The organism is Oerskovia turbata (assembly GCF_000718325.1).
GTDB lineage: Bacteria > Actinomycetota > Actinomycetes > Actinomycetales > Cellulomonadaceae > Oerskovia > Oerskovia turbata.
The window spans coordinates 56,286-112,627 of record NZ_JOFV01000003.1; the positions used below are offsets into that span (position 1 = coordinate 56,286).

Consider the following 56,342-nt stretch of genomic DNA (forward strand, 5'->3'; position numbering starts at 1 on the left):
TGACGGTCAGGTGGGCGAGCGGGAACGTGGCGTGGGGCCCGTCGAACGTGGTCATGGGAGCACCGTAGACAATCACGGCGCCCCGGGCGAGGAAGCCCCGCTCCCCAGGCGGAACCCGCAGGACGTGGGCATACTGCGAGGCAGACGAACGTACAGCACGATCCTGCTCGCCCCAGGAGGTCGCATGTCGCAGTCCACCGTCCCCGGCCCGGGCACCGCCGCCCGCGCCGCGGGCGCCGCACGCCCTGAGTCCCCCGGAGGCGGTGGTGAGGACGCGCTGCTCCGGCTCGGCAAGCACCTGCGCCGCGGAGAGGTCTCGCCCGACCTGCGGCAGCTGTTCCTCCAGGGCGGCCGCGAGGGCGACGTCTTCTACCGGGACCGGTGGTCGCACGACAAGGTCGTGCGCTCGACGCACGGCGTGAACTGCACCGGGTCGTGCTCGTGGAAGGTGTATGTCAAGGACGGCATCATCACGTGGGAGACGCAGCAGACGGACTACCCGTCGGTCGGCCCGGACTCGCCCGAGTACGAGCCGCGCGGTTGTCCGCGCGGCGCGGCGTTCAGCTGGTACACGTACTCCCCGACGCGGGTCCGCTACCCGTACGTGCGGGGGGTGCTGCTGCGCGCGTTCCGGGAGGCCAAGGCCCGCACGGGTGACCCGGTGCTCGCGTGGGCCGAGGTCACGGGCGATCCGGAGACGGCGCGCGCGTACAAGCAGGCACGCGGCAAGGGTGGCCTGGTCCGGGCGTCGTGGGACGAGGCCGCGGAGATCGTCGCGGCGGCCCACGTCCACACGATCAAGACCTACGGCCCGGACCGCATCGCGGGCTTCTCGCCCATCCCGGCGATGTCGATGGTCTCGCACGGCGTGGGGGCCCGGTTCGTCTCGATGCTGGGCGGCGCGATGCTGTCGTTCTACGACTGGTACGCGGACCTCCCGGTCGCGTCCCCGCAGGTGTTCGGCGACCAGACCGACGTGCCCGAGTCGGCCGACTGGTGGAACTCCTCGTACTGCATCATGTGGGGCTCGAACATCCCGGTGACCCGCACCCCGGACGCGCACTTCATGGCCGAGGCGCGCTATCGCGGCCAGAAGGTGATCGTGGTCTCGCCCGACTACGCCGACAACACGAAGTTCGCGGACGAGTGGCTCGCGGTGCATCCCGGCACGGACGGTGCGCTGGCCCTCGCGATGGGGCACGTGATCCTGCGAGAGTTTCACGTGGAACGTCGCACCGCGCCGTTCGTGGACTACCTGAGGAGGTACACGGACTCGCCGTTCCTCGTGACGCTCACGCCGAGCCCGGCGTCGTCGGGGCCCGACGGCGCCGCTCGCCCCGCGGGGGACGTCACCTACGTCCCGGGCAAGTTCCTCACCGCGGCCGACCTCGCGGACGACGTCCTGCCGGGCGCCGCGAGCGCCGCGAACGCGGCCTTCAAGCCCGTCCTGCTCGACGCCGACGGCTCGCCCGTGATCCCGAACGGCACGCTGGGCCACCGGTTCGGCGAGGCCGACGAGGGGAAGTGGAACCTCGACCTGGAGGGCGTCGAACCGCTGCTGTCGGTCGCGGACGGCCGCACGACCGGGCACGATCCGCTGACGGGGGCGGCGCCGTCGGGCCATGACGACACCACGACCGCGCGCGTGGACCTGCCGCGCTTCGACCTCTCGCCCGACCCCGACCAGGGCGACGAGCGCATGCACACGGGGGGCGCGGGCTCGGTCACGCGCGGCGTGCCGGTGCGGCGCGTGGGCGGGCACCTGGTGACCACGGTGTTCGACCTGCTGCTGGCCCGGTACGGCGTGAACCGTGAGGACCTGGACCTGCCCGGCGAGTGGCCCACGGGCTACGACGACGCGGACTCCCCCGGCACCCCCGCGTGGCAGGAGCAGTTCACGGGGGTCCCCGCGGCGGCGGCAGCACGGATCGGGCGCGAGTTCGCGGACAACGCCGAGAAGTCCGGTGGGCGCTCGATGATCATCATGGGCGCCGGCGCCAACCACTGGTTCCACGCCGACACGATCTACCGCGCCATGCTCGCGCTGACGACCATGACGGGCTGCCAGGGCGTCAACGGCGGCGGGTGGGCGCACTACGTCGGGCAGGAGAAGTGCCGGCCCGTCACGGGATGGGCCCAGTACGCGGGCGGCCTGGACTGGTCGCGGCCCCCGCGCCAGATGATCGGCACGGCGTTCTGGTACGTCGCGACCGACCAGTGGCGCTACGACGGGCTGCCCGCGGACGCGCTCGCGACCCCCCTGGGCTCGGGCATGTTCGCGGGCCGGACCACGGCCGACTGCCTGGTCGAGTCCGCGCAGCGCGGCTGGATGCCCAGCTACCCGACGTTCGACCGCAACCCGCTCGACCTCGTGGACCAGGCCGAGGCGGCCGGGGCCGAGCCCGCGGACTACGTGGTCTCCGAGCTGCGCAGCGGCGCGCTCAGGTTCGCGGTCGAGGCGCCCGACGCCCCCGAGAACTTCCCGCGCTGCGTCACGGTGTGGCGGGCCAACATCCTGGGGTCCTCGGGCAAGGGCAACGAGTACTTCCTCAAGCACCTGCTCGGGACCGACTCCGCGGTGCTCGCGGACGAGTCGGCGCCGGGGCGGCGACCGCAGTCGATCGAGTGGGCCGAGGAGGGCGCGCGCGGCAAGCTCGACCTGCTCACGACGCTCGACTTCCGCATGACGAGCACCACGCTGTTCTCGGACGTCGTGCTGCCCGCGGCCACCTGGTACGAGAAGCACGACCTGTCCACCACGGACATGCACCCGTTCGTGCACTCGTTCAACCCCGCGATCAGCCCGCCGTGGCAGACCCGCACGGACTTCGACATCTTCCACACGATCGCGAAGAAGATCAGCGAGTACTCGGTCGAGCACCTGGGCGTGCGCCAGGACCTCGTGGCCGCTCCCCTGCTGCACGACACCCCGGACGCCATGTCGGTACCGCACGGCACCATCGTCGACTCGGGCGCGGGGTCGGCGTCCCGTCCTCTGATCCCGGGCGTGACCATGCCCAAGCTCGTCGTGGTCGAGCGCGACTACCCGGCGTTCGCCGACCGCATGGCCTCGCTCGGCCCGCTCACCGAGAAGCTCGGCATGGTCACCAAGGGCGTGCAGTTCTCGCCCGGTGAGGAGGTGCGGTCCCTGGGGCAGCGGAACGGCCTCGTGCAGTCGGGTCCCGCGGCGGGCCGCCCGCGGCTCGACAAGGACACGCACGCGTGCGAGATGATCCTGGCGCTGTCCGGCACGACGAACGGCCGGCTCGCGGTCCAGGGTTTCGAGCACGTCGAGAAGCGCACGGGCGTCGAGCTCGCGGACCTCGCGCGCGACGAGCAGGGCAAGCGGGTCACGTTCCCGGACGTCCAGTCCCGCCCGACGACGGTCATCACCTCTCCCGAGTGGTCCGGCTCGGAGCACGGGGGCCGCCGGTACACCGCGTTCGCGATCAACGTCGAGCGGCTCAAGCCGTGGCACACCCTCACGGGACGCCAGCACTTCTTCCTCGACCACGACTGGATGACCGAGCTCGGCGAGCAGCTGCCGATCTTCCGGCCGCCGCTCGACATGCACCGGCTCTTCCCCGACTCCCCCGCGCTCGGCGACCGCTCCCCGAGCGGCTACCCCGGCTCGCAGGGCCAGGCCGAGGTCGCCGTGCGGTACCTGACGCCGCACTCGAAGTGGTCCATCCACTCCGAGTACCAGGACAACCTGTTCATGCTCTCGCTGTCGCGCGGCGGGCCGAACATCTGGATGTCCCCGCGCGACGCCGACAAGATCGGGGTCCGCGACAACGAGTGGATCGAGGCCTACAACCGCAACGGCGTGGTCGTGGCCCGGGCCGTCGTCTCGCACCGCATGCCCGAGGGCACGGTCTACATGCACCACGCGACCGACCGCACGATCGACGTCCCGATCGCCGAGACCTCGGGGCTGCGCGGCGGCATCCACAACTCGTTGACGCGGGTGCTGCTCAAACCGAGCCACCTCGTCGGGGGCTATGCGCAGCTGGCCTTCGCGTTCAACTACCTCGGTCCCACGGGCAACCAGCGCGACGAGGTCACGACGATCCGCCGCCGCTCGCAGGAGGTGACGTACTGATGCGTGTCATGGCTCAGATGTCGATGGTCATGAACCTCGACAAGTGCATCGGGTGCCACACGTGCTCGGTCACGTGCAAGCAGGCGTGGACGAACCGTACGGGCGTCGAGTACGTGTGGTTCAACAACGTCGAGACGCGGCCCGGGCTGGGCTACCCCCGGACCTACCAGGACCAGTCGACGTGGCAGGGCGGCTGGGTCCGCACCAAGCGGGGCAAGCTCAAGCTCCGCGCGGGCGGGCGGGCCAAGAAGCTCGCGACGATCTTCTCCAACCCCAAGCTGCCGTCGATCCACGAGTACTACGAGCCGTGGACGTACGAGTACGACATGCTGCTCTCCTCGCCGCAGGGCCAGCACACCCCGGTCGCCAAGCCCAAGTCCCTGCTCACGGGCGAGGACATGAAGATCGAGTGGTCGGCCAACTGGGACGACGACCTGGGCGGGTCCAAGGAGACCATGCAGGACGACCCGATCCTGGCGCACATGAGCGAGCACGTCGCCTCGGAGTTCGAGCAGACCTTCATGTTCTACCTGCCGAGGATCTGCGAGCACTGCCTCAACCCGGCGTGCGTCGCGTCGTGCCCGTCGGGGGCCATGTACAAGCGCGCCGAGGACGGGATCGTCCTGGTCGACCAGGACCAGTGCCGCGGGTGGCGCATGTGCGTCACGGGCTGCCCGTACAAGAAGGTCTACTTCAACCACAAGACCGGCAAGGCCGAGAAGTGCACCCTGTGCTACCCGCGGCTCGAGGTCGGGCTGCCCACGGTCTGTTCGGAGACGTGCGTGGGGCGCCTGCGCTACCTGGGCCTGGTCCTGTACGACGCCGACCGCGTGACCGAGGCCGCGGCGGTCGAGGACGAGCACGAGCTGTTGGAGTCCCAGCGCTCGGTGTTCCTCGACCCGCACGACCCCGCGGTGATCGCCGCGGCCCGGGCCGAGGGCATCCCCGAGGACTGGATCCAGGCCGCGCAGGCCTCGCCCATCTGGGCCCTCATCCAGAAGTACCGCGTGGCCCTGCCGCTGCACCCCGAGTACCGGACCATGCCGATGGTCTGGTACATCCCGCCGCTGTCCCCCGTGGTCGACGTGGTGGGCTCGTCGGGCAACGACGGCGAGGACCCGCGCACCCTGTTCGCGGCGATCTCCAAGCTCCGCATCCCGCTCGAGTACCTCGCGGGCCTGTTCACCGCGGGCGACACGGTCCCGGTCGAGCGCACGCTGCGCCGACTGGCCGCGATGCGCTCGTACATGCGCGACATCAACCTGGGCGAGGAGCCGAACGAAGCCATCGCCCGCGCGGTCGGCATGACGGGCACCGAGATCGAGGAGATGTACCGCCTGCTCGCGATCGCCAAGTACGAGGACCGCTACGTCATCCCGACCGCCCACCAGGAGATCGCACGCGAGCTCGAGGAGATCAGCTGCTCGCTCGACTTCGACGGCGGCCCCGGCATGGGCGGCATGGGCGGCGCGGGCCCGTTCGGGTCGTCGAGCGGGACTCCCACCCCCGTCGCGGTCGAGAACTTCCACGTGCTCCAGGCCCGCCAGACGGCCGACTCCCCCAACGGGCCCTCGACGTCCGGGCGCGTCAACCTCCTCAACTGGGACGGCAACGGCCGGCCCGCGGGCCTGTTCCCGCCGGGCACTCCCGACGGCCCCGAGGGTCCGGGCCCGGACACGTCCGACGACGACAACCCGGCGGTGCGCTGATGGGATTGTTCGGCACGTCCTCGGCGACGACCTTCCTGCCCCGTCCGACGGCGCGCACGCCCCTCCTGGAGCCCCTCGCCCCCGTCCGGGCCACGCCCGCGCAGCGGCGCACCACCCACATGGCCGCCTCGCTCCTGCTCGACTACCCCGACGCCAGGACGATCGCCGCCGCGCGCGAGGTGCGCGACGTCGTCGGGCAGCTTCCCGGTGCCGTGCAGGCGCGGCTCGGCACGTTCCTCGACGACCTGGAGACCGGCGAGCCCGCCGCGCTCGAGGCGCGCTACGTCGCGACGTTCGACCTCAAGCGCAAGTGCTCGATGTACCTGTCGTACTACGCGGCCGGGGACACGCGGAAGCGCGGCATGGCGCTCGTCCGGTTCGTGCAGGCGTACCGGGCCGCCGGGTGGGAGGTCGACGGCGAGGAGCTGCCCGACTACCTGCCCATGGCCCTCGAGTTCTCCGCCCGGGCGACCGCGCGCGACGAGGAGCGCATCGCCGCGGGACTGCTCGGCTCGCACCGCCAGGGCATCGAGGTGCTGCGCTCCGCGCTCGCCGCGATGTCCAGCCCGTACGCGCTCGTGGTCGAGGCCGTGTGCCTGACCCTGCCCCCGCTCGACGCCGAGACCGAGCGCCGGTACCTCGAGCTCGTGACGTCGGGCCCGCCGACCGAGATGGTCGGGCTGTCGGCCATGGGGCCGCTCGAACCGTTCGCCCCCGCAGGGGCGCCGCCCGAGGAGGTACGACGATGACCGGAGCGAGCACGGGAGACATCCTGCTGTGGGTCGTCTTCCCCTACGTGACGTTCGCGGTGTTCGTCGTCGGGTCCGTGTGGCGGTACCGCTACGACAAGTTCGGGTGGACCACGCGGTCGAGCGAGCTCTACGAGAAGAAGCTCCTGCGGCTCGGTTCGCCGCTGTTCCACTTCGGGTTGCTGTTCGTGATCCTCGGGCACGTCCTGGGGCTCGTGATCCCCGAGTCGTGGACCGAGGCCGTGGGGATCGACGAGACCGCGTACCACTTCGTGGCCACCTACATGGGTTCGCTCGCGGCCCTCGCGCTCGTCGCCGGGCTGCTCATCCTCGTCTACCGGCGGCGGACCACCGGGCCGGTGTTCCTCGCGACCACGCGCATGGACAAGGTCATGTACGTGTTCCTCGCCGCGTCGATCCTGCTCGGCGCGTGGGCGACCGTCCAGACCCAGCTCCTCGCCGAGAACCACGGGTACAACTACCGCGAGACCATCTCCCCCTGGTTCAGGTCCCTCTGGTACTTCCAGCCGCAGCCAGAGCTCATGGCAGGCGTGCCCGCCGCGTTCCAGCTCCACATCGTCGCCGCGAACCTGCTGTTCGTCCTGTGGCCCTTCACGCGGCTCGTGCACGCGTTCTCGGCGCCCGTGCCGTACATGTTCCGGCCCTACATCGTGTACCGCTCGCGCGACGCGTCCGTGGCGTCCCGTGAGCCGCGGCCCGGGTGGGACCCCTCGGAGCGGCCGGGGACGAAGCGGTAGGTCTCCGACGCCCTCAGGCCGGCCGTCTGCGCGGCTTGAGCCGCACGTCGGGCAGCACCGGTGCGGGCAGCGGGCCGCCGTCGTACCCGAGGACCTCACCGAACCGGCGGCCCGACGCCCCCGGGGCGTAGCGCGTGCCGCCGTCCCCGGGCACGAGGACCGGCGCCGCGGCCGCCTCGTCGTCCCGGGCAGCCGCGCTGACCTTGACCTGCGCCATCCAGTCCGCCCGAGCCGCGGCGACGTCGTCGTGCGAGCGGCCCACGAAGTTCCACCACATGACGATCTCCTCGGCGAAGGGCTCGCCGCCGATCAGCACGGCCCGCACGGGCCTGTCGCCCGCGGAGACGGTCAGCGTCGAGGGCCCCGGCTCGACGTAGCCGAGGGACGCGACCGGCACGGGCACGCCCTCGAACGACGCGTCGCCCGCGTCGACGAGCAGCGCGTGCTCGAACCCCGGGTCCACCGCGAGCTCGACCGACGCGCCCGCGGGCAGGTCGATCTGCGCCCCGACGAGGGGCGTGAAGACGGTCGCGGCCGACCGCAGCTCGGCGCCGCCCACATTCAGCGAACCCACGAGCACCTGGACGCGCTCACCTGCCAGCCCGCTCCACGCGGGCAGGTTCCCGTGGTGCTCGAAGAAGGGCTCGTCACCGAGCCGGTCCGCCGGCAGCGCGACCCAGAGCTGCACGCCGTGCAGCAGGGGCGGCCGCGCGCCCGCGGGCGACTCCTCCGAGTGCGAGATGCCGCGCCCGGCCGTCATGAGGTTGAGCTCGCCCGGCCGCACGGTCTGCAGCGACCCGACCGAGTCGCGGTGCAGGATCTCGCCCTCGAACAGCCAGCTCACGGTCTGGAGCCCCGTGTGGGGGTGCGGCGGGACCTGCATGCCGTCGGAGGCCCGGACGTCGTCGGGCCCGTAGTGGTCCAGGAAGCACCATGCGCCCACGAGCGAGCGGACGCGCTGCGGCAGGGTGCGGCGCACGTCCATGGCGCGGGTCCCGCCGAGCGGGACCTGGCGGTGGTCGAGGATCTCGACGGGCGTGCGGCCCGCGGGCGCTCCGTCCACAGGGCTGCCCGACGGCGCCGCGTGGCTCCCTGCGGCGCACACCTCTTCACGGGGCCGTGTCTCGAGGTTGCTCATGGGGCGAGCCTAGGCTCGCCCGCCGTCGGAGGCTCGCCACGGGACGGGCAGGAGACGGAACGAGGCTCCCGGCGGGGGCCGGGAGCCTCGCTGATGACCGTGTGCCCTGGAACGGCCGGGCCTTGACGGTCCGGCCGGGCTCCGCGTCGACGTCGCGGCTCGACGCCCTCCCCACGACGAGCGGGTGCTCGTCCTGTTCTCCTGGAAGGCGCCTCTCACGATCGGCCTTCCGGTTCCGGTCGGGACCTGCGTCGTCACCCGCAGCCCGGGGTGTTGGGACCCGCGGGACGTCTCACCGTTCTCCGGTCAGCCTGGGGCTCTCGGGGGATGTGGTTCCAGCGTCCTTGCCGGTCCGTCCTCCCGTGCGGGAGAGCGTCGTTGGGGGCTGCTGCCGTACCCGTCGAAGCCGATAGTGACGTTTCTAGTCCTGCTCGGGCCACCCGTGCAAGAGGTCGACGGACCCTTTTTCGTCGGGCCCGTTCACCACAGGTTCGTCCACAACGTGATCCCCGTTCTCCCGTGTCTACCCACAGGCTTGTGCACAGAATCTGTGGATAACTCTGGGGGCTGTTCACACCCAGAACCTCGCGGTGCTCTCCGCCGCGATGCGTTCCTCGACCTCCGCGGCCGACACCTCGAAACCGCCGTCGTCGACCAGGACGCCCTGGACCCTGCCCTGCAGCACCGCGGCGAGCCGGGCGAGCGAAGCCCGCATACGGGCCCGTGCGATCAGGTGCAGCCCCGACGGCTCCTCGACGTCCAGCTCGTAGGCGTCCGTCGGGAGCCACGAGAGCCGGTACGCGAACGGGCCGTACTCACGCCAGTCCAGCGCAGCCAACGACGCCGGCACCCTGTCGACCTTCTGCACCACGACCTGCACCACGCCGTCGTACGGCGTCTCACCGACCAGTGCGAAGTCGACCAGCCGGTCCGCCCGCTCCTCGACCCCGGACACGTACGCGCCCGGGACGAACGTCCGCAGCACCCCCAGGGCCGACTCGGGCGTCAGCGCGTGCGCGCTGAACACCGTCAGGTCGACGCCCCGCGCCGGGTCGGGCGTCAGCACCTGCGTGCCGTCGACCGCGACGCTGCCCCCGACCTTGCGCGCCGCCGCCACGGCCCACCGGACGACGCGCAGCTCCAGCTCCTCGGGGAGACCCGCGGCGAAGACCCGCCCGAGCCCGTCACGGTCCTCGACGTCGAGGGGAGCCCTTCCTCGTGAGGAGTGCGTGACCCGGACCGCCCACCCCTCGGCGGCCGCGAACGCCAGGCCCAGCGTCTGCGTCCCGGGCGACAGCACCACGAACGGCCCGACGACCTCGACCCCCTCGGTGAGGCGGAGCACCCCGGGGCGACGCACGTCGTCGGGCACCACGCCGCGGAAGCGCGCGCCCGCCATGGGGCGCTCCGCCGGACCGCTCGTCGGCTCGCTGACCCAGCCCGCCTCCGGGAACCAGGCCCGCGCGAGCGCCTCGATCCCCGGGCGCGCGATGCCGCGCGAACGCGGCAGCGCGAGCAGGTGGTCACTGCGGTACAGGTCGGGGACCCACCCCGTCGGAGGAAGCGTCATGACGTGACGCTAGACGCGCCGAGGACCGTCCAGAATGCCGGGAGGTTACGGGCGTGGGTCGGGTGCGGACCTCAGGCGCTCTGGCAGGCCCGTGTCAGGAGGTGGGAGAGCCGACGTCGTGCAGGTGGTGGACGACGTCGTGCAGGAAGTACCGGCCCAGCGTGCGCACCGTGAAGACCGAGCCGTTCGACCGGCGGCCGGGCCGCTCCCAGTCGTCGGGCCCGACGGCGTCGAACCGCGCCGCGACCCGGTCACCCGCGATCGCGACCTCCCGGGCGAGGAGCTGCGGGTCCTGGTGCTCGTAGTCGCCCGCGAGCGCCGCCGCGTCCTGGTCCCAGTTCGCGAACAGCGGGTCGTCGCCCTCGACCATCGACGCGAGACGCACGTCGAAGACGGCGAACACGTCGCGCACGTGCGCCGCGTACTCGAGCGGGGACCACGTGTGCTCGTCGGGACGCACCGCGACGTCGGGGCGAGACAGCACGTCCTGCCAGCGCGGGATCGTCGCACGGACCGCGGGCCCCACCTGGTCCGGGTCGATCGTGCCCGACTCGAACCCGCACTCGGGGCACGGGCGGTCCAGGACCCAGGTCCAGTCCTTGGTGTCAGGGGTGATGCCGGAGGGCCCGGCCTGGCCGGGCTGCTGTGGCGTCGTCATGTCGGGATGCTAGGTCCCCGTCGCGCGGCGCGGAAACCCCGGTCCAGCCTGTGGGCCTCACTCCTGCGGGGCGGGCGGCGGGATCTCGTCGAGCAGGAGGACGTCGAGCGGCTCGAGCATCCACTCCTCGAACGGCACGCTCCGGAACAGGTCGAACAGGGCGTCCTCGCCCGCGGTGAAGGCTTCCGACGACTCCCAGGTCGTCGTGAGGACCAGGCGCTCGTCGTCGCCCTCCGACCACACCGCCGACTGCACGAGCCCCGCGACCGACCGGGTGATCAGGGCGGCCTGCTGGAGGTAGGCGAGCGTCACGCCACGGAACTCGGGGCGCGGACGGTGCACGACGACCTGCGTGAACATCGGTCCTCCCCGGTCTCGGCTCTCAACGCTACGAGCCGCTGACGACCCCTGGGAAGAGTACGACAGGGTGATGTCCTGGGCGTCATGCCGCCCGGGTCCCGTCGCCCATCTCGTCGAGGGACCGCCCCTTGGTCTCGGGGAGGAACCGCAGCACGAAGAACACCCCGAACGCGGAGATCGCGGCGAACGTCCCGTACGTCGCCGGCAACCCCCACGCCTCGCTGACCACGGGGAACGACCTCGTCACGGCGTAGTTCACGAACCACTGCACGGCTGTGGCGACCGCGAGCGCCGTCGACCGGATCGCGGGCGGGAACATCTCCCCGAGCAGCACCCAGCCGAGCGGGCCCCACGTGAGCCCGAACGAGACGACCATGAGGTTGACGGCGACGAGGGCCGTCATGGCCCACGCGACGGGGAAGACCAGCTCGCCCGAGGCCGACGTCGTCGCCTGCCCGAACGCGAACGCCGTCACCGCGAGCGCGAGCGCCATGCCGACGGACCCGGCCGCGAGCACGGGGCGCCGCCCGAACCTGTCCGCGAGGCCGATCGCCACGACCGTGACCGCGATGTTGACCCCTGCGGTCACGAGCGACATCGTCAGGGCCTCGGACTCGGTGAAGCCGACCGACTCCCACAACGACGTCGAGTAGACGAACACGGCGTTGATGCCGCTGAGCTGGACGAGGGCCGCGACACCCAGCCCGATCCACACGATGGGCCGCAGCCCCAGGGCAGGGCCGCGCAGGTCCCGGAGCGAGGTCGTGGCGTGCGCGCCGATCGACATGCGGATCCGGTCGACCTCCTCGTCCACCTCGTCGTCGGCGAGACCCGTGAACCCTTGCAGGACGCGCCGGGCCTCGACCTCACGTCCCCGGCCCACGAGGTAGCGGGGCGACTCGGGCAGTCGCAGGGCCGCGAGCCCGTAGAGCGCCGCGGGGACGAGCTCGACCAGGAACATCCAGCGCCACGCGGGGAACCCTGCCCAGAGGTCGTGCACGGCACCCCCGGCCGCGCGAGACATCGCCAGCCCGACGGCGAGGGCCACGAAGATCCCGATGGTGATGAAGAGCTGCTGCAGCCCGCCGAGGCGTCCGCGCGAGCGCGGCGCGGCGATCTCGGCGATGTACGCGGGCGCCATGACCGACGCCGCGCCGATCCCGACGCCCGCGAGGAGCCGCACGGGCAGCAGCACGGCCACGGACGGGGCGAACGCCGCGGCCACGGCGCACAGACCGAACAGCAGCGCGGAGAGCAGCATGACGCGCACGCGGCCGAGCCGCTCCGACACCGCCCCGGCGAACCAGGCCCCCGCGGCGCACCCCAGGAGGGACAGCGAGGCCACCATGCCACGCATGCTCGCGGTCAGGTCGAAGTGCTCGCTCAGCGCCCCGACGGCGGAGTTGACCACCGACGTGTCGAACCCGAAGAGCAGGCCGCCGAGCGCCGCGGCGAGGCACGCGAGGAACACCCTGCCCGGGACGCGGGGGCGGAACCGTTCGGCGCTCATGGTCCGAACACTGCCACGGGATCTCGCACAGGGCGCAGCGCCCGGGGGGTGATCCTCGCCGCCAGCCGGGTGTCAGAACCAGCGAGCACCCGAGACCGCGCTCGTTCTGACAGGACCTCAGAGCACCTGGCCCGCGAGACCCGCCGACTCCTCGTCCGAGAACAGCCGCGACCGGATGATGAACCGCACCCCCTCGGGCGCCTCGACGCTGAACCCCGACCCGCGCCCCGGCACCACGTCGACCGTCAGGTGCGTGTGGCTCCAGTACTCGAACTGGCTGCGGCTCATCCAGAACGGCACCGTGAACGTCGGTTCCTCCGGGTCGACCACGACCAGGTCGCCCAGGTACACGTCGGCGTCCGACGTCAGGAACTCGCCCTGCGGGTAGCACATGGGCGACGAGCCGTCGCAGCACCCACCGGACTGGTGGAACATGAGCTCGCCGTACTGGATCCGCAGGCGCGCGAGCAGCTCGGCAGCCGCCGGGGTCAGCCCCACTCTCTCGGGCCGCACCTCGCCGGGCGAGGAAGCCCCCGCCCCCGGTGCGGCGACCTGCGGGCCGGGCGTGACGTCGTCGGGCATGATCCTTCTCCCCTCGTGGCGGGCGGAACGGCGGAGCCGCTGACTGGACGAGCGGGCGGGACCCGGGCCGGGCCCCGCCCACGACGACGGGCACGGCCTAGAAGAAGCCGAGCCTCGTGGCCGAGTAGCTGACCAGGAGGTTCTTGGTCTGCTGGTAGTGGTCGAGCATCATCTTGTGGTTCTCACGGCCCACGCCCGAGCCCTTGTACCCACCGAACGCGGCCGCCGCGGGGTACGCGTGGTAGCAGTTCGTCCACACGCGGCCCGCCTGGATCTCGCGGCCCGCCCGGTAGGCGATGTTGGCCTCGCGCGACCACACGCCCGCACCCAGGCCGTACAGGGTGTCGTTCGCGACCGTGATCGCGTCGTCGAAGTCGGCGAAGTCCGTGACCGCGACGACGGGCCCGAAGATCTCCTCCTGGAAGATGCGCATCGAGTTCTTGCCCTCGAAGATCGTCGGCGTCACGTAGTACCCGCCCGCGAGGTCGCCGCCCAGGTCCGCACGGGTGCCGCCCGTGAGGACCTTGGCGCCCTCGGCCTTGCCGATGTCGATGTAGCTGAGGATCTTCTCGAGCTGGTCGTTCGACGCCTGCGCGCCGATCATCGTCTCGGTGTCGAGCGGGTTGCCCTGCTTGACGGCCTTGGTCCGCTCGATCGCGTCGCCCAGGAACTGGTCGTAGATCGACGACTGGACGAGCGCGCGCGACGGGCACGTGCACACCTCGCCCTGGTTGAGGGCGAACATGGTGAACCCCTCGAGGGCCTTGTCGTAGAAGTCGTCCTTCTCGCGCGCCACGTCCTCGAAGAACAGGTTGGGCGACTTGCCGCCCAGCTCGAGCGTGACCGGGATGATGTTCTGGCTCGCGTACTGCATGATGAGCCGGCCCGTGGTGGTCTCGCCCGTGAACGCGATCTTGCGGATGCGCGGGCTCGACGCGAGCGGCTTGCCCGCCTCGACCCCGAACCCGTTGACCACGTTGACGACTCCCTGGGGCAGCAGGTCGCCGATGAGATCCATGAGGAACAGGATCGACGCGGGCGTCTGCTCGGCCGGCTTGAGGACCACGCAGTTGCCCGCCGCGAGCGCCGGGGCCAGCTTCCACACCGCCATGAGGATCGGGAAGTTCCACGGGATGATCTGCCCCACCACGCCCAGCGGCTCGTGGAAGTGGTAGGCGATGGTGTCCTCGTCGATCTCGGAGATCGACCCCTCCTGCGCCCGGATCGCGCCCGCGAAGTAGCGGAAGTGGTCGATCGCGAGGGGGATGTCCGCGGCGAGGGTCTCGCGCACGGGCTTGCCGTTCTCCCACGTCTCGGCGACCGCGATCTTCTCGAGGTTCGCCTCCATGCGGTCGGCGATCTTGTTGAGGATCACGGCCCGCTCGGTCGCGGTCGTCCTCCCCCAGGTGCGGGCGGCGCCGTGCGCGGCGTCGAGGGCGCGGTCGATGTCCTCGGCCGTGCCGCGCGCGACCTCCGTGAAGGTGCGTCCCGTGACGGGGCTCGGGTTCTCGAAGTAGCGGCCGCTCGCCGGGGCGACGTACTCGCCGCCGATCCAGTGGTCGTAGCGGGCCCTGTACTCGGCGATGGCTCCGGGAGTGCCCGGGGCAGCGTAGACGGTCATGTGCGTCTGCCTCCTTGCAGTGCTCTGTGCCGTGCGTGGCCCGCCGCCTGCCGTCTGCCCGCCGTCCGGCACGGTCCACGTCCCGGGACGCACCGTTGCGTCCGGGTGCACCGGACGTTACGCAGCGCAGGGTTGCAGGAGGGTTGCAGTCACGCTGTCAGAACGAGCGCGTCGTCAGCGCAGCGACCGGTCCAGCAGCGCGAGGCGCGCGCGGGCCCGTGCCGCCGCCGGGGTCCCGGGGGCGGCGAGGGCCCCTAGCCGGCGCCACGCCGCATGGTCGTCGGCACCCTCGTCGCTCGCGAGCCAGCGCCCCAGCGCCCCGACGTCGCCCGACGCGAGGACCGCCCCGCGCACCTCGGCCGACAGCTCGTCGCGCAGCCGTTCGACGCCCGGCGCGACCGACCGCGGAAGCACCGGGCCCGGGTACGCGGTGAGCGCGGCGTGCACGTCGCCCGCGGCGAGGAGGTCGCGCACGGTGTCGAGGTCGGTGCGCAGGGGCGCCCCGAGCCGGTAGGGCCGCGACCCGCCCAGCAGCGGTCCGACGGCCCGCCGCAGCCGCGACACCTCCGCGCGCACCGTCACGTCGGACAGCTCTCCGGGGTGCAGCAGCACGGCCAGCTCGTCCGCACCGAGCCCCCGCGGGGACGCGGCGAGCAGCAGCAGGATCTCGCTGTGGCGAAGGCTCAGGCGGCCCGACGGCGCCGCGTGCGTGCCGCCGTCGGGCGCGGTCGCGGAGGTGCCCGGGGCGGGCCACCCCGCCGCTGCGCCCGGCGCGGCGCGGAGCACCCCGTTGGACACGCCCAGCACGTCGAGGCGGGGGGCGAAGGGGCCGTGGCCGGTGGCACTCCGCTCGGACCGCTCGGAGCGCTCGGCGAGCTCGCGCTCGACCGCCGCGACCGAGGCACGCACGAGGGACAGCACCAGGCCCGACGCCGCGACGTGGCCCCCGGTGACGTCGAGGACCCCGAGGACGCGGCCCGTGCGCAGGTCGCGCACCGGGGCGGCCGCGCAGTTGAACGACTGGACGGGGCGCGTGAAGTGCTCGGCGCCGAGGACCTGGACGGGTCGGCCCGTCGCGAGGGCCGTGCCGGGGGCGTTGGTCCCGACGCGCTCCTCGCGCCACACCGCGCCCTCGACGAAGCCGATGCGCCCGACGTCGTCGCGCACCCTCGCACTGCCCTCGACCCACAGGATCCGCCCGGAGTCGTCGGTCATCGCGACGACCGCGCTCTCCCCCGCGAGCCCCGCGACCAGGAGGTCACGCACGACCGGCATGGCGCTCGCGAGCGGGTGCCGGGCCCGGTAGGTGCCGAGGTCGGCGTCCGACATCGACACGTCGGGCTGGGGGACGTCGGGGTCGACGCCGCTGCGGGCGCTGCGCCGCCACGACGCCGCGACGAGGGGACGGATGCCGGGCGGGAGCGCTCCCGTGCTCAGGAAGGCCTCGTGGGCGGCGCTCAGGGCCGCGGGGTCGGTCATGATCGCCTCCTTCGACACCCTCGTCGATTCCTGCCGGTTCTGGGGCCAGTGTAGGTGGCTCGGCGTGCACCGTCCTGGGCCGCGGAACGACGCGGATTAGCAATCTGACACGTAGTGCCTATGATGTCAGCATGCCGAAGATCATCGGCGGTTCGCTCCACGAGCACCGCGCACAGACCCGTCAGAAGCTCTTCGCGGCACTCTCGAACCTCATGATGGACCGCGGCTTCGACGCGATCTCGCTCGCGGACATCGCCGCCGCCGCAGGCGTCGGACGCACCGCGGTGTACAACCACTTCCCCGACAAGGAGTCGCTGCTCCTCGGCTTCATCACGCACGAGACCGAGCAGTACGTCGGGACCCTGGAGCGCGCGCTCGAAGGCGTCGACGACCCGGTCGAGCAGCTCCGCACCTACATCCGCCAGCAGGCGCAGCTCAAGCGCGTCTTCCACCTGGCCCCCGGACCCGACCTGCGCACCGTGCTCTCGCGCGGCACGCAGCAGCGCCTGCGCGAGCACGCCGTGATCGTCGAGGACACGCTGCGCCGCATCCTCACCGCAGGCATCGCGTGCGGCGAGTTCCCCGACCAGGACCTCGGCACCACGGTCCAGCTCGTCAACGCATGCCTCTCGGGCCGCCACATCCCCGAGGACCCCACCGCCCGCGAGCGCGCGATCGAAGCCACCGAGGCGTTCGTGCTGCGCGCCGTGGGCACGCAGGAGCTCGTCGCGGGCTGAGGTTTGACACCCCGAGCGGCAGGCTGGGAGCCTGCGGCGTGACCTCGACCGCACTGGCTCCAGCGCCCCGCGCCTTCCTCGCCCCGACCCTCACGTTCGTCCTGGCGACGTTCGTCGCATCGGGCGCGCTGCTCCTCCTCCAGCCCGTCGCGGGACTCAGCACGGACGTCCTGCCGCTCGTCCAGCTCGGCCCCGCGATCGGTGCAGGGATCACGCTCGCCGTCTTCCGTGGCTGCCTCGCGCCGCTCCTGCCCGACGCCGTCCCGCGCCGTCAGGTCGTCGCGCACCTGGTCCTGGCGTTCGCCGCGTGCCTGCTCTACTGGGGCGTGCTCGTCGCCGTGCTCCTGGTGCAGGGCACTCGTCTTGAGGGTGCGCAGGCCGCCGGCGCCGTCCCGTTCGCGCTCCTGCCCCTGCTGTTCCTCGTCGGCGCTGCCGGCGAGGAGATCGGGTGGCGCGGCATGCTCCAGCCGCTGCTCGAGAACCGGTTCTCGCTCCTGGCCGCGAGCATCGTGACGGGCCTCGTGTGGGGCGTGTGGCACGTGCAGATCTTCACGGCCGGGCCCGTCGTGATCGTGGGCTTCCTGCTCGCGACCGTCGCGCTGTCGGTGCTCATGGGCCACTTCGGCCGCGGGACCGTGCGGCAGCGGGTCGCGCTCGCGACGCTCGTGCACTGGCTGGTGAACCTCGCGCTGCTCGTGACGCTCGGCGACCGCCACTCGACTCCCGCCGGCACGGTCGCGAACGCGATCGCAGCGCTCGTGACCACGGCCGTGTTCATGGCGATGTTCGCCGCGGCCCAGCGCAAGCGGGGCAAGAGCGCGCTCGTCGCACGCCGGACGCAGGACGTCGCGGTCTAGGGGACCCGCTCGACGAACGCCCCGGTCCGGCGGAGAGCCTCGACCGGGAAGGGCGTCACCCGGCTCTCCCGCTGGAACCGGCGGGAGTAGTCCCCCATCACCGCCGCGACCGGCGCATGACGGACCAGGGTCGCCGCGACCTCGGACGGCACCCCCGCCGGACGCTCACCCTGCGCGCACGAACGCACGAACGTCCTGCGCTCGTCCGGTCCGTGGCCGTACCGGTCGACGGCGAGCCAGTTCACCAGGTACATGGCGGTGAAGGCACGGTCGTAGTCGCGGTGCTCGTCGACGAAGTCGACCTCGTCCCAGGCGAGCTCGAACCGGGAGGAGATCGCGAGGCCGAAGTCGGCGAAGTAGAGCCGCTCACCATCGGTCAGGACGTTCTCGAAGTGGACGTCGAGGTGCAGCAGGCCCCGGGCGTTCATGAACGCGACACCTGCCCTCAGCTCGTCCTCCACCAGTGCGCAGGCCCGCTCGGCGCTCTCGTCACCGGCCCTGGTCCGGTCGCCCATCCACTCGTGCAGGGTCTGCGGGACGTACTCCAGGAACAGCACGACGCTCGCCGTGGACCGCTCGAGGGCCTCGATCCGGCGGCGCACCTCCGGGCCCCCTCCCCAGTAGGCCACCGCACGGTCCACGTCGGACAGCTCCTCAGGAAGTGGCCGGCCATCGTCCGGGAGCACCCGCCAGTGGTGCATCAGGGGGAACCCCTCGAAGTCGCCCGCGATCACCCAGTCCGTCGTCATGACGTGCACGGCCAGCTCCCGCCAGGCGCCGAAGCCCGGGCTGCCGATGGCGCCGAGACCCACATGGCAGAACACCGGCAGCCCGAACAGGTTCGCCGTCGAGCGCAGGCTCTCTGGTCGTCGCTCGAGATCGGTGAGCCGCACCTGCTTGACGAAGACCGGGATCCCCTCGACCTCCAGCAGGGCGGTCGCCCCGCCGATGCCCGAGCCGGCCTGCGTGGCGGCGTCCACGAGCTCACGCAACCTGCGGTCGCTGCACAGCGACAGCGCCGTGGACACGGCTCCATGGGCGGCCAGACGGGATCCGCGGGACCTGTCGGGGATCTGCAACGCTGCCTCCAGCCGGACCCCTGCCCGCTCGTGCAACCACTTCGGCTGGCACCGCGGCCCGGGTCGTCACAGGCTCTCACGTCGGTGAAGACGCCCCGCGGCAATGGCCCCCTCGGGTAGGTCTGCCAGCGTGTGGCAACAATAGTTGCCGCTCCGCAGCACGCACACCCCGCGCCCGACAGACCGGCCGGCGCTCCGTCGTCGGGCCGTCGCGGGGTCGCGCCGACGGGCGCCTAGAGTCTTCCGGTGCCCCCAGCCCTCCCCCCGCTCCCCCCTGACGACGCCCCCGTGCCGCCCGGAGCCCCCGACGGACCCGACCGACGAGGGCTCGGCCGGTCCTTCACCAACGTCTTCACCGCGAACATCAGCTCGAGCCTGGCCGACGGGATCGCGCGCGTCGCCGCGCCGCTCCTCGCCACCCGACTCACCGACGACCCGCTGCTCGTCGCCGGCATCGCGGCCGTCGCGATGCTCCCCTGGCTGTTCTTCGCGATCCCGTCGGGCGTGCTGCTCGACCGCATCGACCGCCGCCACGCCATGGTCATCGCCAACGGCGCCCGGACGCTCCTCGCGGTCACCCTGATCACCCTGTACGCGACGGACACGCTGACCATCTGGTGGCTCTACGTCGTGATCTTCGCGTACGGCGCGCTGGAGACGCTGTACGACGGGGCCATCCGGGCCGTCGTCCCCGCCATCGTGCGCCGCGCGGACCTGCCGCGCGCCAACTCCCGCATCGAGGCGGGCGAGCTCGTCGTGCAGAACTTCCTCGCCGTGCCGCTGACGTCGGCGCTGTTCGCCGTGGCGGTCGTGATCCCGCTCGGGATCGGCGCGCTGTCCTACGCGGTCGCAGGGCTGCTCGCGTTCTTCCTGCCCGCCGCCGCGGCCGGCGCCCACCGGGCCCACCAGCAGCGGGCGGACGGGGCGCTCCCGCCCGTCCGCACGACCTTCGCCCGCCAGCTCACCGACGGCTTCCGCTTCATCATGAGCCACCCCATGCTGCGCCCCCTGTGGTTCCTCAGCATCCTGATCGCGCTCTTCTTCTCGGCGGCCATCGCGACCGACGTGCTGTTCGTGCTCGACCGGCTCGACGTGCCCGAGCAGTGGTTCGGGGTGTTCATGCTCTCGGGGGCCGTCGGCGGGATCGTCGGCGCCGTGGTCGTGAGCCCGCTCAAGGTCCGCTTCGGCGCAGGGCCGGTCATGGCCGCGGCGAACTTCGTCGGACCGGTGGCGCTGGTCGTCATGGGCTTCTTCCCGACGGTCCCGGTCGCGGTCGTGTGCTTCGCGGTGTCGTTCGGCTCGACGTCGGTGTGGAACGTCCTGGTCATGTCGCTGCGCCAGGCCGCGATCCCGGGCCACCTGCTGGGCCGCGTCCACGGGACATGGCGCACCCTGCTGTGGGGCACCATGCCGCTCGGCTCGCTGCTGGGCGGGCTGCTCGCCCGGATCGACCTCACGACGCCGCTGCTCGTCGCGGGCGGTCTCACGGTCGCGGTCGCGCTGATCGGCTACCGGTTCCTCCACGGCCTGCCGAACCCCGAGGACGTCGCGGAGCACGCGCTGCCCACACGATGAGGGCCCGTCGTCACCTGCCCACTCCGTGAGACCTCCCCCACGGAGCATAGGTAAACCTCACCTCACTGTTGTAGTGTTCCTGACGCGACGTCATGACGCTCTGTCATCACGCACCCGCGGACCGCGCCCTCCCAGCGCACGTGGCGACGTCGTGCACGTGACACGACGAACCGCAGGAGCCCGCTGAGATGACCGCCGAGACCCTTCCCGCCGCCGACGCCGCATCCGCGCCCGCGTCCCTGTCGCTGCGCCTGCGCGAGGGCACCCGCCCCGAGCACGAGCAGGCCGAGACCACAGGCTTCGTCGAGAAGCTCATGGGCGGCGAGCTGAACGTCGCCGCCTACACCGACCTCGCGGCGCAGCAGTACGCGATCTACGGTGCGCTCGAGCAGGCCAGCGCCCAGATCCGCGACGACGCCCAGGGCGCGACCCTCGTGTTCGACGAGCTGACCCGCACGCCCTCGATCGAGAAGGACCTCGCGTTCCTCGTCGGTCCCGACTGGGCCACCGAGATCCGCATCCTGCCCGCGACCGAGGCCTACGTGGCCCGCCTGCTCGAGGTCGGCACGTCACTGTCCGCCTACGCCGCGCACGCCTACACGCGCTACCTGGGCGACCTGTCGGGCGGTCAGATCATCAAGCGCATGATGGAGCGCCACTACGGCCTCGGCCCCGACGGCCTCGCGTTCTACACGTTCGACGAGATCCCCAAGGCCAAGCCCTTCAAGGACGTCTACCGCGAGCGCCTCGACGCCCTGGACCTCACGGACTCCCAGCTCGCCGAGACGGTCGCCGAGGCCAAGCGCGCGTTCCGCCTCAACAGCGCCCTGTTCGCCGAGCTGGGCGCGGTCCACTGCTGACTGCTCCCTGAGCAGCACCGGGCGCAATCGAGCTCCGCCCCTGCTCAGCCCCGCCGGCCCCTCGGGCCTCGGGCCTCGGGCCTCGGGCCCGAGCATGCGGTTGGCGTCCGTCGAGCATGTGGTTGGTGTCGAGATTCCCAGGATTCTCGACGCCAACCGCATGCTCGGCACCGCAGGGGGGCGCAGGGCACCGCGGGGGGGCGCACCCGACGTCTCCAAGATCACAGAAGATCCCGGGGACCGGCCACCCTGCCGTGACCCTGCGTAGGTTAGCCTCAACTTACCCGAAGCCCCCCTCGCGTGGGTGGCCGACCTCTGCTGGAGCCCTGTGATGTCGCACCCTGCCCGCGTCCCGTCCCCCGAGCACCGACGCGGTCCGCTGACGCGTGGCCCGCGCCGCTCGTCCGTCGCCGGTGTCACGACGCTCACCGCGGTCCTGCTCGCCGCGGGCTGCGCACCGCTCCCGTACGAGCCGCCGACGCCCGCACCCACCACGGACTCCGCACCCGCCGCACCCGAGACCGAGGCCGTCACCCTCGACGCGTGCGCGGCCCTCGAGACGGGCCAGCGCGCCACGGTCGACCCGGCGTCTTTCCCGACCGGCCCCACGACCGCGACCTTTGCCGACGACGTGATCGACCCGATCGCCACCGCGCCCACCCCGACGCTGCCCGTGACGGTCCAGTCGCACGACGGACGCCAGGTCACGGTCACCGACGCCTCGCGCATCATCGCGGTGGACCTGTACGGCACGCTCGGCGAGATCGTCTACAGCCTGGGACTCGGCGACAACGTCGTGGGGCGCGACCTGCCCACCGGCTTCCCCGAGGCCGCCGACGTCCCCGTGGTCACGGGCGCCGGGCACGCCCTCAACATCGAGACCATCCTCGGCCTGAACCCCAGCGTCATCCTCACGGACGCCACGCTCCTCACGGACACGGCCCGCACCCAGCTCGAGTCCTCGGGCATCCCCGTCGTCTACTTCGACGAGGCCCGCACGCTCGACGGCATCGACGACCGCATCACCGCGGTCGCGACCACGCTCGGCGTCCCCGAGGCCGGCGCGGCGCTCGTCGCCCGCACCGACCAGCAGGTCTGCGCGGCCCTCGCGGGCGTCCCCGCGGACACGGGCAGCCCGCTCGTCGCGTTCCTGTACCTGCGCGGGTCCAACATCAAGATGCTGTTCGGCCCCGGCTCGGGCGCCGACGACCTGATCCGCGAGATCGGCGGCCAGGACGCGGGCACCGCGATCGGCCTCACGCAGCAGTACGCCCCCGTGACGAGCGAGGCCATCATCTCCGCGGCCCCGGCGGCGTACCTCGTCATGACCGACGGCCTCGAGTCGAGCGGCGGCCTCGACGCCATGCTGGCGATCCCGGGCCTCGCCCAGACGCCCGCAGGCCAGAACCGGCGCGTGGTCGACATGGACGGCAGCCGACTCCTGACGTTCGGTCCCCGCACGGGTGAGACCATCGCGTCGCTCGTCGAGGCGTTCTACGGCGTGCCCGCGCCGAACCTGAGCACGGTCGGAGCGGTCGACGCCTCGGCGGCCGCAGGGTCGAGCGCCCCGTGACGCAAGGCACCCGCCCCGCCGGCCCGACGACGTCACGCACCACCCCCGGCTCCCTCACCACCGAGCAGCGCACCCCGCCCGCGACGAGCACCACCGGCGGCGAGCCGGACGGACCGGTGCGCGGCGCCGTCGGGCCGGGTTCTCCCAGCGGTGCCGGCGGTTCTCCCATCGGTGCTGGCGCGCAGGACGCGCTCCCCGGCGTCGGGAGGTCGCGGCGACGCGCCGCGACCTGGCTCATGATCGGGCTGGGCGTCGCGCTGGTCGTGCTCACCGTGCTGTCCGGCATGACCGGGCAGGTGCCCGTGTCCCCGTCGGAGGTCCTCGGCTCGCTCATGCACCACATGGGCCTGAACATCGGCCCCATGCCCTCGCACCCGCAGGGCGAGAACACGCTGTGGGTCGTGCGCTTCCCGCGCGTCGTCCTCGCGATCCTCGTCGGGGCCGCGCTCGCGTGCTCGGGCGCGCTCATGCAGGGCGTGTTCGGCAACCCGCTCGCCGAGCCCGGCGTGATCGGCGTCTCGGCGGGTGCGGCCGTGGGCGCGTGCGCCGTCATCGTGACCGCGGGCTCGCTCGTCTCGGGGACCTGGGTCGCCGCGGCCGCGTTCCTCGGCGGACTGATCACGACGTTCGTCGTCTACGCGCTCTCGCGCTCGGGAGGGCGCACCGAGGTCGTGACGCTCGTGCTCACGGGCATCGCCGTCAACGCGTTCGCGGGCGGGCTGCTCGCGTTCTTCACGTTCGTCGCCGACCCCGCCGCGCGCGAGCAGATCGTGTTCTGGCAGCTCGGATCCCTCGGCGGGGCCACGTGGGGATCGGTCGCGGTCGTCGCTCCCATCGCGATCGTCGGCGTGACCGGCGCCATGCTGCTGCGCCGCCAGATGGACCTCCTGTCCCTCGGCGAGCGCGCCGCGCACCACCTGGGCGTCGACGTCGAGCGGCTGCGCCAGATCGTCATCGTCCTCGTCGCGCTGCTCGTCTCCGCGGGCGTGGCGTTCACGGGCATCATCGCGTTCGTCGGGCTCGTCGTGCCGCACCTGGTCCGCATGGTCTGCGGGCCGAGCCACCGCTGGCTGATCCCCGCCTCGACGCTCGGTGGCGCCGTCGTGCTGCTCCTCGCGGACCTGGTCTCGCGCACTCTCGTCGACAACGTCGAGCTGCCGCTCGGCATGATCACCTCGCTCGTGGGCGGGCCGTTCTTCTTCTACCTGCTGCGCCGCACGCGCTCGCGCCAGGGAGGCTGGGCATGAGCCGCACCCTGGTCGAGCTCGACTCGCGGCACGAGGGCAGCAGCTTCTTGTCCTCGCTGCGGACCGCGGTCACGGGGCGGCGACGCTCCTCACGGCTGCCCTCCGCCGCGGTGGCGGGCGACGTCGTGACCGAGGCGCGCGGCGCGACGCTCTCGCTCGACGGCACGCCCGTGCTGCGCGACGTGTCCGTCCAGGTCCGCGCGGGCGAGGTGCGCGCGCTGCTCGGCCCCAACGGTGCGGGCAAGTCGTCGCTGCTCGGGGCACTCACGGGCGACCTGCCGCTCGACGGCGGGTCGGTGCTGGTCGACGGCGCTCCCCTGCGCTCCTGGACGCCGACCGAGCTCGCGATGCGCCGGGCCGTGCTCATGCAGCAGATCCACCTCAGCTTCCCGTTCACGTCGCTCGACGTCGTCCAGATGGGGCGCGCACCCTGGCGCGGGACGCCCCTGGAGGAGGCCGACGACGAGGTCGTGGGCGCCTCGCTCGCCGCGACCGACGTGACGCACCTCGCGGGTCGGCACTTCCCGTCGCTGTCCGGGGGCGAGAAGGCCCGCGTCGCGCTCGCCCGCGTCCTGGCGCAGCGGACCGGGCTGCTCATGCTGGACGAGCCGACCGCCGCGCTCGACCTCAAGCACCAGGAGCTCGTGCTCCAGATCGCGCGCCGGCACGCGGAGGCCGGAGGTGCGGTGGTCGTCGTCGTGCACGACCTGGGGCTCGCGTCGGCCTACGCCGACCAGGTCACGCTGCTGTCGGGCGGTCGCGTCGTGGCCGACGGCTCTCCTCGCGAGGTCCTGACGGCCGAGCTGCTGAGCGAGGTCTACGACTACCCGGTCGAGATCGTCGAGCACCCCGACGGCGGTGCGCCGATCATCCTGCCGGCGCGGTCTGCTGCTGCGGTTCCGCCGAGATAGAGGCCTGGCGTCGAGGTAGAGGGGTGCAGCCCTCTACCTCGACGCCAGCCCTCTATCTCGCGGGCCCTCCTACAGGTTCCGGTCCGCGTACACCGCCAGGGCGTCGCGGACCAGGCGCGCGCCCTCGACGCCGCCGTAGTTCGCCGCGAACCGCTCGTCGGCCACGTACATCTCACCGAGCCCGACGACGTACTCCTTGACCGGCGCCCCACCGGCACCCGGGGTTCCGGGGATGCCGCTCAGCCACTCGACGTGCCGCTGCGCGAGGGCCTGCGCATCGTCGCTCCCGGGCGCGACGCCCGCCTGCGCAGCGGCCGTCCAGTCCGCCCCGAGCCGCCGGGTCCGCTCCTGGTAGGCCGTCTTGTCCTGCGCGGACAGCCCCCGCCACCAGGTGTCACCCTGGCGGTAGGCCTCGGCGCCCCACCGCTCGGTGACCTCCGCCTCGTGCACGGTGTGGTCGAACCCGTCGAACATCTTGTCCGCCATGAGCCGCCCACCTCCTTCCATGGTCGTGATCGTGTGCTCGACCGACGCGATCTGTCGCGCCAGCCGCTGCTGCTCGGTCCGCAGGGCGTCCAGGTGGGTGCGCAGGGCTCGTGCCTGCACGGCGGGGTGCGCGTCGTCGCCCCGCCCCAGGATCTCGGCGACGGCCGGGAGGCCGACGCCGAGATCCCGCAGCAGCAGGATCCGCTGGAGCCGGACGAGCGTCGGCCCGTCGTAGTACCGGTACCCGTTGTGCCCGACCCTGCTGGGCGCGAGCAGCCCGATGTCGTCGTAGTGACGCAGCGTGCGGCTCGTGGTCCCGGCGAGGCGGGCGATCTCCTGGATGGACCAGTCGGTCGCGGGCTCCGGTGTGCGCGTGGTCATGCGCTCTCCTCCCTTCCTGGGGTGCTGGGCGCCTCGGTTGAGGCAGCACGATCGACCCTAGAAGTTGACGCTACGTCAAGGTCAACGCTTCCGGCCCGACGGCGTCACTCCCCTCGCAGCACCCGCGTCAGCTCCGCGGGGGTCGTCACGACCCGGAGGGCACCCACCTCCTCGAGCTCGCCCGGCACGGCGTAGCCCCACGAGACGCCGAGGCACCCGATGCCGTGCGCGGCGGCCCCGAGCACGTCGTGCTCCCGGTCGCCGACCATGACGATCTCCGCGCGCGGCGGCGCGTCGGCGGGCGACGTGGCCGCGAGCGCGTGCGCGATCACGTCCGCCTTGGAGCCGCGCGTCCCGTCGAGGGTCGCGCCGTAGACACCCTCGACGAGGGGGTCGATCCCGAAGTGCGCGGTGATGCGGTGCGCGTAGACCTCGGGCTTGGAGGTCGCGACCGCGAGCCGGACTCCCGCGGCGCGCACCGCCGCCAGGGCTTCGAGGATGCCGGGGTAGAGCGAGTTCTCCATCATGCGCCCGGCGGCGTAGACGTCGCGGTACGCCGCGACCGCCTCGGGGACCCGGCCCGCCGGGACGCCGTGCAGCGCGAACGTCTCGGCGAGGGGCGGTCCGACGAACAGGCGCAGGGCCTCGTCGGTCGGCGGCTCGATGTCGAGGGTCGCGTAGGCGTGACGGACCGAGGACAGGATGCCGGGGGCCGAGTCGGTCAGGGTGCCGTCGAGGTCGAGGAGGGCCAATCGGTAGGGAGGGTTCACGGTGGTCACGGGACGATTCTCCCGCGCGCCGCCGGCCGGGCGGCGCCGAGATAGAGGCCTTCCGTCGACGTAGAGGGCTGCAAGCCTCTATCTCGACGCCAGCCCTCTATCTCGACGTGCCCAGGCGCAGAGGAGCACCTGCGTGAAGCGTGTCGCGCGGAGCACCTCGGTGACGACGACGTCGACCGTCCCTGCCGGGGCCGGCCTGTCAGTCATCAGGCCCTCCTGCGGTAACGCCGTCCGCGCGGGTCGTTGCGTCCCCGCCCCGACGTCGCGCACTCACCCATCCCGCGACGAAGCCGAGGACCAGCAGCCCGGCACCGACCGCGGCCAGCCCCAAGGTGTGCGCCCATGGCCTCGGCGGCGTGAACGTCGTGTCGGAGAGCGGCGCGTAGGCGAACCAACCGACCGTGGTGGGCCTCGACGCGAACCATGCGCCCACGCCGACCAGCAGGACCCCGGCCACGAGCCCGATCAGGGCGCCCCGGCTGCGGGGACGAGGACGGGGGGCGGGTGCGAGCGGCGTCATGCCGGACATCCTGGCGTGGCAGCCGCGCAGCCGCAACGGCCCGCGCCGACCTCGCCCACCTCCTCGTCACTGCCCGACGAGTCCCCGCACCACGCGGTACGACAGGTGCGTGACGAGGTGGTTGCTGCTCACGGGCCCGGGCTCGACGCTCAGGCCGCCGAGACCGTCGAGCAGCCGCTCGCCCGCGCCGAGCAGCACGGGCGCGACGTGCAGCCCGAACTCGTCGACGAGCCCCGCGGCGAGGTACGCCCGCATGGTCGAGGCGCCGCCCGCGATCCCGACGTGCCCGTCCCGCGACGCCGCGAGCGCCTGTGACAGCGCGGACTCGATCCCGTCGGTGACGAAGAAGAACGTCGTCCCGCCCTCCATGACGAGGGGTTCGCGCGGGTGGTGCGTGAGCACGAACACCGGCGCGTGGTAGGGCGGCTCGTCGCCCCACCAGCCTCGCCAGGCCTCGTCCCACGGGCCGCGTCCGGGGGCGAACATGTTGCGTCCCATGACGAACGCGGTGGGTGCCGCGACGGACTCGAGCGCGGCCGTGTTGGCCTCGGGCTCCTCGAACATCCACCGGTGGAGCTGCTCGCCGCCCTCGCCGAGCGGGTTCTCGAGGGACTGGTGCGGTCCCGCGACGAACCCGTCGAGGGACAGCCCGACGTCGAAGGTGACCCTGCCCATGCGGCTCACACCGACTTCCGGGTCCGGCGGATGCCCACGAACAGGCCGACGGCGCACGTGATCGCGGCCGCGATCACGCCCCACAGGACCTCGGTGCTCGCGAACGTCCCGCCGAACAGGGCCCGCTCGGCGTCGACCATGTAGGTCAGGGGGTTGAACTTCGCGGCGGTCTGCATCCAGGCCGGCCCGGCTTCGAGCGGGAGCATCATGCCGGACAGGATGAGCAGCGGGAACAGGAGCGACTGCTGCACCCCCCAGAACAGCCACTCGCGGTTCTTCGCGGCGAGCGCGAGCGCGCACGACAGGGCCCCGACGCCGACCCCGAACAGCCCCAGGAGGGCGAGCCCCGCGAGAGCGTGCAGCGGGTAGAACGTGAACCCGAACGGGATGCACACGAGCGCGATGAGCAGGCCCTGGACCACGAGCGGCGCGAACTCCTTGAGCGCGCGGCCCACGAGGATCGCGGACCGGTCGAGCGGGGTCGCGAGGACCCGCTCGTACGAGCCGGTCATCATCTCGTAGAGCAGGTTCGATCCCGTCATGGAGGTCCCGAACAGGGAGATCATGACGATCACGCCGGGCACGAACCACTGGAGGGTCGCGGCCGTGGACCCGCCCGGCCCGCCCATGCCGCCGCCCACGGCGCCGGTCAGCAGCGGCCCGAACAGGCCCAGGAAGATCAGCGGCTGGAGCAGCGAGAAGATCAGGGTGAAGGGGTCGCGCAGGACCAGGAGGATCTCGCGCGTGAAGACCGCCCAGGTGTCGCCGAGGAACTTCGCCGCCCCCGAGCGCCCGACGTCGGAGCGCCGGTCGGTCGCCTGCCTCGCCGTGGCCTGTGGCGCGGCCCGGGTGTCGAGCCCGAGGTTCGTCCCGTTGCGCTGCCCGGTGGCCTGCCCGGTCGTCGCCCCGGTCGCCTGCCCGACCTCGGGCTCGGCCCCCTGGCCGGGGTTCGTCTGCTCGTCCATCACGCCGCCTCCTCGCGCAGGCTCCGACCGGTCAGGTTGAGGAACACGTCGTCGAGGCTCGCCTGCTTGAGCCCGGCCGACCGGACCGAGAGCCCTGCGACCCGCAGGGACTCGATCGCCTCGGGCAGACGGTCCGCGCCGTGCGTCGTCGAGAGGGTCACCGTGACGTCTCCACCGGCACCGACGACCACCTGCAGCCTCGCGTCGTCGACCTCTCCGACCGAACCCACGACCGGGGCGAGGGCTGCGCGGACGCGTGCGACGTCGTCGGGCACCTGGCCCTGGGAACCGGACGTGCCGGCGACGACGAGCGTCACGACGTCGTCCGCGTGGTCGCGCTTGAGCGCGGCGGGCGGGGCGTCGGCGACGATCGTGCCGTGGTCGATGACGACGACGCGCTCGGCCATGGAGTCGGCCTCGTCGAGGTAGTGCGTGGTGAGGACGATCGTCATGCCGTACCGCTCGCGCAGGACGCCGATGTGCTCCCACAGGTTCGCGCGGCTGTGCGGGTCGAGGCCCGTGGTGGGCTCGTCGAGGAACAGCAGCGGCGGGTGGTTCATGAGGCCGAGCGCCACGTCGAGGCGGCGACGCTGCCCGCCCGACAGGCTCTGGACCGTGCGCTTGCCGAGGCCGTCGAGCTCGAGCGCGGCGAGGAGGTCCGCGGCCCGGCGCTGGTACTCGGCGGCCGGCAGCCCGTAGAAGCGGCCCTGGTTGTGGAGCTCGTCGGTGACCCGGTAGGAGAACCCTCCCCCGTTGCCCTGGCCGATGTACCCGATGCGCGACCTGACCTCGGCGGGCTGGGTGCGGATGTCGAAGCCCGCGACCTCGGCCCGGCCCGACGTGGGTTCGAGGAGGCTCGTGAGCATGCGCAGGGTCGTGGACTTGCCGGCGCCGTTGGGGCCGAGGAACGCGACGAGCTCGCCCTCGTGGACGTCGACGTCGATGCCCTTGACCGCCTCGACCACTTCCTTCTTGCGATGGAACGTCTTGGTCAGCCCCTCGGTGTGGATCATGGCTCACGCCTCTCGCGTACGGTGTACTGGAATGGGTTTTCACGCTAGCATACGGTGTACGGGAATTGAAGGGCCTCCCGGTACAGCGCGGAAGTGGGAGGATCAGGCACCATGGCCAGCAACACCGTCGTCCCGGTCCCCTCCGACGGGGTGGACTCCGCCCGGACACCGGACTCATCGGCCGACGCGGCGCTCGACGCGACGCCCGCCGACTCCGAGGGCGACGCGCCTGCGGGCGACGCACCCACCCACGCACCCGAGATCGGCACGACCCCGGGCCCGACCGACCAGATCCCCCGCCCCGCCGACGTGACCCGGCGCCTCGCGCTCCTGTGGGCCCCGCCCGCCCCACCGACCCGCGGCCGCAAGGCCCGCCTGACGCTCGACGAGGTCGTGACCGCAGGGATCGCCGTCGCGCAGGAGGTCGGCCTCGACGCGCTCTCGATGCGCCGCGTCGCCGCCCGCCTGGGCATGGGCGCGATGTCCCTCTACACCTACGTCCCCGGGCGCACCGAGCTCGTCGACCTCATGATCGACCGGGCGTTCGCCGAGCTCGACCTCCCCACGGCCGACGCCCCCTGGCGCGACGGGCTGTCACGGTACGCGCGCGAGGTCTGGACGCTCTACCAGCGCCACCCCTGGATCCTCCAGACCAACATGTGGCGCCTGCCCCTCGCGCCGCACGTGCTCGACGCCCAGGAGGCCGGGCTGCGGACGCTCGTCGACACCGGGCTGCCCGCAGAGCAGGTCGTCGAGATCCTGGGCCTGGTCGACGCGTTCGTGCGCGGGCTCGCGCGGGCCGCTGTCGCCGAGTCCGTCGAGAACGACGCGAGCGGCATGAGCACCGACGAGTACTGGACGTCGATGAGCAGCTTCTGGACCGACTGGTTCGACGTCGAGCGCTACCCCGTCATGACGCGCATCTGGGAGGCGGGCGGGTTCGACGCCCCCACCGATCCGTTCGACGCGTCTCTCGACCGACTGCTCGACGGCGTCGAGATGACGATCGACCGGGCCTGACCCGGTGCCGAGAACGAGGGAGAGGTCGCCCTGACGGCCGTAGCGGCCTCTCTCCCGTTCTCGACCGCGGGGAACCTCGGGCTCGGGCTCGGGGCTCGGCGGGACCGGCCGACGGGTCTGCCGCGCGCCTCTCGCCCCCGCGCGCTACGTTCCGAGGACGAGGCCGGCGACGCCCCACGGACCCGCTGCGGGGCCGGCCGCGCGAGGACGGTGGATCCCATGACCGAGCAGGACGAGTCCCTCACCGGACGCACCACCAAGATCGCCCGCCGCCTGTGGGGTCTGGCCTACCTGCGCGGTGCCCTGTTCCTCGTGATCGGCGTCGTGCTGTTCGTCGCGCCGGACCGCGGCATCCAGTGGCTCACGTGGCTCGTCGCGGCGATGGCCGTCCTCCAGGGGATCCTCTTCCTGGTCGAGGCCGGAAGACAACGCAAGGACGGCGAGGGCGCGGTGTGGCGCTGGGTCGTGGGCGGGCTGAGCATCGTCGTGGGTCTCGTCCTCGCGTTCTGGCCGTCGGCCAGCGTGACGTTCGTGCTGCGGCTCGTCGGCGTGTGGGCGCTGGTCGCAGGGCTGATCGGTCTCGTCGGAGCTCTGCGTGCCCGCCGCACCCGTGAGCCCGGCTGGGACTGGGAGCTCGCGACCGCGGCCCTGTGGGTCGTGTTCGGCGTCCTGGTGCTCGTGAGCCCCGTCACCGGGCTGCAGACCATCACGGTGCTGCTGGGGCTCTACCTCGTGGTCACCGGGGTCGTGATCCTGGTCGCCGCGTTCGCCCAGAGCACGGCCGCGAAGGATGCCAAGGCGGCGCTCGCGGGGCCGGCGGCCCCCGGCACACGCTGAGGCCGGCACACGCTGAGGCCGGCACACGCTGGGGCCCCGGAGGCCCTGCCCCCCTGAGCAGCGGCCTCCGGACCCGTGGCCTCCTGACCCCGCGACCTCCCGCCCAGCGACCTCCCGCCCCGCGCGGTCCCGCTCCGTCCGGACCCGTCGCTGTCCTGCTCCGCTCTTCTCCCGTCAGCCGACCATCGCGGCCGCCTCGGGCCGCCGGTAGAGCCGTTGGCGCTCGCGCAGCGCGAGGGTGGTTCCTGCGGCGATCGGTCCGAGGCGCCCGACGAACATCAGCGCGACCAGCACGAGCTGATGGGGACTGGACAGGTCGGCCGTGATGCCGGTCGACAGGCCGGTCGTCGAGAACGCCGAGACCACCTCGAACAGCACGCGGTCGAGGCCGAAGGGTGACGTCGCGGTGATGATGATCGTCGGCACGATCACGATCGCGATGCTCAGCAGCGCGATGCTCACCGCCTGCCTCTGGGTGGCCGGGGAGAGGCGGTGGTCGAGGACGGTGACGTCGGGGTCTCCGCGCAGCTCCGACCAGATCACGAACGCCAGGACGGCGAACGTGACGACCTTGATGCCACCCGCGGTCCCTCCGCTCCCTCCTCCGATGAACATGAGGACGTCCGTGCCCAACCACGTCCCTTCGTTCATCCCGGCGGTGTCGACCGAGTTGAACCCTGCGGTGCGGGCCATGACGGACTGGGTGAAGGCTGCCAGCAGCTTCTCTGCGGGTCCCAGGGGGCCCAGCGTCCGCGGGTTGCCCCACTCCGACACGAGGAAGAACGAGGTCCCCAGGGTGAGGAGGACCCCGGTGGTGAGGATCATGAGGCGTGTCGTCAGGCTCCACCGGGCACGGCGCCGGAGGCCTCGCGTGACCTCGAACACGACGGGGAACCCGATTCCTCCGACGATGACGGCGGCGCAGAGCGGCAGCAGGATCCACGGGTCCGTGCCGAACCGGGTCAGCGAGTCGCTGTAGAGCCCGAACCCTGCGTTGTTGAACGCGGAGACTGCGTGGAAGGCGCCTGTCCACAGCGCCTGCCCGGCACTCTCGCCGTACCCGATCAGCATGCGTCCGGACACGAGGAGCGCGACGAGGAGCTCGACGACGACGGTGACCTTGAGGATGCCCAGGAGGACGGTTCGCACGTCTCCGAGGCCGCCGCTCCGGGTGGAGGTGGCCGCGACGAGCCGGGAGCGCAGGTCCAGCCGGCGTGCGACCAGCAGCCCGACGAGCGAGGCGAGCGTCATGATCCCGAACCCGCCGAGCTGGATCAGGACGAGGATCACGACCTGCCCGAAGGGACTCCAGAACGTCGCGGTGTCGACCACGGCAAGGCCCGTGACGCAGACGGCCGATGTCGCGGTGAAGAGCGCCTCGAGGGCGGTGGCGGGGCGGCCGGCCGCCGACACGGGCAGCGCGAGGAGGATCGCGCCGAGGAGGATCGCGCCCGCGAACCCGAGGACGACGAGCCGGCCGGGGCGCCGTCGGACGGCGCCTGCCCCGATGCCGAGGCGCCGTGCCGCGAGGGGCAGGGGGCGAGGTCCGAGGAGAGGCACGTGTCAGGTCTACCGGACGATCTGGGCCGAGAGGCCGACCTTGACGCTTCCTTGACGGGTGCTCTCGCCGCCTCGCGCGTGCCCGGGGGGGCCACGCGGCACGCGGCACGGGGCGGTGCCCTACCAGGCGTCCAGGTGCCGGTGCTCGTGGCCGGGCGGCGGCTGGTACTCGGCGTGCGGCTCGGGCTGGAGGTAGGTGCGCGCGAACGCGAGCGACGCCGCGAGGTCTTCGTAGCGTTCGGCGGCCGTGCGGGCGCGTCGCGTCGCGATCTCGACGACGACGTCCCCCTCCCAGCCGCGGCGCACGAGCTCGCCGAGCACCTTGTCGCACGGCTGGGTGCCGCGCCCGGGGACCATGTGCTCGTCCTTCATGGAGTCGGTGCCGTCGGCGAGGTGGACGTGGGCGAGCCGGTCGCCGAACACGTCGAGCAGGTCGAGGCTGTTCTGGCGCGCAACGGCGGCGTGCGAGAGGTCGAGCGTCACGGCGTCGTAGGGGTGGTCGGTGGGGTCCCAGCCGGGCAGGTAGGCCTGGACCTCGCGCTTGCGCCCGCGCCAGGGGTACATGTTCTCGACCGCGACCGTGACTCCCGTGGCGGCGTTGAGCTCGCGCACGTGGTCCGCGAAGCCGCGTGCGTACAGGCCTTGCCAACGGAACGGTGGGTGCACGACGACGGTCTGCGCCCCGAGCTCCAGGGCGAGGTCGACGGTCTGCTCGAGCTTGGGTCCGGGCAGGCGTCCCCAGACCCGCTGGCTCACGAGGAGCGTCGGGGCGTGGACGCTGCGGATGGGGATGCCGACGTCGGCCGAGAGCTTGGTGAGCGCCTTCGCGTCCTGCGTGGTCGTGTCCGACCAGACCATGACCTCCATGCCGTCGTAGCCCAGGTGGGCTGCGGCTTCGAAGGCGAACGGCGCCTTGCGCGGGTAGACGCTGGCGCTGGACAGCGTGACGTTGATCCGGGGCTCCTCGCCCCTGCCTGCTTCACCCCCTCGGGCCTCGCCCTGGACGGGCGGCTGGGCGTCGGGCGTCGTCGCTTCACGCATGTCCGACACCCTAGACCCCGCGGGTGAGCGGTGTTCACAGGGGCGTCCTGGGAACCCCTCGAACTCTGGCAGGATGCTGCTCGACCGAACCGCCCGGAGCACTGGAGTGCGCATGGATCGTCCCGACGCCGCCTCGCCCTCGACCGTCGCCGCGACGTGTCCGGGCTTCGGCCCGGGGGACGACGTCGTCCTCTCGACCGAGACGGACGACGTCCGTGCGCTGGCGGCCCTGGAGTCGCTCGTGGCGTACCTGGAGCAGGACTCGGCCTGAGCACGCCTGCGCGGCGCTGCCCCTTGTCGGTGGGCTCCTCCTGCCCGACGGCGCCGCTCCCGTCACTGTTCGGAGCGTCGCCTCGCGCGCCTGGCGTCCCGGGCGCCCCCCCTTCCGTCCTCGGGTCACGACCGGCACCCACCTCCGCTACAGTGGACTGGTCTATACCACCTCCCGGAGGAGCACGTCATGGAACGAACTGTCACCGTCGCCATCGCCGAGGGACTCCACGCACGCCCCGCAGCGCTGTTCGTGGCCGAGGCGGGCAAGCAGCCCGTCGCCGTGACCCTCACCAAGGAGGGTGCCGAGACCGTCGACGCCGCGAGCATCCTCGGCGTCATGACGCTCGGCGCGGCAGCAGGCGACCAGGTCGTGCTCGCGACCGAGACCGACGGCGCGGAGGCCGAGGCGGCCCTCGACGCGCTCGCCGAGTTCCTCGGGCGTGAGACGGTCTGACCTTCTCGTCCCGGCGCCGTCGCCGAGTGCGAGGCCCGCGCACGACAGCCCTCGGCCCGTGTCCCCGGAGGGGGGCACGGGCCGAGGGCTGCGTGGCGGGCGGTGAGGCAGCACCGCCCTGGGGGCTAGAGTCCCAGCTCCTCCAGCACGGTCAGCTGCGCACGGACCGCGTCGCGGGCGGCCGAGGCGGTCGGTGAGGCCACCGCGATCTTCGCGAGCTCCGCGCACTGCTCAGAGGTCGTCGCCGCGAGGACGGCCGCGACGTCGCCGAGCGCGCGCGGTGTCATCGACAACGACGTGACCCCGAGGCCCACGAGGACCGGTGCCAGGGCCGGGTCGGCCGCGGCCTCCCCGCAGACCCCGACCGGGCGGTCGCGCTCGGCCCCGCCCGCGCACGCGGCGCCGACGAGCGAGAGCACAGCGGGCTGCCACGGCGTCGAGAGCGCGGCGAGGTCCGCCGTCTCCCGGTCCGCGGCCATCGTGTACTGGGTCAGGTCGTTCGTGCCGATGCTCGCGAAGTCGACCTGCTCCAGGACCCAGCGCGACTGGAGGGCCGCAGCGGGGACCTCGATCATGACGCCCGCGGTCGCCAGGCCCCGCTCGCGGCAGGCTGCCGCGAACTCCTGGGCCTCGTCCGGGGTCGCGACCATGGGGGCCATGACCCACACGTCGGCCTCCTCGGCGGCGGCGGCCTGCGCGATCGCGTCGAGCTGACGTGCCAGGACCTCGGGGTGGCGCACGGCGGTGCGCAGCCCACGGACGCCGAGCGCCGGGTTGGGCTCGTCGTCGGCCGTGACGAACGGCAGTGGCTTGTCGGCGCCCGCGTCGAGCGTGCGGACGACGACCTTGCGGCCCCCGAACGCGCTCAGCACGGCGCGGTACGCCGCGACCTGCTCATCGACCGATGGCTCCTCGGTGCGTCCCAGGAAGCAGAACTCCGTCCGGAACAGACCGACCCCCTCGGCACCTGCGGCCACCGCGGCCTCGGCCCCGGCCGGGTCCGCGACGTTGGCGAGGAGCTGGACCCGCACGCCGTCGGCCGTCCTGCCCTGGCCGTCGAAGGCACGGGGACCGCGCGGGCGGTCGAGCACACGAGCGACGTCCTCGGGCGACGGGTCGCGCTCGACCGTGCCCTGCGAACCGTCGACCAGGACGGTCTCGCCGTCCGCGAGCTCGACGGCCCGGGGCGCCGCGACGACCGCCGGGATCCCGAGCGACCGGGCCAGGATCGCGGTGTGCGACGTCGGGCCTCCCCCGCTCGTGACGATCGCGAGGACCCGCGCGGGGTCGAGCGTCGCGGTGTCGGCCGGCGCGAGGTCCGCGGCGACGAGCACGAACGGGTGGTCGAGGTCCGGGACCCCCGGCGCCCGACGGCCCGTGAGGGCCGCGACGATGCGCTCACGCACGTCGCGCACGTCGTGCGCGCGCTCGGCCATCATGCCGCCGAGCGACTCGAGGCGGGCCGCGAGGTCACCGGCCGCCTCCCACACGGCCCGCTCGGGGACGGTCCGCTCGTCGCGGACCCTGCGGGCCGACTCCTTGGACAGCGTCGTGTCGGCGGCCATGGCGGCCGTGACCGTGAGGACCTCGACGGCGGTGCCGGTCGCCCTCGCGGCACGGGCCGCGAGATCTGCCTGGACGCGGCGGACCGCGTCGTCGATCGCGGCGACCGCCTCCTCGACGTCCACCTCCGGCCCGAGCGTCGCCGCGGCGGGCTCGGGCACGGGGGCCGGCATCGTCACGACGACACCGGCCCCCCGCCCGGGGCTGACGCCCACACCGTCGAGGACGGAGGTCACCTGCCGCCTCCGCCGTCGGCCTTCGACCCGGCTCCTCGGGCATCGGAGCCTCGGGCGTCGAGCTCCGCGGGAGACAGGTCGGCGTCGGCCGCCTTCTTCTCCTCGGCGACCAGGACAGGGTCGGCGGTCGGGTCGGCGCCCACCGTGGAGTCGTCGTCCTCGCGGCCCGGGGTGCGCAGGTTCCACTTGGTGATGACGAACCGGAACAGGAAGTAGTAGATCGCCGCGTACCCGAGGCCGATCACGATGATCCACAGGGGCATCGTCGCGATCCGGAAGTTCAGGACGTAGTCGATCGCACCGGCCGAGAAGCCGAAGCCGGACTTGATCCCCAGGGCGTTGACGAGGGCGAGCGAGGTGCCCGTGAGGACCGCGTGGATCGCGTACAGCGGGTAGGCGACGTACACGAACGCGAACTCGAGGGGCTCGGTCACACCGGTCACGAACGCGACGAGAGCGGCCGAGCCCATGATGCCGCCGATGAGCTTGCGGTTCTTGGGCTTGGCCGTGTGGATGATCGCGAGGGCTGCCGCCGGGAGGGCGAACATGAAGATCGGGAAGAAGCCGGTCATGAAGGTGCCGGCCGTGGGGTCACCGTGCAGGAAGCGCGCGATGTCGCCGTGCCACACCGCGCCGCTCGCGTCGGTGTACTCGCCGAACTGGAACCAGGGCAGCGAGTTGAGCAGGTGGTGCAGGCCGATCGGGACGAGCAGGCGGTTGGCCGTGCCGTAGACGAACGCACCGAGGACCGTGGAGCCCGTGACCCAGTCGCCGATGGCCGTGAAGCCCGCGTCGAACCAGGGGTAGATGAGCGCGCCGATCACGGCGATGAGGACCGCGGCACCGGCGGTGACGATCGGCACGAAGCGACGGCCGCCGAAGAAGGCGAGGTAGGGCGGCAGCTTGATGCGGCTGTACTTCTGGAACATGATCGCGGCGGTCAGACCGATGACGATGCCGCCGAGGACGCCGTAGTTGATGAGCTTCTGCTCGGGACCGCCCGTGATGGCGGCCGTGACCAGGTCGAGGAAGTTCCCGTCCTGCGCCGCGCTGACGGCGTCGGGGTCGGCCCCGGCGAGCCATGCGGCTGGCGTGTCCGGCTTGCCCAGCACGTACGGCGAGAGCGCGTCGCTCACGCCCTTGAAGACGAGGTACCCGATGACGGCGGCCAGGCCGGTCGAGCCGTCGGCCTTCTTGGCGTAGCCGACCGCGACACCGACCGCGAACAGCAGCGCGAGGTTCGCGAACAGCGCGTTGCCGGCGGACGCGAACACGTCGGCGACGGGCTGCAGCCAGGGGAAGGTGCCCGCGGCGCCGTCGGCACCGAGCATGTCGGCCTGACCGAGGCGCAGCAGCAGTGCTGCGGCGGGCAGGGAGGCGATGGGCAGCATGAGGGATCGACCGACCCTCTGCAGCTGGGCGAAGCCGGGAATCCCCTTCTTCACCTTGGGTGTTTCGGCCACGGACGTCATGTTCACTCCTCGTTGATCGGGTGCATCCGAGGCCGTCGGACCGCACCGCTTGAACTGGGAACTGCCTTGATCACGACGCCGGCCCGGACTCTGGAGCGCGTCGTTGCTGTAACCCGAGCCATCGCCACCGTCTGTGGTGGGATAGTTGTCTGGACCACTTGCGGACAGAGTGGTCTAGACATCATGATGTGTCAAGCCCCGGCACCACCGGGGCGACCGAGAGCGAGGAACACGTGGCAGCGACGACGCAGGCCAGAGCACCTAAAGGCGGGCACAAGCACCAGATCGTGCGCGCCTACCTCAGCGACCTGATCGCGAACGAGCTCACCATCGGCGACGCCGTCCCCTCCGAGCGCGTGCTCACCGAGAAGTTCGGCGTCTCCCGCATGACGGTCCGCCAGGCCCTCGAGTCCCTCGTGGCCGACGGCGTCCTCCAGCGCGAGCAGGGCCGCGGCACGTTCGTCGCCCCGCAGCACACCGACTTCGAGATGCGCCTGACGACGTTCGGCGAGGAAGCACGACGACTCGGCCTGGTGCCCAGCACCCAGGTCATCGACAGCGACACCCTCGCCGCGGGCCGGGTCGTCGCCGAGGCCCTCGGCATCGCCCCGGAGGACCGCGTGCACTACGTCGAGCGCCTGCGCTTCGCGGACGGCACGCCCATGGCCGTCGAGCGCGCATGGGTCCCGGTGACGCTCGCCCCCGACCTGCTCGACGACGGCGTCCCCGACAGCCTGTACGGCGCACTGCGTGAGCGCGGCCACTCCCCGACGTGGGGCGAGGACACGATCATGGCCGCCGAGGCCAGCACCGCCGAGCAGGCGATCCTCGCCATGACGAACGTCCGTGCCGTCCTGCGCGCGCACCGCAAGACCTACTCGGACGACGGCGCCTGCATGTACTCGCAGATGTGCTACCGGGGCGACCGGTACTCGGTCGTCGTCCCGCTCCGCGAGGCCCGGCCGACGATCGTGCCCCGGCTCGCCCCCGCGCCGGAGCTCCACGCAGAGCCCGCGCCCGGGGCCGGCACGACGGGCACGACCGGGACGGCCGAGACCGCATGACCCCCACGACCGGCACGACCGACGCCGTACCCACGACCCACGCACCAGAGAGGATGCAACGATGACTGCAGCCGATGCAGCACGGGCCGCCGCGATACTCGCCGGCCTCGGCGGGGTGAGCAACATCGAGGAGATCGACCCCTGCACCACCCGACTGCGGTCGCTCGTCAAGGACCCTGGCCTCGTCGACGTGGCTGCCCTGCGCGCCGCCGGCGCCTTCGGGGTCATGACGACGGGACGGGTGGTCCAGGTCGTCGTCGGCCCCCAGGTCGACACGATCGCCTCGGACCTCGCAGATCTCATGTGACCCCGTGCCCGCGGACCGCGGGCACCTCGACGTACGCCCGCACCAGCACACGAAGGAGCACGACATGAGCAAGGCAGAGCAGATCCTCCAGGGACTCGGCGGGGATGCGAACATCCTCGACCTCGAACCCTGCATCACGCGTCTGCGCGTGGAGGTCGACGACCCGACCCTGGTCGACGACAAGGTGCTCACGGCCGCGGGTGCGATCGCCGTGGTGCGCACGGGCAACGCGATCCAGGTGATCGTCGGCCCTGACGCGGACAACATCGCCTCCGACATCGAGGACCTCCGTTGACCGCTGCGTCCCTGACCGTCCTCGCCCCGGTCACCGGGACCGTCGTCGCCCTGTCGGACGTCGACGACCCGGTGTTCTCCGCGGGCCTCGTCGGTCCGGGTACCGCGATCGCTCCTGACTCCGCCGAGGGCGGCCTCGTGTCGGCCCCGGTCAGCGGCACGGTCGTCAAGGTCCACCCGCACGCGTTCGTCATCAAGCACGACAGCGGCCAGGCCGTGCTCGTGCACCTGGGCATCAACACGGTCCAGCTCGCGGGTGAGGGGTTCACGCTGCACGTCGCGCAGGGTGACGTGGTCCACCAGGGCGCGACCCTGGTCTCCTGGGACCCTGCTGCGATCGAGGAGGGTGGCCGCTCGGCCGTCTGCCCCGTCGTCGCGCTCGAGGGCAAGCCCGACGCCGTGACCCCGCTGGCCCCGGTCGGGACCTGGGTCGCGCGCGGCGAAGAGCTCCTGATCTGGGAGTGACCCTGTGTGTCAGAACGAGCGTGACCTCGAGGTCACGCTCGTTCTGACATGTCCGGGGCGGTGGCCCGGGACTCAGCCCCGCAGCGGCAGCGTCAGCACCCGATCCCCCTGCCCCACCGGGTCGTCAGAACCAGCGTGGCCCGGAGCGCTCGCTGGTTCTGACACGACCCGCACCGGCACGCCCCAGTCCTGCTGCGCGAGGTGGCACGCGGGGAACACGTCGGGGTCGGGTGTCCCGTCGTCGAGCAGCGGCACGACGTCGCACGACGCGGCCTGCGCCGTCACGTGCAGCACGCCCTCGCCCACCTCGGGGTTCACGACCAGTGCACGGCAGAGGTCGGTGCCGGTCCCGGCGCCGTCGAGCAGCAGCTCGGGCGGCGTCGCGCTCACGGTCAGGCGCGTCGAGGGCCCGTAGCGGTCGTCGAGCTTCTGTCCTGGCGCGGGCGAGAACGGCACGTCGAGCCGCAGCTCCCCGGCCACGACCTCGGTGACGGGTCGCTGCGTGCGGTGCGCACCGCCGTCGAGCACCTCTCCTGCGAGCGTCGCCGGGAGCGCGACTCGTGTGATGCGGTGCGCGGCCGACTCCACGACGAGCAGGTCGATGCGCGCCCCCGCATCGGTGGTCTCGCCGGGCGCCCACGGCTCGCCGTCCACGAGCACGACGACGTCGCTCGGCTCCGCGAGGCCCGTCGCCAGGGTCGTCACCTGGCCGGCGCTCGTGTCAGAACCAGCGAGGTCTGGAGCGCTCGCTCGTTCTGACACGTCGGGCGTGGCGGCGGGCGGGACGTAGCGGCGGATCGCCCCGTTGTAGGTGTCGGCGACGACCACGCTGCCGTCGGGCAGCGTCGCGACCCCGAGGGGGTGCTGGAGCAGCGCCTGGTCGGCGGCCCCGTCGCGGTGCCCGAAGTCGAACAGCCCCTGCCCGACGGCGGTGCTCACGTCCACCCCTTCCGGCACGGCGGCGACGCCACCACCGAGCCCGGTCACGCGACGGATAGCCGACGTCTCGGCGTCCGCAACCCAGACCGTGCCATCCTCACCGACCGCCAACCCGGAGGGTTGCGCGAACCATGCCTCGGCCCCCGGCCCGTCCTCCAGGCCCTCGTTCATCGTCCCGGCCAGCAGCCCGAGCTTCCAGCCGTCGACAGCCCACAGAGTGTGGTGGCCCGCCATGGCGACCACGAACCCGCCCAGAGCCTCCGACCACACGACGTCCCACGGGGACGACAGTTTCACGTCCAGCGGGTCATGGGTCAGTGCGGGGTCGAACGGGCCGAGTCGACGCTCATCCGAGTGGTCGGGGGCGGTGGTTGCGGCGGGTCGTGGGGGGTCTGGCGGGAGGTCGCGAGGGACGAGCGACCGGATGGCAGACCCGCCGCCACCACCGCCCCCGACCACCCCGAGTACGACGTTCTCGACCCCACCGACCATGAACTGGCCACCCGCCCCCGCGACCGTCGTCACCCGGCCGTCCGCGAGGCGCACGCCGCGCAGCGCGTGGTTCACGGTGTCGGCGACCAGGACGTCGTAGTCGAGGTGGGCGCGCAGCTCGGTCGGGACCAGGCACAGCCCGTTGGGCTCGCTGAACCGCGCCGCGTCCGGTCCGCCGTCGACGAGCCCGCGCTCGCCGGACCCGATGCGCCGGACGAGCGTCTCGCCGTCGGGCCCGAGCTCGGCGAGCGAGTGGTGCCCCGCGTCCGCGACCAGGAGGTTGCCTCCCGGGAGCGCGATCGCCTTGGCGGGGAAGCGCAGCGTGCCCGACGCCGGAGCGGGAGGCACGTAGACGTCGCCCTCCCCCGCGGCCACCGACCGCAGCGTTCCCTTGGCGCGGTGCTCCTCCACGAGCTCGTCGACGAGCGCGGCGAGCGCCGACGCGTGCCCCTCGCCCGCCATCTGCGCGACGACGTAGCCCTCGGGGTCGATCACGACGAGCGTCGGCCAGGCGCGGGCGGTGTACGCGGACCAGGTGACGAGCTCGGGGTCGTCGAGGACGGGGTGGCGCACCTCGTAGCGCTCGACCGCGGCGGCGAGCGCGACCGGGTCGGCCTCGTGCTCGAACTTCGGCGAGTGGACGCCGACGATGACGAGGTCGTCGCGGCGCGCCTCCTCGAGCTCGCGCAGCTCGTCGAGGACGTGCAGGCAGTTGACGCAGCAGAACGTCCAGAAGTCGAGGACGACGACCCGGCCGCGCAGGTCCGCGAGCGAGACGTCGCGGCCACCGGTGTTGAGCCAGCCGCGGCCGACGAGCTCGGAGGCGCGGACGCGGGGCAGGCGGGCGTGGGGGGTCGTGGAGCTCACCAGAGAATTCTGCCCCGTGGTGGCGGTAGCGCCTACCGGCCGGGTCGCGCGTCAGCCCGCGCCCACGTGGCCCGTGACGCGCACGACGACCGCGACGCCGTCGACCTCGTGCGGCACGTCGCGCCGGGCGTCGGTGTCGACGACGTTGACCTGGAGGCACCAGGTGTCATCGGCCCCGGAACGGTCGCGGCGAGCGTGCCCGCCGTGACGTCGACGTGCGCGATCGAGACGCCGGGGCGCAGCGCACGTGACGAGCGTCACCGTCTCGCGGAAGACCGTTCGCTTCACGAAACACACTGTCAGGAAAACTTCTTCCGGAAAGTCGCGTCATGAAGTCCGGGTTCGCCCCTCTTGAGAGGTGTACACAGCTTCTCCGCCGCGAGACCCGCGGCCCTCACCTTGAGAGTGATCATGCACCTCGACCACGCGTTCCGGCCCTCGACCGACGAGATCCGTAGCGCCATCCTGTGGGCCCTCGACCACGACCGTGCCGCCCTCGTCGAGCACAGGGCCTCTGCGCACCTGAACCTGCGCAGCCCCGTGCGCCGGGCCGCCGACGCACGCATCGTGCGCCGCTGGCTCGAGGCCTCGGCGGTGTCGTCCGTCATGACCAGCTCCCTGGCCATGGCTGCGTGACCACGTCCGTCGGCGTCCCCCGCCCCCCGCTCGCGGGCGAGCGAGCCGCCTCGAGAACGAGCTCGCGGTCGTCCTGAGCCTCTGAACGGCCGCGACCCCGTTCTCGCCCCCCAGGGCACAGACGCTCAGGCGACAGGCATCGCGCCCGACGGCGGCGTCCCCACCTCCGCGACCGGCCGCGGCACGTACGGCTCGCCCGTGAGGTCCGCGCGCTCGACGCGGTCCAGGCGGAACCAGCGGACGGCGTCCCGGGACCGGCACCACGCGATGAGGTACCAGGCGCCCTCCCTGTGCGCCAGGATCACGGGCTCGACCCGGCGGGCCGACTCGTGGCCTCTCGCGTCGCGGTACCGGATCGCCAGCACGACCGACCGGGCGAGAGACTGCTCGACGGCGCGCAAGACCTGCAGGTGCACCCGGGCGCGCGGCACGGGGTCGCCCGGCACGCCGTCGACGCCGTCCGGTGGCGCGGAGGCAGCTCCGCCGGACTCGCCCCTGTCCGGCCCCGAGGCGACGGCAGGACCGGGGCGAGCGGCGCCGTCGGGCAGGTGGCTCGCGCCGTCCGGGGCACGCCCGGGCACGGCGCCGTGGTCGATCCACACCCTCGCCGCGAGCGCCGCCGCCCGCTCGCGCGCCTGCGGTCCGAGCGCGTCCCAGACCTTGCCCTGCGCCGTGGCGGCGTCGACCGCGAACGGGCTTCCGGCTGGGAGCGCGGCGAGCGCGACCGCGACCGCGACGGCCTGCTGCGGAGTGAAGTTGACGGGGGGCAGGGACACGGACGGGTCGAGCACGTAGCCCCCGCCCGGCCCGGCCTGGGCCCAGACGGGCAGTCCGGCCTGCTGGAGCGCCGAGACGTCGCGCTTGATCGTGCGCTCGCTGACCTCGAGCAGGCGCGCGAGGCGCGGCCCCGTGGTGCCGCCGGGGCCCGCACGACGCAGCTCCTCGGTCACGGCGTAGAGCCGCTCGGTCTTGTTCACGCGCTGCCTCCGTCGGGTCCGGGCCCGCCGACGGACGTCGCGCGGAACCCCTCGAACAATGGTGACAGACAGGTGTCACCGACACCCCGTCAGGCTGGGGTCATGACCACTTCAGCGCAGCAGACACACGTCGTCCTCGTCCCGGGCTTCTGGCTCGGGGCGTGGGCGTGGGACGACGTCGTCCCCCACCTCGAGGCCTCGGGCCTCACCCCCCACCCCGTGACGCTCCCCGGGCTCGACGACGTCACGACCGACCGCAGCCGCCTCACCCGCGAGGACCACGTCCAGGCGGTCCGCGACGTGATCGCCGCCCTCGACGGGGACGTCGTGCTCGTGGGGCACAGCGGCGGGGGCCCCGTGATCCACGAGGTCGTCGACCGCGACCCCGCGCGCATCCGACGCACGGTCCACGTCGACACGGGGCCGCTCGTCGACGGCGCGTCGCTCTCCCCCGACCTCCCCGCAGGGACGGTCGAGATCCCGCTGCCCTCGTGGGACGAGCTCGCGGCCGCGGGGTCGAGCCTCGACGGGATCGACGACGCCGGGCTCGCCCGGTTCCGTGCGCGGGCCGTGCCCCATCCGGGCGGCGTCGCGGGCGGCCGGGTGCACGTGAGCGACCCGGCGCGGCTCGAGGTCCCCGCGACCGTGATCTGCACGAGCCTGCCCTCGGAGGTGCTGAAGACGATGGCGCACCCCGGGCCGCCGCTGCACACCGAGCTCGGCGAGCTCGACGTCACGTACGTCGACCTGCCGACCGGGCACTGGCCCATGTTCTCGCGGCCCGCCGACCTCGCGGCCGAGATCGTGCGGGCGGCGCGGGCGTAGGCGGTCCGGCCCGCTGTCGGCTGTCGGCTGTCGGCTGTCGGCTGTCGGGAACGAGGTCGAGGTCGCTCTGGGGTCCAGGGCGACCTCGACCTCGTTCTCGACGCGGAAGCGGCGCGGCTACGACCCGGCCGTCACGGTGACCTCGACGAGCGCCGCGTCGCCCAGCCCGCCCGGCGCCACGACCACGCCGCGCTCGCGGTAGTCGCCGCTCCGCGGGGTGGCGGGCACGACCACAAGGTCGTCCGGACCCGAGCCGGCCCGCACCTGCACGCCCGCACCGTGGTCGGGGACCGCGTCGCGGTCCCGGACACGGAACACGACGGTGCGCACCCGGCCCCCGAGCTCGAGCTCTACCGTGAGTCCGTCGGCCGTCGCGGCCAGGACCGGGTCGATCACGAGGGTGCCCGCCTGCTCTGCAAGGCCGAGGACGCCCTGGACGAGCTGGCGCAGGTAGATCCCCGGACCGCTCGAGTAGACGCGCCACCCACCACGCACTCCGACGGACCCGTCGCGGAGCCGGTCGAAGTCCCGTGCGAAGCTCGCACGGTCGGGGAAGTCCGCGTCGCTCGACGAGAAGTACGCGTTGCGCTGACGTGGAGCGGCGTGGACGATGCGGGACCCGAGGTCGAACGGGCTGATGCGGAGCAGCTCGTCGAGGGTCCGTCCGCGGCCCAGCGCGGCGAGGGCCTCGGCGTAGCGGATGTGCGCGTGCACGTACATCAGACCGACCTCACGCCCGACGTTCGCCGCCTGCTCGGCCCGCTGGAACGTGCGCGGGATCCCCTCGTCGAACGCGGCCGGGTGGTCCATGAGCCGCACGCCGTCGGGGAAGTGCAGGTGCTCGAGGATGAGGTTCTCGTGCTCCTCGGCCTCGGCCGGGGTGAGGATGCCCGCGATGATCGACTGGTTCATCGGGATGAGCCGGTAGCGCATCCCCGTGCTCGTGTCTCGCGGGTGGATGACGAGCTCGTCGCCCTGGTCGCCGTGCCGCACGTACCCCGCCATGACGCCGTCGACGAGCGCGCGCTCGCGCAGGTCGGTGCGGACCGCGGTCGCGAGGGCCTGGGCACGCTCCGAGAGCGCGAGCAGGTCGCCGCGCCCGGCCGTGGTGCGGGCCAGGAGGTCGGCAGCCTGGACGAGCAGCGCGGAGGTCCAGGTGGAGGCCAGGTTGGTGCGCATCTGCGGGTCGGCCGGCTGGAGCGTGTCGTCCCAGTCGCCCTCGCCGTACGCGGGCAGCGACGTGCCCGGCAGGAGATCGGTCTCGAGGTGGTCGAGGATCCGCAGGACGTGGTCGAGCACGGTCGCCTCGGCGTCCGCCCCTGCGGAGGCGGGGCGGCGGAGCGCGTGGTCCCAGAAGGGCACCGTCTCGTCGAGGACCGCGAGGTCGCCGCTCGCCTCGAGGTACTGGGCGAGCGCGAAGAGCGGCCAGACGACGATGTCGCCGTGCGACGAGTCGTTGTACCGCTCGGCGTACTCGTCGAACATGAACCACTGCGGGAACCCGCCCCAGGTGTGCTGGTGGGCGAGGACGCGCAGCACGATCTGCCGCGCGATGTCCTCGCGCCCGCCGGCGAACGCCAGCTCGAGGGGCCCCTGGCAGACGTCGCGGGTCCCCCACGCCGCGCCCGAGTACTGCTCGAGCCCGTGCGGGACGAGGAAGTGGACCAGCGCGTCGTGCGCGTACCACGGCACGAGGAGGTCGAGCTCCTGCGTCGCGAGCTCCGGGTGAGGCAGGACGCGCAGGCCGCGGACGAGACCCCGCACGGTCTCCAGGTGACCCGCGAGCGTGGTCTCGATGTCGTCGAGGGGTGCGTGCTCGGGAGCGAGCAGGTCGAGCGCGGCGGCGTCTCCGTGGAGCGAGCCGGAGATCGCGACGGTCAGGCCGCCCGAGCCCGTCGTGCTGGACATCCGTTGCGCCGCGGCGTCCTCGAGGGCGACCGGCGCGGTCGAGACCGGCGCGGTCGATGTGACGGCATAGCGCAGGTCGGGGTAGTGCATGTCGACGTCGCCGCCCACCACGGGGCGCAGGAGGACCGCGCCCTCGGACGTGTGCTCGGCGACCCAGCCGCCTGCCTCGTCGTCCAGCTCGAGCGTGGCGGTGACGCGCAGCGCCCGCTCGCACCGGACGCTCACGTCGAGGCGGTCGCTCCGGTGGTGGGCGACGGTCCGCACGTCGATGCGGCCGAGGGGCGTCTCGTAGACCCAGTGCACGCCGCCCACGTCGAGGACGAGGGCCGACGGCACGCCGAGCAGGTGGGCCCCCTGTCCGTCGTCGACGAGGACGCGCAGCCCGCTGCTGCGCAGCAGGTTGAGGTGGTGGCGGTGGACCGACACGAGGCGGTTGGCGGTCGTGTTGCCGAGGACCACGTGCGAGAGGAACACGCCGGGTGCGAACGCCGTCGCGGACAGCACCTCGTCGGTGGGCAGGACGGCGTCCCCGGCCTTGAGGACGTGGCCGTGCGACCGCTCGGTCACGGTCTCCTTGCGCCCGTCGACGACGTGCGACCCGCCCGGGGTGAAGAAGGACAGCAGTGCGCCGTCGGCGTCGCGCTCCGGCAGGAGGACGTCCTCGGTGGCGAGGCCGAGAGCGGCGAGCAGGTCGACCTCGTCGAGCGCGTCGCCGGACAGCAGCGGGGCGTCGCGGAGCTCCGAGCCGGTCGTGGACAGCGGGTTCGCGGCACGTTCCTGCGCGGCGGCGGCGACGGCGGCGGCGGCCCACCGGTCGATCTCGTCGACCGCGTCCGCGAGCGGCCCGCGGGCGTCCAGGTCGACGACGGTGACGGCGTGGACCTGGGCCGTGCCCGTCGAGAGGTCGAGCGGCCGGGACACGAGCGTCGGCATCGCGTACTCGTACTGCAGCACGCCCGAGGTGACGGGGCCGAGCAGGCCGTGCGGGACGCCGTCGTGACGGGCCTGCGGGGTGAAGACCTGGAGGGAGTCCGTGAGATGGGCGGCGGCGCCCTCGACGAGGAAGGTGACGGCGCGCGGCAGCAGGGGCTGCGCAGACATCGTCTGGCGACTCACGAGGACGGTGCCCGCGGCGGGGTGCTCGAGCGCTCGGTGGAGCAGGTACTGGCAGACGTAGGCCTCGCTCGACAGCGCGGCCGCTGGCGGCGCCAGGCCGAGGTCCTGGGCGTGCACGACGTCGTAGACCGTGCGGGCGTCCGTGCCCGCTCCGGCCGTGAGGTCGACGCGCCACACGAGGGTCCGGTCGTCCACGGTGAGCGCGACGCGCGACGTCAGCCCGAGCGCCGCACCGGACCACACGACGCGGTCGGCGCCGGTCTCGACGCCCGTCACCGCGGGAGCGGACCCGGTGAGCCGGGCGACCTCGACGGTTCCGTCGGTGCGGGTCGCACGCAGGAGGACGCCTCCCGGCATGCGGTCGTGCTCGCCGGGAAGGTACTGGTTGACGAGGAGCCCCCCGGCCCGGACGGCGTGCACGTCACCGCCCTGCGTGAGCTCGACGGTCATCTCGTCCGAGGCGAGCGTCGCGCCCGCGAGGGGGGCGGTCATGGCGGTGCTGGTCACGTGGACTCCTGCTCTGTCGTCTGTTCATCGATGGCGCGCGCGGCGCCCTGGTCCGGCTGCAGCAGCGCGACGAAGTGGTCGAAGAGCGCGACCATGTCGACGTTCTCCGGGTCCAGCAGCCACTGGAGCTGCAGCCCGTCCATCACTGCGGAGAAGAGCTGCCCGATCGCCTGCGGGTCGACCTCGGGGCGCAGCTCGCCGCGCTCGATGGCGTCCCGGAAGCGGGTGTCGTCCTGGTGGCGCAGCGCCCGGTACCGGTCCCGGACGACGTCGTGCGCAGGGTGGCTCGGCTCCGTCGCCTCGGCGGCGACGACGACGTGCAGACCGACGAGGCCGGGGGTCTCGGCGTTGCGCCGCACCTGGTCGCGGATCGTGGCCAGGAGGGAGGCGCCGTCGGTCTCGGCCTCGGTGCGGCGGTCGCGGTCACGCCGGTCGCGCTCCTCGATGGTCGCCGTCAGGAGCCCGGCCTTGCTCCCGAAGTGGTGCAGGAGGCCGGCCTCGGAGATCCCGACACGGGCCGCGATCTCGCGCAGCGAGCTGCCTCGGAAACCTTGCTCGCCGAACACCTCGACCGCGGTCCGCAGGATCTCCTGACGACGCTGCTCTCCGCGGACCAGGCGGCCGTCCGGGCGCTTGCCCTGAGGGCGCTCCCCGGCCGTGCCCGGCTCCTTCTCCGGGGACCGGCCCTGGGGCGGGGCGTCCGGGGTCGTCGTGTCGGCAGCTCGGGTACCAGGACCGCTGTCAGTCATCACCGTCTCCTTCGTCAGCATTTGTCGGTCTCCACCGTATGGTGCCGGACACCACTGGTGAAAAGACTAACCGAGCGCACGCTATGGTAGTTTCGCATCGGCTCAGAGATCGAGCCGAACACTCGATGAGGAGGATTGCTCATGAAGCTCGGACGCAAGGCGGTCGCCGTCGGCATCGTCGGACTCCTGGCACTGACCGCCTGTGGGCGCGCGGACGAAGGGTCGGCAGAGAAGCCCGACGCCGGCGCCACGACGACCGTGGACGACTCACCCGCGACAGGCGACATCACCGTCTGGGCCATGGGCGAGGAGGGCGAGAAGCTCCCCGACTTCGTCAAGGGCTTCACGGAAGAGAACCCCGACGCGAAGGTCCAGGTCACCACGATCCCGTGGGCCGACGTCATGACGAAGTTCCAGACAGCCGTCGCCGCGGGCACCGTGCCCGACGCGATCATGATCGGCTCGTCGTTCATGCCGACCATGGTCTCCACGGGAGGCCTCGCGCCCGTCCCCGACGGGCTCGTCGACACCGACGACTTCATCGAGGGAGCCGCCGCCTCGACCGTGGCGGACGGCGTGGACTACGGCGTGCCGTGGTACGTCGAGACCCGCGTCATGTACTACCGCTCGGACCTCGCGGAGGCTGCCGGCGTGGCCGCCCCCACGAGCTGGGAGGAGCTCACCGCGTTCGCTCAGGCGATGAAGGCGAACGGCTCCGAGTACGGACTCCAGCTGCCGATGGGCGACGCCGAGGACTCGACGCAGGTCATCCTGCCGTTCTACTCGCAGGCAGGCGGCTCGATCTTCAACGAGGCCGGCGACGCCTACGACCTGGACAACCAGGCGATGATCGACGCGCTCGACTACTACGCCTCGTTCTTCACCGAGGGCCTGTCACCCCTCGCCGGCTACGGCGACACGCAGAACAGCGCGTTCGTCGACGGTTCCGACCCGGCCTTCATCTCCGGCCCGTGGATGGTCAACGTCCTCGCCGACATGCAGGGCCAGGAATGGGTCGACCAGAACGTCGCCACCGTCCCGGTCCCCGCGGGCACCGCGAACAACGACTCCTACATCGGTGGCGCGCACCTCGGCGTCTTCGACGAGGCCAAGAACGCCGACGGCGCCTGGAAGCTGGTCCGTTGGCTCGCCGACCCCGAGACGCAGCAGGAGTGGTACGCCGCGACGAACGACCTCCCCGCCGTCACCAGCGCGTGGGACGACGAGACCCTGACGTCCAACCCGCGCACCCAGGTGCTCCAGCAGCAGCTCGAGAACACGATCGCCCCGCCGACCGTGCCCAGCTGGGACGAGCTCTCCGCCACGATCGAGACCGAGGCTGAGAAGGTCGCCAACGGCAAGGTCACGGCCGAGGACGCGGCGAAGACGATCCAGGCCAAGGCCGACGCCCTCGGGCTCGGCTGGTAAGTCCCCGCCATGACAACGACCACCGAGGGACGGCGCCGACGTTCGGTCGGCGCCGTCCACCGGCGACGTCAAGCCGTCGTCGCCTGGCTGTTCGCACTGCCGTTCGTCGCGGTCTTCTCGGTCTTCATGCTGGGACCGCTGCTCGCGTCGTTCGGCATGTCGTTCTCGGACCTCACGGTCCGTGACATCAAGACGCCGTTCGCGGTGGACTTCGTCGGGCTGGACAACTTCGCCCAGGTCTTCCAGGACGAGCTCTTCCGCAAGGCGCTCGTCAACACGTTCTTCTTCGTGGTCGTCGGCATCCCGCTGACGATGGCTCTGGGCCTCGCCCTGGCCGTCGCCCTCAACTCGGGCATCGAGAAGTTCCGCAGCGTCTTCCGCGTGGGGTTCTACACCCCCGTCGTGACCTCGATCGTCGCCGTGGCAGTCGTCTGGCGGTTCATCCTCCAGGACTCCGGCCTCGTCAACACGGTGCTCGGCTGGGTCGGCATCAACGGCCCCGACTGGCTGAACGACAGCACCTGGGCCATGCCCTCGATCATCGTCATGGCCGCCTGGCGCAACATGGGCACGCTCATGATCATCTTCCTCGCGGGTCTCCAGGCCATCCCGCGGGACGTCTACGAGGCGGCAGAGGTCGACGGTGCCGGCGCCTGGCGCCGCTTCCGCTCCATGACGGTGCCACTCATGCGTCCGACCCTGCTGCTCGGCGCGGTCCTGCTGTCCGTCGGCTTCCTCCAGGTCTTCGAGGAGCCGTTCGTGATGACCAAGGGCGGGCCGGTCAACTCCACGCTGACCATCAGCTACTACGTCTACAACCAGTTCGGCTACGGCAACTACGCGTTCGCGTCCGCAGCGGCGTACGTGCTCTTCGCCCTGATCGCCGCCCTCGCGGCCGTCCAGTTCCGCCTGCTGCGGTCGAAGGAGGATTGACATGGCCCTCACGTCCTCGAAGGTCGCACCGGCATCCACGGGCGCGAGCGCGGGCACGACGACGCGCCGCGCCCGCCGACCGATCCGCTGGTCGCGCGGCGCCACGTACACCGCGCTCGTCGTCGGGCTCCTGCTGACGCTGATGCCGTTCATCTGGATGCTGCTCGGCAGCTTCAAGACGCAGGGCGAGCTCCTGCAGCGGCCCATCACGTGGTGGCCGGAGAACCCGACGCTCGAGAACTACGAGAAGTGGCTGTCGCAGCTCAACTACGGCCAGTTCTTCACCAACTCGATCGTCGTCGCCGTCGCCGTCGTGCTCGGCAACATCGTCTTCTGCTCGATGGTCGGGTACGCGCTGGCCAAGATGCGGTTCCCGGGCAAGAAGGTGCTGTTCGGGCTCGTCATGCTGACCCTCATGGTCCCGGGCGTCGTGACGCTCGTGCCGATGTTCGTCCTGGTGTCGAACATGGGTCTGGTCAACACCTATCCGGCGCTCGTCCTGCCGTTCCTCGCGGGACCGCTCGGCGTGTTCCTCATGCGCCAGTTCATCCTCGGGATCCCCGACGCGCTGATCGAGGCCGCCCGGATCGACGGCGCGGGCGAGTTCCGCATCTTCTTCAGGATCGTCCTGCCCCAGTGCGGGCCGCCGCTCGCGACGCTGAGCATCCTCACGTTCCTCGGCTCGTGGAACAACTTCCTGTGGCCGCTCGTCGTCGCGCAGACCGAGAACATGTACACCCTCCCGGTGGCGCTCTCGCTCTACTCGGTCGGCTCCAACGGCACCTACTACGGCCTGCTCATGGCCGGCTCGGTGCTCGTCGTGACCCCGATCCTGATCCTCTTCCTGTTCCTGCAGCGCTACTTCGTGCAGGGCATCGCCATGACCGGCATCAAGTAGGAGATTCCCCCATGCCCCTCACCTTCCCCGACCCCTTCGTCTGGGGCGCCGCGACGGCCGCCCACCAGATCGAGGGCAACAACGTCAACAGCGACTGGTGGGCACGCGAGGTCGCGGCCGACTCGACCCTCTCGGAGCCGTCGCGAGACGCCGCCGACAGCTACCACCGCTACGCCGAGGACATCCGGCTCCTGGCCGAGTCGGGCCTGACGTCCTACCGCTTCTCGCTCGAGTGGGCACGCATCGAGCCGGCCGAGGGCCTGTTCTCCCGGGCCGAGCTCGACCACTACCGCCGCATGATCCAGTGCTGCCTCGACCACGGTGTCACGCCGCTCGTCACGCTGCACCACTTCACGTCCCCGCGGTGGTTCGCCGAGGACGGAGGGTGGACCGACCCGCGGTCCGTCGAGCGCTTCTCCCGCTACGTGGAGCGCGTGCTCCCGCTGCTGGACTCCGCCTCGCACGTCTTCACGATCAACGAGCCCAACATCCTGGCCATGATGATCACGGCGGCCAAGGGTGCCGAGCAGCTCCAGGCGGGCACGATGCACGCGCCCGACCCGGTCGCGACCGAGAACCTCATCGCGGCGCACCGTCGAGCGGTCGAGCTCGTCCGCACCGTGGGCGTCCCCGTGGGCTGGCCCGTCGCCCCGCAGCAGTTCTTCGCGGACCCCGGTGCCGAGGAGGTCCTGCGGGAGTACGCGTACCCGCGCGAGACCGTCTTCCTCGAAGCCGCGCGCGGCGACGACTTCATCGGCGTCCAGGCCTACACCCGCACCCGCATCACGGTCGACGGACCGCTCCCCGCGCCCGACGACGCCGAGAAGACGCTCACGGGCTGGGAGTACTACCCGCCCGCCATCGCCGAGGCGGCCCGCCTGGGCCACGAGATCACCGGGCTCCCCGTCCTCGTGTCGGAGAACGGCATCGCGACGTCGGACGACTCGCGGCGCATCGACTACACCCGGGACGCCCTGCGCGCCCTGCGCGCCGAGGTCGACGCGGGCCTGCCCCTGATCGGCTACCTCCACTGGTCGCTGCTCGACAACTACGAGTGGGGCTCCTTCGCCCCGACCTTCGGCCTCATCGGCTGGGACCCGGAGACGTTCGAGCGCCTCCCCAAGCCGAGCCTCGGCTGGCTCGGGTCCGTCGCCCGCGGCGAGGTCTCGCTCGACGACTGAGCCGCTCACCGGCCAGCCGACAGCCGATGGCCGAGAACGGGGTCGTGGTCGTGATGGCGCCCATCACGACCACGACCCCGTACTCGACACCGTCCCACCGGGTGCAGCACCGCCGAACGGGTGCATCCTGGGAGGAAGGGGTTCCGCCCCGGAGCTCCCCGCTCAGGGAGGAGTCGTCATGTCCGGTCTCATGCTCGCCAGCAGCGTGGATGCTGCGGTCTACGTGCCCACGGGGTCGGGCCCCGCGAACTGGTTCCTGCTCTTCGGCATCGTGCTCGTCGCGTCGATCATCGTGTTCATGGTCGTCGAGCTGGTCCGTGCCGCGCACGACCGGCGCCTGCCGCCGCACCGGCGCATGTCGCACTAACCCCGCCCCTTCGCGTTGAGGTCTCAGCCCAGCGTCGTCGGGAGCTGCGCCGCGCCCTCGCCCGGGGGCACGCCCAGGACGCGCTCGGCGAGGAACGCCTGCACCACCTGGTACCAGACGATCGCGTGCTGCGGTGCGAGCACCCAGTGGTTCTCGTCGGGGAAGTACAGGAAGCGGTGGTCGGTGCTCCCGTCGGCCGCGGCGGGTCGGCCCGACGCCGACAGCAGCTCGTACCAGAGGCGCAGCCCCTCGCCGATCGGGACGCGGTAGTCCTTGTCGCCGTGGATCACGAGCATGGGTGTCACGATGTCCGCGACGTGGCGGTGCGGGGAGTGCTCGGCCGCCATCTCGGGCGTCATCTCGCGCTGCCAGTAGTAGGACGAGTCGGTCGTGGGGCCGAACTGGTCCAGGGCCCACAGGCTCGCGTGCGTCACGATGGCCTTGAAGCGGTCGGTGTGTCCCGCGACCCAGTTCGCCATGTATCCGCCGAACGAGCCGCCCAGCGCGGCCGTGCGGGTCTCGTCGACCTCGGGCAGCGCCTCGGTCGCGTCGGTGATCGCGAGCAGGTCGGTGTAGGGCGCCGCGCCCCACGTCCCCCAGCCGCGCTGCACGAAGTCCTGCCCGTAGCCCGTCGACAGCGCGGGGTCCGGCAGCAGCACCGCGTAGCCCTGCGCCACGAGGATCCACGGGTTCCAGCGCCAGCTCCACGCGTTCCACGACCCGAGGGGCCCGCCGTGGATCCACAGCAGCAGCGGCGCGGGGTTCTCGGCGCTCGCACCGTGCGGCAGGGCCAGCCAGCCGCGCACCCGCACGTCGTCCGACGCCGCGGTCTCGATCTCGGTGAGGGTGCCGGGCAGGTCGGGGCTCTCGACGGGGCCGCGCAGCGCGGTCGCCGCGACGGGCGTGCGCTCGCCGGCGGGGGCCGCGAGGAAGTCCGTGAGCTCGATCCGCACGGGGTGCGAGGGCTCGAGGTAGCTCGTGCGCTGGGCGTACGCGGCCGAGGCGTCGGGCGCGACGCTGACGTCGGTGAACGTCGCGTCGTCCGAGGTCAGGCGCGACACCGTGCCGTCGGCGCCCGACCCGTCGGGCGTGAACGCGACGTGGAAGACCGGGCCGCGCCCGTCGTCGTCGGCGGTCACGAGCAGGCCGTCGCCCGTGGGGAGCCAGGTGGCCGACGTGGGCCAGCGGTCCCAGCTCGCGGCGAGCGAGCGCAGGCCGTGGTTCGCGCCGCCGTCGTCGGGGTCGCCGTCCGAGCCGTCTCCTGCACGCAGCGGGACCACCGCGAGGCTGTGCTCGGGTGCGGCCTGCGGCGTCGTGACGGTCTCGCGGACGAACACGACCCACGCGCCGTCGGGCGAGATCACGGGTGCGGAGGCCTCGGCGCCGGGCTCGTCGACGAGCGTGCGGCGCTCACCGGTCGAGGTGTCGATCGCGACGAGGATCGAGCGCTGGGACGCGCCGGGTCCCGCGACGTTCCAGGTCACCACGAGCGTGGCCCCGTCGGGGGACAGGTCCGCGGAGTGCTCGCGCAGCCCGCGCCCGACGGCGGAGGTCACGTCCCGCAGCTCGACGCGCCCCGCGGGGACGCCGGGGGTGGGGTCCGCCGCGTCGGGGTCGGCGGGCGGTGCCGGGAGCGGGCGGGCCGGCTCGTCGGTCAGGTGCGAGAGGTCGGCGACGAAGCGGTGCGGCTCGGACGGGCCCAGGTCGTGGTCCCAGTACCGCACGGGGTAGCCCGTGTGGAGGATCGCGGCGACCTTCTTGTCCTTGCGGGCCGTGCGCAGCTCGGCGTCGTGAGCCAGGTCGCGCGCGCTGGGCAGGACGTCGGCCGCGAGCGAGAGGACGGGTGCGCTGCGCGCGACGAGCGGGGCCGAGACCCCTGCCGGTGCCGACGCGACGATGCGCGCCTCGCCCCCGGCGGCGGGCAGGAGCCACAGGGCCGAGGTCGGGTCGCCCTCGGTCGACACCGAGGCGTCGCTGTCGGGGCGGGCCGAGGTGAAGAGCAGGTCGCCCTCGGCTGTGAACGCGGCCCCCGACTCGCC

General features: G+C 72.5%; 52 protein-coding genes (2 of these 52 cut by a window edge). 26 read left to right on the top strand and 26 right to left on the bottom strand.

Annotation, left to right across the window (positions count from 1 at the left end):
- A protein-coding gene (locus IE95_RS0103410) for a MogA/MoaB family molybdenum cofactor biosynthesis protein (RefSeq protein WP_051702671.1) crosses the window boundary here: on the bottom strand, window positions 1-55 show its beginning. The gene continues 476 nt to the left of window position 1, outside the view; the window shows 55 of its 531 coding nt (coding positions 1-55); its start codon is at window positions 53-55; its stop codon lies beyond the left edge, outside the window.
- 129 nt (window positions 56-184) lie between these two features.
- Here IE95_RS0103410 and IE95_RS0103415 point away from each other — a divergent pair, with 129 nt between their 5' ends.
- From IE95_RS0103415 to narI, 4 genes are read left to right on the top strand one after another with little or no spacing between them, the layout of a single operon-like run.
- Entirely contained in the window at window positions 185-4,102 is a 3,918-nt protein-coding gene (locus IE95_RS0103415; RefSeq protein ID WP_030150229.1) for a nitrate reductase subunit alpha, read from the top strand.
- A complete protein-coding gene (gene narH, locus IE95_RS0103420) occupies window positions 4,102-5,811 on the top strand; it encodes a nitrate reductase subunit beta (RefSeq protein WP_036570816.1) in 1,710 nt (569 codons plus the stop codon). Before IE95_RS0103415 ends, narH begins: the two co-directional genes overlap by 1 nt.
- Complete coding sequence (gene narJ, locus IE95_RS0103425; RefSeq protein ID WP_051702672.1) at window positions 5,811-6,560, top strand: nitrate reductase molybdenum cofactor assembly chaperone; 750 nt, start codon at window positions 5,811-5,813, stop codon at window positions 6,558-6,560. The genes narH and narJ overlap by 1 nt, the downstream gene beginning before the upstream one ends.
- Window positions 6,557-7,318 (top strand): respiratory nitrate reductase subunit gamma, encoded by a 762-nt coding sequence (gene narI / locus IE95_RS0103430; RefSeq protein ID WP_030150232.1) that lies wholly within the window; start codon window positions 6,557-6,559, stop codon window positions 7,316-7,318. Before narJ ends, narI begins: the two co-directional genes overlap by 4 nt.
- A 13-nt stretch (window positions 7,319-7,331) precedes the next feature.
- Here the strand turns inward: narI and IE95_RS0103435 are convergent, their stop codons facing one another.
- The 8 genes from IE95_RS0103435 to IE95_RS0103470 form a co-directional block, all read right to left on the bottom strand.
- Entirely contained in the window at window positions 7,332-8,456 is a 1,125-nt protein-coding gene (locus tag IE95_RS0103435) for a pirin family protein (protein WP_030150233.1), read from the bottom strand.
- 571 nt (window positions 8,457-9,027) lie between these two features.
- Window positions 9,028-10,026, bottom strand: a complete 999-nt coding sequence (locus IE95_RS0103440) for a hypothetical protein (protein WP_051702673.1) — start codon at window positions 10,024-10,026, stop codon at window positions 9,028-9,030.
- Between the two features lie 94 nt (window positions 10,027-10,120).
- The gene (locus tag IE95_RS0103445; RefSeq protein WP_051702674.1) at window positions 10,121-10,684 is read right to left on the bottom strand and encodes a DinB family protein; all 564 of its coding nucleotides are present in this window, start codon (window positions 10,682-10,684) and stop codon (window positions 10,121-10,123) included.
- A 57-nt stretch (window positions 10,685-10,741) separates the two neighbouring features.
- On the bottom strand, window positions 10,742-11,044 hold the full coding sequence (locus tag IE95_RS0103450) for an antibiotic biosynthesis monooxygenase (RefSeq protein WP_030150236.1): 303 nt from the start codon (window positions 11,042-11,044) through the stop codon (window positions 10,742-10,744).
- Window positions 11,045-11,126: 82 nt separating this feature from the next.
- Complete coding sequence (locus IE95_RS0103455; RefSeq protein WP_030150237.1) at window positions 11,127-12,554, bottom strand: sugar porter family MFS transporter; 1,428 nt, start codon at window positions 12,552-12,554, stop codon at window positions 11,127-11,129.
- 117 nt (window positions 12,555-12,671) lie between these two features.
- Window positions 12,672-13,136, bottom strand: coding sequence for a DUF779 domain-containing protein (locus tag IE95_RS0103460; protein WP_084689766.1), 465 nt, complete (start codon window positions 13,134-13,136; stop codon window positions 12,672-12,674).
- 97 nt (window positions 13,137-13,233) lie between these two features.
- Window positions 13,234-14,757, bottom strand: coding sequence for an aldehyde dehydrogenase (gene adh / locus IE95_RS0103465; protein ID WP_030150239.1), 1,524 nt, complete (start codon window positions 14,755-14,757; stop codon window positions 13,234-13,236).
- Between the two features lie 174 nt (window positions 14,758-14,931).
- Window positions 14,932-16,236 carry a sigma-54-dependent transcriptional regulator family protein gene (locus IE95_RS0103470; RefSeq protein WP_030150240.1) on the bottom strand — a complete coding sequence of 435 codons (1,305 nt, stop codon included), beginning with the start codon at window positions 16,234-16,236 and terminating at the stop codon, window positions 14,932-14,934.
- A 131-nt stretch (window positions 16,237-16,367) separates the two neighbouring features.
- Here IE95_RS0103470 and IE95_RS0103475 point away from each other — a divergent pair, with 131 nt between their 5' ends.
- Together IE95_RS0103475 and IE95_RS0103480 are read left to right on the top strand one after the other, a co-directional pair.
- Window positions 16,368-16,973, top strand: coding sequence for a TetR/AcrR family transcriptional regulator (locus tag IE95_RS0103475; protein WP_030150241.1), 606 nt, complete (start codon window positions 16,368-16,370; stop codon window positions 16,971-16,973).
- A 38-nt stretch (window positions 16,974-17,011) separates the two neighbouring features.
- On the top strand, window positions 17,012-17,830 hold the full coding sequence (locus IE95_RS0103480; RefSeq protein ID WP_051702675.1) for a CPBP family intramembrane glutamic endopeptidase: 819 nt from the start codon (window positions 17,012-17,014) through the stop codon (window positions 17,828-17,830).
- Here IE95_RS0103480 and IE95_RS0103485 read toward each other — a convergent pair.
- Window positions 17,827-18,858 (bottom strand): protein kinase family protein, encoded by a 1,032-nt coding sequence (locus tag IE95_RS0103485; protein ID WP_240666389.1) that lies wholly within the window; start codon window positions 18,856-18,858, stop codon window positions 17,827-17,829. The genes IE95_RS0103480 and IE95_RS0103485 overlap by 4 nt on opposite strands.
- A gap of 297 nt (window positions 18,859-19,155) precedes the next feature.
- Between IE95_RS0103485 and IE95_RS0103490 the strand changes: the two genes are divergently transcribed.
- From IE95_RS0103490 to IE95_RS0103510, 5 genes are all read left to right on the top strand, one after another.
- Entirely contained in the window at window positions 19,156-20,484 is a 1,329-nt protein-coding gene (locus IE95_RS0103490) for an MFS transporter (protein ID WP_084689768.1), read from the top strand.
- A gap of 188 nt (window positions 20,485-20,672) precedes the next feature.
- Window positions 20,673-21,344 carry a biliverdin-producing heme oxygenase gene (locus tag IE95_RS0103495; protein WP_030150245.1) on the top strand — a complete coding sequence of 224 codons (672 nt, stop codon included), beginning with the start codon at window positions 20,673-20,675 and terminating at the stop codon, window positions 21,342-21,344.
- A gap of 331 nt (window positions 21,345-21,675) precedes the next feature.
- Window positions 21,676-22,917, top strand: coding sequence for a heme/hemin ABC transporter substrate-binding protein (locus IE95_RS0103500; protein ID WP_084689769.1), 1,242 nt, complete (start codon window positions 21,676-21,678; stop codon window positions 22,915-22,917).
- Between the two features lie 236 nt (window positions 22,918-23,153).
- Window positions 23,154-24,164, top strand: coding sequence for a FecCD family ABC transporter permease (locus IE95_RS0103505; protein ID WP_084689808.1), 1,011 nt, complete (start codon window positions 23,154-23,156; stop codon window positions 24,162-24,164).
- Window positions 24,161-25,075, top strand: coding sequence for a heme ABC transporter ATP-binding protein (locus IE95_RS0103510; protein ID WP_084689770.1), 915 nt, complete (start codon window positions 24,161-24,163; stop codon window positions 25,073-25,075). The genes IE95_RS0103505 and IE95_RS0103510 overlap by 4 nt, the downstream gene beginning before the upstream one ends.
- Window positions 25,076-25,144: 69 nt before the next feature.
- Here the strand turns inward: IE95_RS0103510 and IE95_RS0103515 are convergent, their stop codons facing one another.
- The 6 genes from IE95_RS0103515 to IE95_RS0103540 form a co-directional block, all read right to left on the bottom strand.
- Window positions 25,145-25,942: a MerR family transcriptional regulator gene (locus IE95_RS0103515; protein ID WP_030150249.1), complete on the bottom strand. Its 798-nt coding sequence runs from the start codon at window positions 25,940-25,942 to the stop codon at window positions 25,145-25,147.
- A gap of 104 nt (window positions 25,943-26,046) precedes the next feature.
- Window positions 26,047-26,721, bottom strand: coding sequence for an HAD hydrolase-like protein (locus IE95_RS0103520; RefSeq protein WP_240666388.1), 675 nt, complete (start codon window positions 26,719-26,721; stop codon window positions 26,047-26,049).
- Between the two features lie 199 nt (window positions 26,722-26,920).
- Window positions 26,921-27,241: a hypothetical protein gene (locus IE95_RS0103525; protein ID WP_051702677.1), complete on the bottom strand. Its 321-nt coding sequence runs from the start codon at window positions 27,239-27,241 to the stop codon at window positions 26,921-26,923.
- 66 nt (window positions 27,242-27,307) lie between these two features.
- On the bottom strand, window positions 27,308-27,916 hold the full coding sequence (locus IE95_RS0103530) for a dihydrofolate reductase family protein (RefSeq protein WP_030150252.1): 609 nt from the start codon (window positions 27,914-27,916) through the stop codon (window positions 27,308-27,310).
- 5 nt (window positions 27,917-27,921) lie between these two features.
- Window positions 27,922-28,881 carry an ABC transporter permease gene (locus tag IE95_RS0103535; RefSeq protein ID WP_084689771.1) on the bottom strand — a complete coding sequence of 320 codons (960 nt, stop codon included), beginning with the start codon at window positions 28,879-28,881 and terminating at the stop codon, window positions 27,922-27,924.
- Window positions 28,881-29,894 carry an ABC transporter ATP-binding protein gene (locus IE95_RS0103540; RefSeq protein ID WP_030150254.1) on the bottom strand — a complete coding sequence of 338 codons (1,014 nt, stop codon included), beginning with the start codon at window positions 29,892-29,894 and terminating at the stop codon, window positions 28,881-28,883. The genes IE95_RS0103535 and IE95_RS0103540 overlap by 1 nt, the downstream gene beginning before the upstream one ends.
- A 111-nt stretch (window positions 29,895-30,005) precedes the next feature.
- Here IE95_RS0103540 and IE95_RS0103545 point away from each other — a divergent pair, with 111 nt between their 5' ends.
- On the top strand, window positions 30,006-30,914 hold the full coding sequence (locus IE95_RS0103545; RefSeq protein WP_084689772.1) for a TetR/AcrR family transcriptional regulator: 909 nt from the start codon (window positions 30,006-30,008) through the stop codon (window positions 30,912-30,914).
- 219 nt (window positions 30,915-31,133) lie between these two features.
- Window positions 31,134-31,751 carry an HdeD family acid-resistance protein gene (locus IE95_RS0103550; protein WP_030150256.1) on the top strand — a complete coding sequence of 206 codons (618 nt, stop codon included), beginning with the start codon at window positions 31,134-31,136 and terminating at the stop codon, window positions 31,749-31,751.
- 174 nt (window positions 31,752-31,925) lie between these two features.
- Here the strand turns inward: IE95_RS0103550 and IE95_RS0103555 are convergent, their stop codons facing one another.
- Both IE95_RS0103555 and IE95_RS0103560 read right to left on the bottom strand, forming a co-directional pair.
- Window positions 31,926-33,311: a TrkH family potassium uptake protein gene (locus IE95_RS0103555; protein ID WP_084689773.1), complete on the bottom strand. Its 1,386-nt coding sequence runs from the start codon at window positions 33,309-33,311 to the stop codon at window positions 31,926-31,928.
- Between the two features lie 120 nt (window positions 33,312-33,431).
- The gene (locus IE95_RS0103560; protein WP_084689809.1) at window positions 33,432-34,352 is read right to left on the bottom strand and encodes a sugar phosphate isomerase/epimerase family protein; all 921 of its coding nucleotides are present in this window, start codon (window positions 34,350-34,352) and stop codon (window positions 33,432-33,434) included.
- 112 nt (window positions 34,353-34,464) lie between these two features.
- Between IE95_RS0103560 and IE95_RS20320 the strand changes: the two genes are divergently transcribed.
- Both IE95_RS20320 and IE95_RS0103570 read left to right on the top strand, forming a co-directional pair.
- The gene (locus IE95_RS20320) at window positions 34,465-34,623 is read left to right on the top strand and encodes a hypothetical protein (RefSeq protein WP_157283412.1); all 159 of its coding nucleotides are present in this window, start codon (window positions 34,465-34,467) and stop codon (window positions 34,621-34,623) included.
- A 189-nt stretch (window positions 34,624-34,812) separates the two neighbouring features.
- A complete protein-coding gene (locus IE95_RS0103570; RefSeq protein WP_030150259.1) occupies window positions 34,813-35,079 on the top strand; it encodes an HPr family phosphocarrier protein in 267 nt (88 codons plus the stop codon).
- Window positions 35,080-35,204: 125 nt separating this feature from the next.
- Here IE95_RS0103570 and ptsP read toward each other — a convergent pair whose 3' ends face one another.
- Both ptsP and IE95_RS0103580 read right to left on the bottom strand, forming a co-directional pair.
- Window positions 35,205-36,878 carry a phosphoenolpyruvate--protein phosphotransferase gene (ptsP, locus tag IE95_RS0103575; RefSeq protein WP_030150260.1) on the bottom strand — a complete coding sequence of 558 codons (1,674 nt, stop codon included), beginning with the start codon at window positions 36,876-36,878 and terminating at the stop codon, window positions 35,205-35,207.
- Window positions 36,875-38,350 carry a PTS transporter subunit EIIC gene (locus IE95_RS0103580; RefSeq protein WP_084689774.1) on the bottom strand — a complete coding sequence of 492 codons (1,476 nt, stop codon included), beginning with the start codon at window positions 38,348-38,350 and terminating at the stop codon, window positions 36,875-36,877. Before IE95_RS0103580 ends, ptsP begins: the two co-directional genes overlap by 4 nt.
- 233 nt (window positions 38,351-38,583) lie before the next feature.
- Between IE95_RS0103580 and IE95_RS0103585 the strand changes: the two genes are divergently transcribed.
- From IE95_RS0103585 to IE95_RS0103600, 4 genes are all read left to right on the top strand, one after another.
- Window positions 38,584-39,414 carry a GntR family transcriptional regulator gene (locus IE95_RS0103585; RefSeq protein WP_051702678.1) on the top strand — a complete coding sequence of 277 codons (831 nt, stop codon included), beginning with the start codon at window positions 38,584-38,586 and terminating at the stop codon, window positions 39,412-39,414.
- Window positions 39,415-39,475: 61 nt separating this feature from the next.
- Entirely contained in the window at window positions 39,476-39,721 is a 246-nt protein-coding gene (locus IE95_RS0103590) for a PTS sugar transporter subunit IIB (protein ID WP_030150263.1), read from the top strand.
- A gap of 64 nt (window positions 39,722-39,785) precedes the next feature.
- Complete coding sequence (locus IE95_RS0103595; RefSeq protein WP_030150264.1) at window positions 39,786-40,016, top strand: PTS sugar transporter subunit IIB; 231 nt, start codon at window positions 39,786-39,788, stop codon at window positions 40,014-40,016.
- Window positions 40,013-40,480, top strand: a complete 468-nt coding sequence (locus IE95_RS0103600) for a PTS sugar transporter subunit IIA (RefSeq protein WP_030150265.1) — start codon at window positions 40,013-40,015, stop codon at window positions 40,478-40,480. Before IE95_RS0103595 ends, IE95_RS0103600 begins: the two co-directional genes overlap by 4 nt.
- A gap of 72 nt (window positions 40,481-40,552) precedes the next feature.
- Here IE95_RS0103600 and IE95_RS0103605 read toward each other — a convergent pair whose 3' ends face one another.
- Together IE95_RS0103605 and IE95_RS0103610 are read right to left on the bottom strand one after the other, a co-directional pair.
- Window positions 40,553-42,781 (bottom strand): NHL domain-containing thioredoxin family protein, encoded by a 2,229-nt coding sequence (locus tag IE95_RS0103605; protein WP_084689775.1) that lies wholly within the window; start codon window positions 42,779-42,781, stop codon window positions 40,553-40,555.
- Window positions 42,782-42,829: 48 nt separating this feature from the next.
- Complete coding sequence (locus IE95_RS0103610; RefSeq protein ID WP_030150267.1) at window positions 42,830-43,066, bottom strand: hypothetical protein; 237 nt, start codon at window positions 43,064-43,066, stop codon at window positions 42,830-42,832.
- Between the two features lie 123 nt (window positions 43,067-43,189).
- Between IE95_RS0103610 and IE95_RS0103615 the strand changes: the two genes are divergently transcribed.
- A complete protein-coding gene (locus IE95_RS0103615) occupies window positions 43,190-43,414 on the top strand; it encodes a hypothetical protein (protein ID WP_129429547.1) in 225 nt (74 codons plus the stop codon).
- A gap of 125 nt (window positions 43,415-43,539) precedes the next feature.
- On the opposite strand, the gene IE95_RS0103620 is transcribed toward IE95_RS0103615, so the two are convergent.
- Window positions 43,540-44,391: a helix-turn-helix transcriptional regulator gene (locus IE95_RS0103620; protein WP_030150269.1), complete on the bottom strand. Its 852-nt coding sequence runs from the start codon at window positions 44,389-44,391 to the stop codon at window positions 43,540-43,542.
- A 102-nt stretch (window positions 44,392-44,493) separates the two neighbouring features.
- On the opposite strand from IE95_RS0103620, the gene IE95_RS0103625 reads away from it, so the two are divergent.
- Entirely contained in the window at window positions 44,494-45,216 is a 723-nt protein-coding gene (locus tag IE95_RS0103625) for an alpha/beta fold hydrolase (protein ID WP_030150270.1), read from the top strand.
- Window positions 45,217-45,333: 117 nt separating this feature from the next.
- Here the strand turns inward: IE95_RS0103625 and IE95_RS18625 are convergent, their stop codons facing one another.
- Complete coding sequence (locus IE95_RS18625) at window positions 45,334-48,747, bottom strand: GH36-type glycosyl hydrolase domain-containing protein (protein ID WP_036570821.1); 3,414 nt, start codon at window positions 48,745-48,747, stop codon at window positions 45,334-45,336.
- Window positions 48,744-49,496 carry a TetR/AcrR family transcriptional regulator gene (locus IE95_RS0103635; protein WP_084689810.1) on the bottom strand — a complete coding sequence of 251 codons (753 nt, stop codon included), beginning with the start codon at window positions 49,494-49,496 and terminating at the stop codon, window positions 48,744-48,746. The genes IE95_RS18625 and IE95_RS0103635 overlap by 4 nt, the downstream gene beginning before the upstream one ends.
- A 141-nt stretch (window positions 49,497-49,637) precedes the next feature.
- Here IE95_RS0103635 and IE95_RS0103640 point away from each other — a divergent pair, with 141 nt between their 5' ends.
- The 5 genes from IE95_RS0103640 to IE95_RS0103660 all read left to right on the top strand — a co-directional run bounded on the left by IE95_RS0103640 (window position 49,638) and on the right by IE95_RS0103660 (window position 54,303).
- Window positions 49,638-50,924 (top strand): extracellular solute-binding protein, encoded by a 1,287-nt coding sequence (locus IE95_RS0103640; RefSeq protein ID WP_030150272.1) that lies wholly within the window; start codon window positions 49,638-49,640, stop codon window positions 50,922-50,924.
- Between the two features lie 9 nt (window positions 50,925-50,933).
- Complete coding sequence (locus IE95_RS0103645) at window positions 50,934-51,857, top strand: carbohydrate ABC transporter permease (protein WP_051702679.1); 924 nt, start codon at window positions 50,934-50,936, stop codon at window positions 51,855-51,857.
- Between the two features lies 1 nt (window position 51,858).
- Window positions 51,859-52,755, top strand: a complete 897-nt coding sequence (locus IE95_RS0103650; RefSeq protein WP_030150274.1) for a carbohydrate ABC transporter permease — start codon at window positions 51,859-51,861, stop codon at window positions 52,753-52,755.
- An 11-nt stretch (window positions 52,756-52,766) separates the two neighbouring features.
- Window positions 52,767-53,936, top strand: a complete 1,170-nt coding sequence (locus tag IE95_RS0103655; RefSeq protein ID WP_030150275.1) for a glycoside hydrolase family 1 protein — start codon at window positions 52,767-52,769, stop codon at window positions 53,934-53,936.
- A gap of 178 nt (window positions 53,937-54,114) precedes the next feature.
- A complete protein-coding gene (locus IE95_RS0103660; protein WP_030150276.1) occupies window positions 54,115-54,303 on the top strand; it encodes a hypothetical protein in 189 nt (62 codons plus the stop codon).
- 23 nt (window positions 54,304-54,326) lie between these two features.
- Here the strand turns inward: IE95_RS0103660 and IE95_RS0103665 are convergent, their stop codons facing one another.
- On the bottom strand, window positions 54,327-56,342 hold the 3' portion of the coding sequence (locus IE95_RS0103665) for a S9 family peptidase (RefSeq protein WP_084689811.1). The gene runs 135 nt beyond the window's last position; only the last 2,016 of its 2,151 coding nucleotides appear in the window; its start codon lies beyond the right edge, outside the window — the gene reads right to left on this strand; the stop codon is at window positions 54,327-54,329.

Excerpts from the sequence above, each read along its gene's own strand:
- IE95_RS0103615 (WP_129429547.1), top strand. The coding sequence starts at position 43,190 with ATGCACCTCGACCACGCGTTCCGGCCCTCGACCGACGAGATCCGTAGC.
- IE95_RS0103595 (WP_030150264.1), top strand. The coding sequence starts at position 39,786 with ATGAGCAAGGCAGAGCAGATCCTCCAGGGACTCGGCGGGGATGCGAAC.
- IE95_RS0103415 (WP_030150229.1), top strand. The coding sequence starts at position 185 with ATGTCGCAGTCCACCGTCCCCGGCCCGGGCACCGCCGCCCGCGCCGCG.
- IE95_RS0103545 (WP_084689772.1), top strand. The coding sequence starts at position 30,006 with ATGGCCAGCAACACCGTCGTCCCGGTCCCCTCCGACGGGGTGGACTCC.
- IE95_RS0103650 (WP_030150274.1), top strand. The coding sequence starts at position 51,859 with ATGGCCCTCACGTCCTCGAAGGTCGCACCGGCATCCACGGGCGCGAGC.
- IE95_RS0103580 (WP_084689774.1), bottom strand. The coding sequence starts at position 38,350 with ATGACGTCCGTGGCCGAAACACCCAAGGTGAAGAAGGGGATTCCCGGC.
- IE95_RS0103530 (WP_030150252.1), bottom strand. The coding sequence starts at position 27,916 with ATGGGCAGGGTCACCTTCGACGTCGGGCTGTCCCTCGACGGGTTCGTC.
- IE95_RS0103640 (WP_030150272.1), top strand. The coding sequence starts at position 49,638 with ATGAAGCTCGGACGCAAGGCGGTCGCCGTCGGCATCGTCGGACTCCTG.
- IE95_RS0103535 (WP_084689771.1), bottom strand. The coding sequence starts at position 28,881 with ATGGACGAGCAGACGAACCCCGGCCAGGGGGCCGAGCCCGAGGTCGGG.
- narJ (WP_051702672.1), top strand. The coding sequence starts at position 5,811 with ATGGGATTGTTCGGCACGTCCTCGGCGACGACCTTCCTGCCCCGTCCG.
- IE95_RS0103505 (WP_084689808.1), top strand. The coding sequence starts at position 23,154 with ATGATCGGGCTGGGCGTCGCGCTGGTCGTGCTCACCGTGCTGTCCGGC.
- IE95_RS0103495 (WP_030150245.1), top strand. The coding sequence starts at position 20,673 with ATGACCGCCGAGACCCTTCCCGCCGCCGACGCCGCATCCGCGCCCGCG.
- IE95_RS0103525 (WP_051702677.1), bottom strand. The coding sequence starts at position 27,241 with ATGACGCCGCTCGCACCCGCCCCCCGTCCTCGTCCCCGCAGCCGGGGC.
- IE95_RS0103475 (WP_030150241.1), top strand. The coding sequence starts at position 16,368 with ATGCCGAAGATCATCGGCGGTTCGCTCCACGAGCACCGCGCACAGACC.
- IE95_RS0103660 (WP_030150276.1), top strand. The coding sequence starts at position 54,115 with ATGTCCGGTCTCATGCTCGCCAGCAGCGTGGATGCTGCGGTCTACGTG.
- IE95_RS0103455 (WP_030150237.1), bottom strand. The coding sequence starts at position 12,554 with ATGAGCGCCGAACGGTTCCGCCCCCGCGTCCCGGGCAGGGTGTTCCTC.
- IE95_RS0103625 (WP_030150270.1), top strand. The coding sequence starts at position 44,494 with ATGACCACTTCAGCGCAGCAGACACACGTCGTCCTCGTCCCGGGCTTC.
- IE95_RS0103500 (WP_084689769.1), top strand. The coding sequence starts at position 21,676 with ATGTCGCACCCTGCCCGCGTCCCGTCCCCCGAGCACCGACGCGGTCCG.
- IE95_RS0103450 (WP_030150236.1), bottom strand. The coding sequence starts at position 11,044 with ATGTTCACGCAGGTCGTCGTGCACCGTCCGCGCCCCGAGTTCCGTGGC.
- adh (WP_030150239.1), bottom strand. The coding sequence starts at position 14,757 with ATGACCGTCTACGCTGCCCCGGGCACTCCCGGAGCCATCGCCGAGTAC.
- IE95_RS0103435 (WP_030150233.1), bottom strand. The coding sequence starts at position 8,456 with ATGAGCAACCTCGAGACACGGCCCCGTGAAGAGGTGTGCGCCGCAGGG.
- IE95_RS0103655 (WP_030150275.1), top strand. The coding sequence starts at position 52,767 with ATGCCCCTCACCTTCCCCGACCCCTTCGTCTGGGGCGCCGCGACGGCC.
- IE95_RS0103440 (WP_051702673.1), bottom strand. The coding sequence starts at position 10,026 with ATGACGCTTCCTCCGACGGGGTGGGTCCCCGACCTGTACCGCAGTGAC.
- IE95_RS0103470 (WP_030150240.1), bottom strand. The coding sequence starts at position 16,236 with ATGACCGACCCCGCGGCCCTGAGCGCCGCCCACGAGGCCTTCCTGAGC.
- narH (WP_036570816.1), top strand. The coding sequence starts at position 4,102 with ATGCGTGTCATGGCTCAGATGTCGATGGTCATGAACCTCGACAAGTGC.
- IE95_RS0103560 (WP_084689809.1), bottom strand. The coding sequence starts at position 34,352 with ATGCGTGAAGCGACGACGCCCGACGCCCAGCCGCCCGTCCAGGGCGAG.
- IE95_RS0103590 (WP_030150263.1), top strand. The coding sequence starts at position 39,476 with ATGACTGCAGCCGATGCAGCACGGGCCGCCGCGATACTCGCCGGCCTC.
- IE95_RS0103540 (WP_030150254.1), bottom strand. The coding sequence starts at position 29,894 with ATGATCCACACCGAGGGGCTGACCAAGACGTTCCATCGCAAGAAGGAA.
- IE95_RS0103445 (WP_051702674.1), bottom strand. The coding sequence starts at position 10,684 with ATGACGACGCCACAGCAGCCCGGCCAGGCCGGGCCCTCCGGCATCACC.
- IE95_RS0103515 (WP_030150249.1), bottom strand. The coding sequence starts at position 25,942 with ATGACCACGCGCACACCGGAGCCCGCGACCGACTGGTCCATCCAGGAG.
- narI (WP_030150232.1), top strand. The coding sequence starts at position 6,557 with ATGACCGGAGCGAGCACGGGAGACATCCTGCTGTGGGTCGTCTTCCCC.
- IE95_RS20320 (WP_157283412.1), top strand. The coding sequence starts at position 34,465 with ATGGATCGTCCCGACGCCGCCTCGCCCTCGACCGTCGCCGCGACGTGT.
- IE95_RS0103550 (WP_030150256.1), top strand. The coding sequence starts at position 31,134 with ATGACCGAGCAGGACGAGTCCCTCACCGGACGCACCACCAAGATCGCC.
- IE95_RS0103635 (WP_084689810.1), bottom strand. The coding sequence starts at position 49,496 with ATGACTGACAGCGGTCCTGGTACCCGAGCTGCCGACACGACGACCCCG.
- IE95_RS0103570 (WP_030150259.1), top strand. The coding sequence starts at position 34,813 with ATGGAACGAACTGTCACCGTCGCCATCGCCGAGGGACTCCACGCACGC.
- IE95_RS0103460 (WP_084689766.1), bottom strand. The coding sequence starts at position 13,136 with ATGCCCGACGACGTCACGCCCGGCCCGCAGGTCGCCGCACCGGGGGCG.
- IE95_RS0103645 (WP_051702679.1), top strand. The coding sequence starts at position 50,934 with ATGACAACGACCACCGAGGGACGGCGCCGACGTTCGGTCGGCGCCGTC.
- IE95_RS0103510 (WP_084689770.1), top strand. The coding sequence starts at position 24,161 with ATGAGCCGCACCCTGGTCGAGCTCGACTCGCGGCACGAGGGCAGCAGC.